The sequence below is a fragment of the Isoptericola sp. AK164 genome (assembly GCF_029643425.1).
Lineage (GTDB): Bacteria > Actinomycetota > Actinomycetes > Actinomycetales > Cellulomonadaceae > Isoptericola > Isoptericola haloaureus.
The window spans coordinates 2,446,092-2,503,431 of the sequence record NZ_CP119106.1 but is presented as its reverse complement, the minus strand read 5'-3'; the positions used below and the strand labels follow the sequence as shown (position 1 = coordinate 2,503,431).

Here is a 57,340-nt window from a genome sequence, read left to right as displayed (position 1 = left end):
AGGCGAGTTACCTAAACAGGTGCCCGTGCGGCAGGATGGTGTCATGGTCACCGATCCCGCCGATGCCCAGGACAGCCCGCGACCGCCGTCGGTCTTCGCCCTGCGGGGCGACGTCGTCACACCGGACCGGCTGATCCACGACGGCGCCGTCGTCGTGGCCGACGACCGCATCGTGTGGGTCGGCCCCCTCGAGGAGGCCGCTGCCGCCGGTGTCGGTGACGAGGTGGCGCGCGCCGACGAGCCGACACCGGGGGCCTACGTGCTGCCCGGCCTGGTCGACCTGCACAACCACGGCGGCGGGGGAGCGAGCTTCCCCGACGCCACGTCCGTCGACGACGTGATGACCGCGGTGCTGGAGCACCGCCGGTACGGCACGACCACCCTGCTGGCCTCCCTCGTGACCGCCGACCGCGAGACGTTGCTGGACAGGACCCGCCTGCTGGCCGAGGTCGCGGACCGGGGCGAGATCGCCGGGATCCACGCCGAGGGTCCGTTCCTGTCGGCCGTGCGGTGCGGCGCCCAGGACCCGCACTGGCTCGTGCCGGGCGACGTGACCCTCGCGCGCGAGCTCGCCGAGGCCGCACGAGGGCACCTGCGCACCATGACCGTCGCGCCCGAGGTCGACGGCGTCACCGGTCCCGGGGGCGCCGCCGCCGCGCTGGTGCGGTCCGGGGTGATCCCGTCGCTCGGGCACACCGACGCCTCGGCCGAGGACGCCGAGGCCCTCCTGCGCCAGGTGGCCGCGGACCTGGGCCGGGGCGAGGGCGCCACCGGCCGGATGACGGCCACGCACCTGTTCAACGGGATGCGCCCCCTGCACCACCGCGACCCGGGCCCGGTCGCGGCGTGCCTGGCCGCGGCCTCGCGCGGTGACCTCGTCGTCGAGCTCGTCGGCGACGGTGTCCACCTCGACCCCGCCACCGTGCGCACGGTGATGCAGACGGTGGGGGTGGACCAGGTCGCGCTCGTGACCGACGCCATGGCCGCCGCCGGGATGGCCGACGGCGACTACGACCTCGGTCCGCAGTCCGTGGTCGTCCGTGACGGCGTCGCCCGGCTGGCCGACCCGGACGAGCCCGCGGGAGGGGCCATCGCGGGCAGCACCGCGCACCTCCTCGACGTCGTGCGCCGCACGGTCCTGGCCGGCGTCCCCCTGGTCCCTGCCGTCCGCTGCGCCTCGTGGGTGCCCGCCGGCGTGCTCGGGATGACCGACGTCGGGGGACTGGTGGCCGGTCGGCGGGCCGACGTCGTGGTCACCGACCGGGACCTGACGGTGCAGCACGTCTGCCGGGGCGGCCGGCCCGTGTGACCCGGGGCCGGCGGGGCCGAGGCCGGCGGCGCGCCGGGTGCGGACGACACGCCGGGCGCCTCGTCGTGTGAGGAAGATCTGAGCCCCGCGCCCGGGCACCGCCGTGCACAGGCTGTGGACCGTCGTCGTCCACCGGTGTGGAGGGGGCGCCCAGGGGTCGCGACACCCGTCCTGACGTGGCCGACCGCGGCCCGTGGCGCCCCGTCCGACCGGTCGTGTCGGAGGCTCCTGCGATGCTGGGTCCACAGGCTCGCGGCGCGTCGTCCACGGGGTTCCCCGGGAACTACACGGGTGAAATCACACCGATGACAAACACAACATGTCGTGGGCGGGTGCGCGGCGAACACTAGGTGTAGTGTTGAGAGCACGTCGGGGCCGAAGGCTCCGGAGTGAATCACATCGACGTAGTTCCACCGGTGTCGTTCCTGGTGAGGGCCCTCTGCGGAGGTCTCGGAGCCGGCCACGACCGTCCCGGATCGGACGTCGAGGCGAAGGTTTTCACGGGACATCGACCGGCCGCCGGGGGGCGGCGCAGAACAGGGGAGTGCGAGATGAGCGTCACGGTCTACAGCAAGCCGTCCTGCGTCCAGTGCGACGCGACCTACCGGGCCCTGGACCGCAAGGGCGTCGAGTACTCCGTCGTGGACATCACCGAGGACGCGCAGGCGCTCGAGATGGTCCGTGAGCTCGGCTACCTCCAGGCACCCGTCGTCGTCGCGGGCGACACCCACTGGTCGGGCTTCCGTCCCGACCAGATCAGCGCCGTCGCGGCGCAGCAGGCCGTCTCGGCCTGACCCCAGCTCCGGCCCGGTCGCGCACTCGGCTGACGCGACCGGGCCGGCACCACTTCAGGACGTCCCGACGGGGGGAGGGCGGCATGAGCTCGCTCGTGTACTTCTCCAGCGTCTCGGAGAACACGCACCGCTTCGTCCAGCGCCTCGGGCTCGAGGAGCGCGGCATGCCGGTGCACCGCATCCCGCTGCGGCCGGCCGACGGCTTCCTCACCGTCGACGAGCCCTACGTCCTCCTGGTCCCCACCTACGGCGGGGGCAACGAGGGCGGTGCGGTGCCCCGCCAGGTGCGCAAGTTTCTCGGGGACGAGGGCAACCGGTCGTTGATCCGCGGCGTCATCGCGGCGGGCAACACCAACTTCGGCGCTGCGTACTGCATCGCCGGTGACATCATCGCGGCGAAGTGCCAGGTCCCGTACCTGTACGCCTTCGAGCTGCTCGGCACGACCGAGGACGCCCAGCGCGTCCGTGACGGATTGGGACGATTTTGGCAACGACAGTCACTGATCTCGGCGTGAGCGCCACGACCGCCGAGGCCCCGCAGCCGACCGCGGGCGCCTCTCTGCAGCAGAGCGACATGGACTACCACGCGCTCAACGCGATGCTGAACCTGTACGGGCCCGACGGCGAGATCCAGTTCGACAAGGACCGTGAGGCCGCCTCGGCGTACTTCCGGCAGCACGTGCTGCCCAACACCATCGAGTTCGACACCCTCGACGCCAAGCTCGACCACCTGGTCGAGAACAAGTACTACGACCCGGTCGTCCTCGACAAGTACTCGCGCGCCTTCGTCAAGGAGCTGTTCCAGCGCGCCTACGCCGCGGGGTTCCGGTTCGAGTCGTTCCTCGGTGCCTTCAAGTACTACACCTCGTACACGCTGAAGACGTTCGACGGCAAGAAGTACCTGGAGCGCTTCGAGGACCGCGTCTCGATGGTGTCCCTCGGCCTGGCCGACGGTGACGAGCAGCGTGCGCGCGACATCCTCGACGAGATCATCGCCGGTCGGTTCCAGCCGGCCACGCCCACGTTCCTCAACGTCGGCAAGGCCCAGCGCGGCGAGCCCGTGTCCTGCTTCCTGCTGCGCATCGAGGACAACATGGAGTCCATCGCGCGCAGCATCAACTCGGCGCTGCAGCTCTCCAAGCGCGGCGGCGGCGTCGCGCTGCTGCTGAGCAACGTGCGCGAGCACGGCGCGCCGATCAAGCACATCCAGAACCAGTCCTCCGGCGTCATCCCCGTGATGAAGCTGCTCGAGGACTCGTTCTCCTACGCCAACCAGCTCGGGGCGCGCCAGGGCGCCGGTGCGGTGTACCTGCACGCCCACCACCCCGACATCATGCGGTTCCTCGACACCAAGCGCGAGAACGCCGACGAGAAGATCCGCATCAAGACCCTCTCGCTCGGCGTCGTCATCCCGGACATCACGTTCGAGCTGGCCAAGCGCAACGAGGACATGCACCTCTTCAGCCCGTACGACGTCGAGCGCGTGTACGGCAAGCCCTTCGCGGACGTCTCGATCTCCGAGAAGTACGACGAGCTGGTCGCCGACGAGCGGATCACGAAGACGACGATCAAGGCGCGCGACTTCTTCCAGACGATCGCGGAGCTGCAGTTCGAGTCCGGCTACCCGTACGTGATGTTCGAGGACACGGTGAACCGGGCCAACCCGATCGCCGGACGGATCACGCACTCCAACCTGTGCTCGGAGATCCTGCAGGTCTCCACCGCCTCGACCTTCCACGAGGACCTGTCCTACGACGAGATCGGCCGGGACATCTCCTGCAACCTGGGGTCGCTGAACATCGCCAAGACGATGGACTCGCCGGACCTCGGCAAGACCATCGACACCGCCATCCGTGCGCTGACCGCCGTGTCGGACCAGACGAGCATCGAGTCGGTGCCGTCGGTGAAGAAGGCGAACGAGCTGGGTCACGCCATCGGGCTGGGCCAGATGAACCTGCACGGCTACCTCGCGCGCGAGCGGATCCACTACGGCTCGGCCGAGGGCGTCGACTTCACGAACATCTACTTCTACACGGTCGCCTACCACGCGATCGCGGCGTCGAACCGGCTCGCCGTCGAGCGCGGCCGCGCCTTCGGCGGCTTCGAGGACTCCACGTACGCCTCGGGGGAGTACTTCGACAAGTACACCGAGGCCGCGTGGACGCCGGCCACGGAGCGGGTGGAGCGCCTGTTCGCCGACGCCGGCGTGCACGTCCCGACCCAGGACGACTGGCGGGCGCTCAAGGCGTCGGTCATGGAGCACGGCATCTACAACCAGAACCTCCAGGCCGTGCCGCCGACCGGCTCGATCAGCTACATCAACTACTCGACCTCGTCGATCCACCCGGTGGCGGCGAAGATCGAGATCCGCAAGGAAGGCAAGCTCGGCCGCGCCTACTACCCGGCGCCGTACATGACGAACGACAACCTGGAGTACTACCAGGACGCGTACGAGATCGGGTACGAGAAGATCATCGACACCTACGCCGCGGCGACGCAGCACGTCGACCAGGGGCTGAGCCTGACGCTGTTCTTCCCGGACACCGTGACGACCCGCGACGTCAACAAGGCGCAGATCTACGCCTGGCGCAAGGGCATCAAGACGCTGTACTACATCCGCCTGCGCCAGCTGGCGCTCGAGGGCACCGAGGTCGAGGGGTGCGTCAGCTGCATGCTGTGACGTCTCGCTGACCTGAACTCCGACCCGCCTCCGACCCGCCGCGCACGACGAAGGACACCGCCATGGCACCGACCGGACAGCTCAAGCTCATCGACCGCGTCACCGCGATCAACTGGAACCGTCTGCAGGACGAGAAGGACCTCGAGGTCTGGGACCGCCTGGTCGGCAACTTCTGGCTGCCCGAGAAGGTGCCGGTGTCCAACGACATCCAGTCGTGGAACACCCTGTCCGAGGCCGAGAAGCTCATGACGACCCGGGTGTTCACCGGTCTGACGCTCCTGGACACCATCCAGGGCACCGTCGGCGCGGTCTCGCTCATCCCGGACGCGCTGACCCCGCACGAGGAGGCGGTGTACACCAACATCGCGTTCATGGAGTCGGTGCACGCCAAGAGCTACTCGTCGATCTTCTCCACGCTGATCTCCACCAAGGAGATCGACGACGCGTTCGCGTGGTCGGAGGAGAACCCGCACCTGCAGCGCAAGGCGGAGATCGTCCTCGAGTACTACCGCGGCGACGACCCGCTCAAGCGCAAGGTCGCCTCGACGATGCTCGAGTCGTTCCTCTTCTACTCCGGCTTCTACGCCCCGATGTACTGGTCGAGCCGGGCCAAGCTGACGAACACCGCCGACCTCATCCGCCTCATCATCCGCGACGAGGCGGTGCACGGGTACTACATCGGGTACAAGTTCCAGAAGGGGCTGGCCAAGCTCACGCAGGCCGAGCAGGACGAGATGAAGGCCTACACCTTCGACCTGCTCTTCGAGCTCTACGAGAACGAGGTCGAGTACACCGAGTCGCTCTACGGCGAGCTGGGGCTCACCGAGGACGTCAAGAAGTTCCTGCGCTACAACGCCAACAAGGCGCTGATGAACCTCGGGTACGAGGGCCTCTTCCCCAAGGACGAGACCGACGTCAACCCGGCGATCCTCGCGGCGCTGAGCCCGAACGCGGACGAGAACCACGACTTCTTCTCCGGGTCCGGCTCGTCCTACGTCATCGGCAAGGCCGTCGAGACCACCGACGACGACTGGGACTTCTGAACGACCTCCGGGGCCCGTCGGCCCCGATCGGCCGGACCGGGGCCCGGGGACCGCGGCGTCCCCGGGCCCCGGTCGTGCGGGGACGCGCGTGGGTCCCCACGAACGGCTGAACTGCCGGGGAACTCTGTGCGACCACGCGCCTGTGAGCCTGGACACTCCCCGGATCCTGTGCCTAAATGGCGAGGGTCGAACCACTGGCTCCGAAGGAGAAACGTGTCCACACCCCGCAGCCGACTGCTCCCCGCCACCGCGGCCCTCGGCGTCGTCGCCCTCACGGCCGGGCTCGCGTCGCCGGCCGCCGCCGACGACGGCGACCAGCGCCACGGCCCCGGCAACGCCGACTTCACCCTGACGATCCTGCACAACAACGACGGCGAGTCCAGCCTGCTGCCGACGGCGGTGGACACCGACGCGGACGGCACGGACGACGCCGAGTACGGCGGCATCGCCCGGTTCGTCGGCAAGGTCGACGCGCTGCGGCGGGCCGCGTACGTCGACGGCGACCGCGGCAAGCCGACCAAGCGCGGCGTCGTGACACTGAACTCGGGGGACAACTTCCTGGCGGGCACGACGTTCCAGGCCTCGCAGCAGGAGGGTGCCCCGTTCTACGACGCCCTCGCGCAGAACCTGGTCCGCTACGACGCCCTCGGCGTGGGCAACCACGAGTTCGACTTCGGCCCCGCGGTGTTCGGCGAGCTCGTGGAGGACGTGAAGCGCACCCCCTTCGTCTCGGCCAACCTGGACTACTCCGCCGAGGAGTCCCTGGCCGGGCTGGAGCAGCTCGTCCCCAGCACCGTCATCCGCGAGCGCGGCGAGGAGATCGGCGTGGTCGGGCTGACGACGCCGTCGCTGCCGACCATCTCGTCCTCGGGTGATGTCGAGGTCCTCTCCGACCTGGCCGGCATCGCCCAGGAGCAGGTCGACCTGCTCACCGAGCAGGGCATCGAGAAGATCGTCCTCGTCTCGCACCTGCAGGGGCTGAGCAGCGAGATCGATCTCGTCGGTTCGCTGACCGACGTCGACGTGGTCGTGGGCGGCGGCGGCGACGAGATCCTCGCCGACGGCTCGACCCAGCTGTTCCCGGGCGACGTGGACGACGTCTACGGCGAGTACCCCCAGATCGCCACCGACGCCGACGGCGCCGAGGTGCCCGTGGTGACCACGCCCGGCAACTACCGGTACGTGGGTCAGCTCGCGGTGACCTTCGACGCGGACGGTGTCGTCGTCGACATCGCCGACGACTCGGGCATCAAGGTCGTCACCGACACCGGTGCCGAGGCCGTGGGCACGGACCGCAAGGCCGAGCGCACCATCGAGCAGCCGGTCGCCGACTTCGAGGCCGCCCTGGCCGAGGAGATCGTCGCCACGAGCGAGGTCGTCCTCGACTGCGAGCGGAGCGAGGTGCGCGGCGTGGAGGCGAACTGCGGCAACCTGATCGCCGACGCCCACCTGTGGACGGCGCAGCAGGCAGCGGCCGACTTCGGCCTGGACACCCCGCAGGTCGCCGTCCAGAACGGCGGCGGCATCCGTGGCGAGATCGACCAGGAGGCCGGGCCCGTCTCGGTCGCCGACACGTTCCGCCTGCAGCCCTTCGGCAACTTCGTGGCCGTCGCCGAGGACGTGCCCGTCGAGACGTTCCGCCAGATCCTGGAGGAGGGAGCGTTCCGGCTCCCCGAGTCCGGGGACGGCGCCTTCGTCCAGGCGGCGGGCTTCAGCTACACCGTCGACACCTCGTACCCGGCCCGCGACGCGGACCAGAGCACCGGTGAGCAGTTCGCCCCGGGCGAGCGGGTCCGCTCGGTCGTCCTGGACGACGGCGCCGTCCTCGTCGAGGACGGCGTGTCGGTCGACGGCACGGTGGACGTCGCCGGGCTGAACTTCTCGCTCAACGGCGGGGACGCCTACCCGACGCTCGAGAACACCACGATCGGTGTCTCCGACCAGCAGTCCCTGGAGAACTTCCTCGTCGACGGTCTCGGCGGGGTCGTCAGCCAGGCCGACTACCCGCGGGGCGGTGAGGGCCGGATCACGATCATGTGATCGACCCCCTGTCCCCGGGCGACGGGCCGCTCCTCCGCAGGGAGGCGCGGCCCGTCGTCGTCCGCCGGACCGTTCTCGGGGACGACCAGGTGACGCAGGCGTGGTGTGCGTCACGAAAGCTCCTGTGCTGTTGACAGGCCTGCCAGCCGGTTGAAACGATTCATTCATCGGTCCGGTGTTCCGACCGGACCGCGGAGCGAGAGCGAGGAACACCGATGTCCGACGACGACCGTGCCCGACCCGAGCTCGACGAGATCCTGTCCTCCATGGGATCCGGCGGCGCCCGCATCTGCGAGATCGACGCCTCCGAGGCCGGGGCCGGCAACATCTCCGTGTGCCTCGGGTGGGAGGTCGACGTCTCGCGGCGTTTCCCCCGCGCCGAGCAGATCACGCTGCCGCTCGAGGCCCCGGCACTGGCCGGCCGGACCCTGCTCGTGACGGGCTCCGGGCGACGGCTGCGCCAGATCCACGAGGACCCGGAGGCCGCCGTCGGCGCGGTCGTGGTGCACCCCGGCGGGCGCGAGGCGACGCTGCACACGTCGCCGCGCCGGCTGTTCGCGCAGCTCACCAGCGAGTTCAACTCGCACCTGGCGGTCCACCAGGACCAGGTCGCCCGGCGCGGTGTCGACTTCCAGGCCGTCGTCCACGCCCAGCCGATCCACCTGACCTACCTGTCGCACGTCCCCGCCTACGGCGACACGGCCGCGATGAACGCCCGGATCCTGCGCTGGGAGCCGGAGTCCATCGTGGCGCTCTCGGCCGGGGTCGGCGTCCTGGAGTTCATGGTCCCCGGGTCCGAGCAGCTCATGGCCGCGAACGTCGAGGGTCTGCGGGACTTCGAGATCGTGCTCTGGTCCAAGCACGGGGTGATGGCGCGGTCCGACCTGTCCGTGACCCGCGCCGTCGACCGCGTGGAGTACGCCGAGACCGGAGCGCGCTACGAGTACATGGACCTCGTCGCCGGCGGGCGCGCCCAGGGCCTGACCGACGCCGAGATGTCCTCGGTCGCTCGGGCGTTCGACGTCGACTCGCCCTGGGTGCGCTGAGCCGACCCCGGGTCAGGCGGGGGAGTCGACGGCCCCCGGGACGGGAGGGTCCGCGGACCACGGGAACGTGATCCACCGGTCCGTCTCGCGCCACGAGTACTCCGGCCGGTAGACGGAGCGCGGCTTGGTGTACAGCACGGCGGCCCGGGCGTCGGCCCCCTGCTCGGCGAGCATCCGCATCACCAGCTCGAGCGTGCGGCCGGAGTCCGCGACGTCGTCGACCACGAGGACGCGCGACCCGGGCAGCTCGGCGGTGTCCATCAGCGGCGGCAGGACCCGCGGGTCGCGCAGGGTGCGGCCGATGTCGGTGTAGAACTCCACGTTCATCGTGCCGACGCCCTTGGTGCCCAGGGCGTAGGCCACGGCGCCGCCGGGCACCAGGCCGCCACGCGCCACGGCGACCACCACGTCGGGGCGGAACCCGTCGGCCACGACCTGCTCGGCGAGCCGTCGCACCCCCGCGGCGAAGTCGGACCAGGTCAGGACCTCACGCTGCTCGTCGCTCATGGGCACGACACTACGACGACGGCGGGCCACCCCCGAGGGGCGGCCCGCCGTCGCGTGCGATCAGTGGTGGGTGGACCGGGTCACTCCACGTCGAGGAGGTCGACGACGAAGATCAGGTCCTCGCCGGCGAGCTCGTTGCCCTCGACGGCCTCGGCACCGTAGGCCTGCTCGGCCGGGATCACCAGCAGCACCTGGCTGCCCACCGTCTGGCCCGACAGCCCGTCGGTCCAGCCCGGGATCACCTGCTGCAGGGAGAAGGACGCGGGCTCGCCGCGCTCCCAGGACGAGTCGAAGACCTCGCCGTCCAGCGTCCAGCCCGTGTAGTGCGCGGTCACCGTCTGGTCGGCCGACACCTCGTCGCCGTCGCCGCGGATCAGCGTCTGGGAGACCAGCTGCTCGGGCCCCTCGTAGCCGTCGGGGATCTCGATCGACGGCGCGCCGTCCTCGCCCAGCGTCACGGTCGGCAGGCCCTCGGCGGGCTCGACCGTCTCGCCCTCGGCGCGGTCGGGGATCTCGTACGCCTCGACGACCTCGATGAGGTTCACGGCCGTGGTCGGGTTGTTCTCCTGGTCCACGATCGGGTTCGCCAGCAGCACGCGGGTGCCGACGGACTGGCCCACGAGGGGCTCGGTCAGCAGGTCGAACTGGGGGTCGCCGAGCACGAAGCTCTGCGGGGAGTCGACCTCCCAGGTCGAGCTCACCCGCTGGCCGGCGGCGTCGTAGGTCACGTACTGCATGCGGACCTTCATGCCCTCGACGAGCTCGTCGCCGTCGCCCTCGTCCACGACCCGGTGCGTCGGCACGGAGACCTCGATCTCCTCGAAGGACAGCTCCGGCTCGGACCCCGGCTCTCCGGAGACCTCGACGGCCTCCAGGGCGGCGATGTCCTCGTCGGTCGGGTCGGCCTGCGCCGGTGCGGTGGCGGAGGCCGAGGAGTCGGCGGAGGCGGACGCCGACGGTTCCGCGCCGTCGGGAGCGTCGCCGTCGTCGCTGCAGCCACCCAGCACGAGGGCGGTGGCGAGCACGACGCCGAGGGCGGCGGGGGTACGGAGCTTCACGGATAGTCCTTCGGTCGCGGGGTGGTTCGTCCGGTCGACGGACCCGGACCACTCTAACGGTCGGGCCCGATCGCTGGTTCCGGCCGGGCAGCACGGGCCACAATGGAGCCATGCCGTCCCGTCGTCCCTCTCGCAAGCGCCCCTGGGGTGCGCAGCACCAGCCCCTCGACATGGATCGCGCGCTGGGGGGCGTCCGGCACGAGACCGCCGCGGACGGCGAGTGGACGGTGCGGCGGGTGCGGGGCGGCGACAAGCCCTACGTGTGCCCGGCGTGCCGACAGCAGATCCCGCCCGGGACGGCGCACGTGGTCGCGTGGCAGCGGGACGCCTGGGGTGGCGAGGCGGCGGGCCTCGCCGACCGTCGGCACTGGCACGCCTCCTGCTGGCAGCGTCGCGAACGTCTGCGCTGACGTCGCACGACACGCTCTCCGGGCGCGCAGGAGATCCGGCGAGAACTAGGCTGGACAGTGATGAACGAGGACACCGCCACCGGCCACCAGATCCGCTCGATGACCGTCCTGCCCGCGCGGCGCGAGGATGTCGACCTGCACACCGCGGACGGGCTGACGCTCGTCGGCGAGCTCGCCCTGCCGGCGGACCGTGACCCGGTGGCCACGCTGCTGACCTTCCACCCGCTGCCCACCCACGGTGGCTACATGGACTCGCACGTCTACCGCAAGGCGGCGTGGCGCCTCCCCGAGCTGGCCGACCTGGCGGTCCTGCGCTTCAACACGAGGGGCACGTCGTCGTCGCGGGGGACCTCCGAGGGATCGTTCGACGGCGGGGAGTCCGAGCAGTACGACGTCGCGGCGGCGCTGGAGCTCGCCGAGTTCCGCGAGCTGCCGCGCCCGTGGCTGGTCGGCTGGAGCTTCGGGACCGAGCTCGTCCTCAAGCACGGCGCCGACCCGAGCATCGAGGGCGCGATCCTGCTCTCCCCGCCGCTGCACCGCGCGACGGACGCCGATCTCGACCGCTGGGCGGAGTTCGGCAAGCCGCTCGTCGTCCTGGTCCCCGAGCACGACGACTACCTGCGTCCCGACGAGGCCCGTGCCCGGTTCGCCCGCGTGCCCCAGGCCGAGGTCATCGGTGTCGACGGCGCCAAGCACCTGTGGGTGGGCGAGCCCGCGGTGCGCCGCGTCCTCGACGAGATCGTCCAGCACGTCCTGCCCGGCCACGCCCCCCTGCCGACCCGTTACGCCGGGGAGGTCGAGCACGCCTCGGACCTCCCCTCCGCCCCCACGAGAGGATGACGACCATGACGCCCACACCCCTGGCGACGCACGTCCTGCACGACGGGGCGGGCGTCCCTCTGGTCCTGATCCACGGCTTCCCGCTCGACCACCGGATGTGGAGCCCCGTGGTCGCCGAGCTGCCCCCCGGGCTGCGGGTCGTCGCCGTCGACCTGCCCGGTTTCGGCCACAGCGACCTCGGTCACACCGCGCCGACCCTGGAGGCCGCCGCCGACGCCGTGCACGCCGCGCTGCGTCACGCCGGGGAGGGCAACGGCGCGGTCGTCGGCCTGTCGATGGGCGGCTACGTCGCCCTGACGCTCGCCGAGCGCCACCCCGAGGTCGTCCACGGCCTCGGCCTGGTGGACACCAAGTCCACGGCGGACACCGAGGAGGCGCGGGCCGGACGGCTGGCGACCGCGCGCGCCGTCGAGGACACCCAGACCCTCGACGCGGTGATGGGGATGCCGGACAAGCTGCTCGGTCCGACGAGCAAGATGGAGCGCCGCAGCCTCTACCCGACGGTCGACCACTGGATCCGGTCGCAGTCCCCGTCCGCCGTGGCGTGGGCCCAGCGCGCGATGGCGGCACGACCCGACCGCACCGACGTGCTGCACCGGTTCGCCGGCCCCGTGGCCGTCGTGGTCGGGGCGGAGGACACCATCACCCCGATCGACGAGGCCAAGCACATGGTCGACGCCGCGTCGGACGCGACGCTGCACGTCGTGGCGAACGCGGCGCACCTCAGCACCCTCGAGGAGCCCGCGGCCGTGGCGCAGGCGCTCACCGAGCTGCACGAGCGGGTCGTCGAGCAGCTCTGACCCGGACGCGCCGAGGGGGGACCGCCGCGGCGGTCCCCCCCTCGGCACGTTCCCGGGGCCGGTCAGGCCCGCGACGTCGTCGAGCTCTCCGCCGTGGGCGAGTCGCTGGGCGCGGGCGGGGAGGCGGCGCTGCCCGAGTCGGCCGACGCCGAGTCGTCCGCCGCGGCGGACTGGGTCGAGGCGGCACGAGCGGCCTGCGCGGGCGTCTGCTCCAGCGCGGCCCGGTCGGCCTCCGCGTCCTCGTCCTCGCCTGCGTCCCCGACAGGCGACTCGGCCGGGGCCGGGGCCGAGGACGTGGCAGAAGCCGCGGCCGGGGTCGCGGCCTCCTCGCCGTCGCCGGTGTCGACCGGTGCCTCGTCCGCGAGGTCGGCGACCTTCTCGCTGCCGAGCAGCCCGCGCAGCTCCTCCAGGTAGGAGTTGATCGAGTCGTGACGGCGGGTGAGGTCCTCGAGCTGGCGCTCCGCGGACGTGCGGCTCTGGTCGGCCTCGGCCTGGGCGTCGGAGACCGTCTGCTCGGCGAAGGTCCGCGCCTCGGAGACGATGGAGTCCGCGGTCCGCCGGGCGTCGGCGACGAGCTCCTTGACGTAGGCGTCCGACTCGGAGCGGACGCGGTCGGCCTGCTGCAGGGCCGCGGCGACCCGCTTCTCGGCCTCGGCGGCGTGCTCCTCCGCCTCGCGCACCACGCGCTCGGTCTCGGCTCGTGCCGCCTCGTGCCGCTGGGCAGCGTCGGTCTCGACGCGCTCCCGGGTCTGGGCGGCCTGCAGCTCGGCGTCGGCGAGCGTGGTCCGGGCCTGCTCCCGCAGGTCCTCGAGCTCGGAGGTGACCGCATGGGCGGACTCGGCCGCCTGGTGCTTGGCCTCGGCCACGATCCGCGCGGCCTCGTTGCGGGTGCGCTCCATGAGGTCGTTGGCCTCGCGCTCGGCCTCCTCGCGCAGGGCGGCGGACTCGGCGGCGGCCGCGGCGCGCATCTGGGCGATCTCGCGGTCGGCCTCGACGCGGGCCTCGGTCACCTCGCGCTCCGCCGTCGTGCGCATCGTGCCGACCTCGCGCTCGAGGCCGGCGCGGCGCTCGCTCTCCTCGGTGGCGAGGGTGCTGGTGATCAGCGCGGCCTCGCGCTCGGCGGAACCGACGAGCTCCTCGGCGCGGCGCTGGGCGCCCTGCAGCGTGCCCTCGGCCTCCGCCGCGGTGGTGGACCGGATCTCCTCGGCCTCGCGGCGCGCGCTGGCGAGCAGCTCCGAGGCCTCGGACTCGGCGCGCTGCCGGACCTGTCCGGCGGACAGCTTCGCGCGAGCCATGATGTCGGACGCCTGCTGGTTCGCCTGGCGGAGGACCTCCGCGGACTGCTCGTCCGCCGACCGCAGCAGCCGCTCGGCACGGGCCCCGAGGCCCGCGTACGACGGCTTGTCGTTCTCGCGCAGCTGGCGGTGGGCGTCGGCGAGCTCGGAGGAGAGCTGCATCGCCCGCGCGTCGGTGGCCTGGACGTTGCGGCGCGCCTCCTCCACGGCCTGCTCGAGACGGGAGATCTGGCTCTCGACCGCGGCGCGGTCGTAGCCGCGCATGGTGATCGGGAAGAGCGTGCGCTCGTCGGACACGTGAAGACCTCCGTACGTCGTGGGTGCCCCGGCTCCGCTCAGGATAGTGGGCGTGGCAGGCCCCCGACACCCAGGACGTGCTGCGTCCCACCTCCGACGCGCGGGACGGCGCCGCCTGCGTCTCTCCAGGTGGTCGTGCTGTGCGCAGGCGTGGGAGGCTCGAGGATGCTGGTACCCGACTCGTGAAGGGTTCGTGAACCGATGCTGCGGAACGACTCCTGTGTCCGGGCGGCTCCTCACGCATCCCTATCCTGAGGAGTCCACGTCGAAAGGGAAGCTCGGTGCTGCAACGCATTCTGGGTGTCGTCCTGGTCCTCGCCGGACTGGGCGCCATCGCGTTCGGGGTCGCGACCGCGACCGTCCTGCGCGAGTCCGACACGGTCGCCGCGACGGCCACGCCGACCGGGGACGGGACGTTCGTCGTCACCGACCCGGGGGTGCTCGACCTCGTCGACTCCGAGGTGACCGTCACGGCCTCCGTGCCCGCAGGGCAGCAGGTCGCCGTGGTCGTCGGCCGGGACGTCGACGTCACCGGGTGGATCGGTGACGACCCGTACACACGCGTCACCGGGCTCACCGACTGGGACACCCTGAGCACCGAGCAGGTCGCCGGGTCCGCCGAGGAGGACGCCGACGCCGAGGCCTCGGAGGACGCGGAGGGGGAGGAAGCGGCCGAGCCGCCGCCGAGCCCGGCCGGTTCCGACATGTGGGACACCGAGCTGGTGGACGCCGAGCAGGTCACCCTGCGTTGGACGGACCGGCCCGGCCGGTGGGTCCTGCTCGCCGCGGCGACGGGTCCCGCTCCCGTCGAGGAGGCCGAGGGCGAGGAGGGCGAGCAGGCCGACGCCGAGGAGGCCCCGACCGACGTCGAGGCACCGACTCTCGAGCTGACCTGGGACCGCGAGGTCTCCACGCCGCTGCTGTGGCCCGCCGTCGGCGCGGGTGGCGTGCTGCTCCTCGTGGGCGTGGTGCTGCTGCTCGCCGGCCGCCGGTCGCGCAAGAAGGCGCGCACCCGCCGCGCGGCCGTCGCCGCCTCGTCGTCGTCCGCCACCGCGTCGTCCGCCACCGCGTCGTCCGCCACGTCGTCGCCCACCGTCGGCGACCCCGGCTCCGGGTCCGGCACGTCCGGCTCCTCGGCCGCGTCGCCCTTCGGACCGACCACCGGGGCCGCCGCCGGTGCGGCGGGCGCCGCCACGTGGCGTACGGGCGGGTCGTGGCCCGAGACGGTGAGCACCTCGTCCGACGACGCCACGACCTCGGCGCAGGACGACGCCACGGTCCCGGAGTCGCAGGACGACGACTCGACCGGCACGGCCCCCGTCCCGGTCGCAGGCCGGTTCCGTCGGCGGTCGCGGCTGCGGCGCGACACCGCCCCGGCCGAGGACACCGCGAGCCCGTCCGCCCCGGCCCCCGAGGCGCCGTCCCCTGACGCGCCGGCCGCCGGCGCGCCGGTCCCGGCACCGGCGCCCGCGCTGCCGACCGCTCCGGCGGGTCCGGAGAGCTCGGCGGACACCGACGACACGGCGGCCGACACCGCCGGCCGGCCGCTGACGCGCCGCGAGCTACGGCGCCGCGAGGAGGAGCGTCGGGCCGCCGGCCCGTCGGGCATGGGGCGCGCGCTGCGTGCTCTGACCGGCCAGACCCCCGTGGTCCCGGGGCCCGGCGGGCCGGCCGGTCCGCAGGCTCCCACCGACCCCGGGGAGGCGCCGTCGGCCGAGAGCCGCCGAGCCTCCGCGTGGCGTGAGACCTGGGGCTTCGGCGGCACGACCGGCGGCACGACGCCCGCGGCGGACGACGACACGACTGACGAGGACAAGCGATGAAGGACTTCACCCGCCGGCCCGGGCGCCGGGCCGCGGCCGCCGCCGGTGCGGCGACCACCGTCGTCCTGCTGGCCGGCTGCGCCGACGAGCTGCCGACGCCCGTCGCCGACGACCCGTTCACGGGACCCGCGCTGACCGCGGCCCAGCAGACGCGTGTCGTCGAGGAGGTGGCCGCGTCGCTCGACCAGGCGAGCGAGAACGAGCAGCCGAAGCAGCTGCGCCCCCGCGTGGAGGGCCCGGCCTTCGAGGTCCGGCGCAGCCAGATCCGGGTCGCCGAGGAGCGGGGCGACAACTCGCTCGTGACGAACATCCCGACGGATCTCGAGGCGATGATCCTGCCGACGACCGAGTCGTGGCCGCGGGTCAGCTTCACCATCACCCAGCCGACCGAGAACCTCGAGGTTCCGCGTCTGGTGGCGTACCAGCAGGACTCCGCCCGCGACAACTACAAGCTCTGGTCCTGGGTGCAGCTCATCCCGGGCACCACCCTGCCGAACTTCGCCGACCCCGAGGCGATCGGCTCGGACGCCGTGGCGCCCGACGACGAGTCCCTCGTGGTGACGCCCAGCACGGCCCTCGCGCGCTACGCCGACCTCGTGGCCGAGGGGCCCGACGACGCCGAGCACGCGGACGCCTTCGAACTGCCCGGCGAGAGCCAGGACCTGGTCAAGCGGGTCCAGGCGGACGCGCGCAACGTGCGCGGTGCCGAGGCGTTCGAGGAGGCCGACGGCGAGTACCGGCTGACGTTCGCCTCGCGCGACGACCAGGTCGTCGCCGTGCGCACCTCGGACGGCGGTGCCGTCGTCATGGGTGTGCTGGACGGCAACATCCGGGTGACGGTCGAGGAGGACGGCGAGATCGGCCCGCTGACCGAGACCCAGAAGGCCCTCATCGGGGACGAGGACAACACCAACGAGCTGTACGTGGAGTACACCGACCAGGTGGCGCTCTACGTGCCGCCCGAGGGGTCCGACGAACCGATCCGGCCGCTGGGCTACTCCCACGTCTCCACGGACGCGGCGACCTCGATCCCCGGCGACCGCAACACCGACCGGGAGTCGAACGACGACGGGTCCGACGGCTGAGACTTCGTAGGATGTTCCCATGAGCACTCCCACGCCCGAGCCGAGCTTCAGCCCGCGCGGCGCCGTCGACCTGTCGGCCCTGAACCGACCCCAGTCCCCGCCCCCCGGGGAGCCGGGCGGCGCACCGACGGCCGGGGGGTTCGTCGTCGACCTGACCGACGCGAACTTCCAGCAGGTCGTCCAGGACTCGACGACGTACCCCGTCGTCGTCCTGCTGTGGATGCCCACGGACCAGGCGAACGCCGACCTCGGCACCACGCTGGGCCGGCTCGCCGACGAGTACGCCGGACGCTTCCTGCTGGGACGCGTCGACGCCAACGAGTACCCGCAGATCGCGGCGGCGTTCCAGCCGCAGGGCGTCCCCACCGTCGTCGCCGTGCTGCAGGGGCAGCCGCTCCCGCTGTTCGCGGGAGCCGCCTCCGAGGAGCAGATCCGCGGTGTGCTGGACCAGGTCCTCGCCGCCGCCGAGCAGAACGGCGTGACGGGCCGCGTCCCCGGTGCCGGCGCCGAGGAGCCGGAGCAGCCCGCCGAGGAGCCGGAGGAGCCGCTGCCGCCGCTGCACCAGGAGGCCTACGACGCCATCGAGCGCGACGACCTCGACGCCGCGGCGACCGCCTTCTCCCGGGCGGTCACCCAGGACCCCACCGACGCCCAGGCCGTGGCGGGTCTCGCCCAGGTGCGCCTCATGCAGCGCACCCGCGGTGCCGATCTGCAGCAGGTGCGCACCGCTGCGGCGGACGCACCGGCCGACGTCGACGCCCAGCTCGCCGTCGCCGACATGGACATGCTCGGCGGGAAGGTCGACGACGCGTTCGACCGGCTGCTGCAGCTCATGCCCGGCGCCGACGCGGACGACAAGGAGAAGCTGCGGGCGCGGCTCGTCGACCTGTTCGAGGTCGTCGGGACGTCCGACTCCCGGGTCGTCAAGGCCCGCAAGAAGATGATGATGTTCCTGTACTGAGCCGACGTGGCTCGGGCGGTGCGCCGTCGCGCTCACGGGCGCTGCGCGCCCTGCGCTTCCCGTCTGACGACGGCGCACCGCCCGAGCCACGTCGGCTCGTGCGTGTCGACGACCGGGCCGGCCGGCGGGGCTCAGCGCGGGGCGAGGACCAGGGCACCGAGCGGCGGGACCCGCAGGGCCGCCGACTGCGCGCGGCCGTGCCAGGGGGTCTCCTCGGCGACGACGTCGCCGACGTTGACCACGCCGGAGCCCCCGTACTCGACCGCGTCGGTGTTCAGCACCTCGGTCCAGGCGCCGCCGTGCGGCAGACCGAGCCGGTAGCCCTCGTGGGGCACGCCCGCGAAGTTCACGACCACCACGACCGGTGAGCCGTCGGCCGCCCGCCGGACGTAGGCCAGCAGGTTGCGGCCGGCGTCCCCGGCCTCGATCCACTCGAAGCCGGACCCGTCGAAGTCGCGTTCCCACAGCGACGGCGTCGCGCGGTAGAGGTGGTTCAGGTCTCGCACCAGGCGCTGCACGCCCGCGTGCCCGGCGTCCTCCAGGCTCCACCAGTCCAGACCGGTGCCCTCGTTCCACTCGGCCTCCTGGGCGAACTCGCTGCCCATGAACAGCAGCTGCTTGCCCGGGTGGGTCCACTGGTAGGCGAGGAAGGAGCGCACCCCGGCGAGCTGCTGCCACCGGTCGCCGGGCATCTTGCGCAGCAGCGAGCCCTTGCCGTGCACGACCTCGTCGTGGCTGATGGGCAGCACGTACTGCTCGGAGAACGCGTAGACCAGCGAGAACGTCAGCTCGCCGTGGTGGTGGCTGCGGTACATCGGGTCCTTGGCGACGTACTGCAGCGTGTCGTTCATCCATCCCATGTTCCACTTCAGGCCGAACCCGAGACCGCCCGAGTCGGTGGGCCGGGTCACCCCGGGGAAGGCCGTGGACTCCTCGGCGATCATCAGCACGCCGGGGGTACGGCGGTAGGCGGTCGCGTTGGCCTCCTGGATGAAGCTGATCGCCTCGAGGTTCTCGCGCCCGCCGTGGACGTTCGGGGTCCACTCGCCCTCGTTGCGCGAGTAGTCGAGGTAGAGCATCGACGCGACGGCGTCGACGCGCAGGCCGTCGGCGTGGAACTCCTCGAACCAGTAGGTGGCGTTCGCGACGAGGAAGTTGCGCACCTCGCGCCGGCCGAAGTCGAAGACGTAGGTGCCCCAGTCGGGCTGCTCGCCGCGTCGAGGGTCGGCGTGCTCGTACAGCGGGGTGCCGTCGAACCGCGCCAGGGCGAAGTCGTCCCGCGGGAAGTGCGCGGGCACCCAGTCGAGGATGACGCCGATGCCGGCCTGGTGCAGCCGGTCGACCAGGAACCGGAAGTCGTCGGGGGAGCCGAACCGCGACGTCGGCGCGTAGTAGCTCGTGACCTGGTAGCCCCACGACCCGCCGAACGGGTGCTCGGCCACGGGCAGCAGCTCGACGTGGGTGAAGCCCTGCTCGACGACGTACTCCGTGAGCTGCTCGGCGAGCTCGCGGTAGCCGAGGCCGGGGCGCCAGGAGCCGAGGTGCACCTCGTAGACGCTCATCGGGCCGCCGTGCTGGTCCCGGGACGCCCGTCGGGTCATCCAGTCGTGGTCGTCCCAGGTGTAGTCGCTGTGCACGACGACGGAGGCGGTCGCGGGCGGCACCTCGGTCGCCTTCGCCAGCGGGTCGGCCTTGGCGCGCCAGGTGCCGTCCGGGCCGCAGATCTCGTACTTGTAGCGGGTGCCGGGGCCGACGCCGGGCACGAAGATCTCCCACACGCCGCTGGAGCCGAGGGAGCGCATCGGGTGCACCGACGTCCAGCGGTTGTGGTCGCCGACCAGGCGCACGCCGCGGGCGTTGGGCGCCCACACCGCGAAGGAGGTGCCGACGACGTCGCCGCGCGCGCTGGGGTAGACGTGCCGGTTCGCGCCGAGCACCCGCCACAGCTCCTCGTGGCGGCCCTCGCCCACCAGGTGCAGGTCGACCTCGCCCAGCGAGGGCAGGAAGCGGTACGGGTCGTCGGCGGTCTGGACGTCGTCGCCGTAGCGGGTCCGGACCCGGTAGTCGGGCACGTGCCGGGTGCCGTCGTCGTCCGTCAGGGCCGGGACGACCGCGCTCCACACTCCGCCGGCCTCGTGGGTCGCGGGCTGCTCGACGTCCCCGTCGGGTCCGGCCGCGAGGACCACGACCTCGTCGGCCAGGGGGCGCAGCACCCGCACCACCGCCGACGGCGGACTGTCCCCGTCGACGGGCAGCAGGTGCGCGCCGAGCACCGCGTGCGGGTCGTGCGTGGTGCCGCGCGCGACGGCGGTCAGGAGTTCCGGGTCGACAGCAGATGGCACGGACGTCATGTCCTCCACCCTTCCACTTCCTGGTCGGGGCCGCGTCCGCAACACGCACGCGGCGTGGCCGCGTCAGTCCCGCAGCAGCCGGTCCACCGCACCCAGCGGGATGGGCAGCCAGGTGGGCCGGTGGTGGGACTCGTAGACCACCTCGTACAGCGCCTTGTCCAGCACGAGGGCGTCGAGCACCGTCGCGGCGGTCTCGGGGTCGAGGCCGGACGGGGCGGGGGCCGCGTCGCGGTACCCGGCGAGGAACGCCTCGGCCGCCTCCGCCTGCCACGCCGCCGGGTCGGGCGCCTCGGCGACCGCCGCGGCGTAGTCGAAGGACCGCAGCATGCCCGCGACGTCGCGCAGGGGCAGGTCCGGTGCGGTCCGCTCGTCGACCGAGCGCTGCGGCTCGCCCTCGAAGTCGAGGACCTTCCAGCCCTCGCCGAACAGCGTCTGGCCCAGGTGCAGGTCGCCGTGGATGCGCTGGGTCGCGACCGGCTCCGGCAGGGCCGCCAGCCGCTGCTCGAGGTCGTCCAGCAGCGCCGAGATCTCCGCCGCCCGCGGGGCGAGCACGTCGGCCTCGGCCACGGCGCGGTCGGCGCGCCGGCGCAGCCCGGCGACGAACCGGGCGGCGTCCAGCGGCGGGCCGACGGGCAGCAGCCTGGCCATCCGCTGGTGGAGCTCGGCCACGAGGCGTCCCAGGTCGCGGGAGTGCTCGGCGAAGGACTCGCCGCGGCTGGCCAGGTCGCAGGCCAGCTCGAACCCGTCCTCGGCGTGCGGCACGAGCTCGGACAGGATCGCCAGGTGCACCGGGCTCTCGGTCGAGTCGTCGGCGTCGATCTCCAGCGCGCCGAGGAACCGCGGGACGCCCTCCCAGCCGTCGGCCGTCAGCGCCTGGGGCACGACGACGTCGGGGTGGGGCCCGTCGGCGATGGTGCGCAGGATCTTGAGCATCCCGCCCGCACCGCCGGGGGAGGGCACCCCCGGCAGGATCACCGACGTGTTGGACTGCTCGCCCGCCAGGACCCGACCGCGCTCGGTCAGGGTCGCGGCGTCCCCGCCGATGCCCATGGCACGCAGCAGCAGCACCCAGCAGGCCGGGTTCGCGCCGCCGTCGTGCACGGCGATCTCGCCTGAGGCGGTCTCCACCGTGCCGATGTGCCCCAGGCTGACGTGCTCGGGGTCGCTGAGCACCAGCGGCACCTGGGCGAGGAGCTCGCCGCCGGGCAGCTCGGGCCCCACGAGGCGCGTGAGCAGCAGCACGACGTCGCCGTGCGCGCCGTCGGCCCCGGCGACGTCGGCCCCTTCCTGGTCGAACGTCACCGCCAACCAGGGCTCGGCGCGCACGGACGTGCCGCCGGGGAACCAGCGCTGCGTCGGCAGCCAGGCCGCGAGCAGCTCACCGACGCTCGGGTCGGGGGCTGCGTGCTGGACGGAGACGTCGATCATCGGGCCTACCCTTCGTCGTCGCTCGGGTCCGGGGGAGTGGCCAGGAGCCAGTAGAAGTCGCGCGAGCCCCAGGACAGCTGCACCGTGCCGTCGGCGGACACCTGGGGGAACCGGCCGCCGCCGAAGAGGTCGGTCAGCGTCCAGCCCTCCATGCCGGGCAGCGAGACCGTGGCCGACCGCGCCGTCGTGGACAGGTTGGCGGCCACCACGAGCTGTTCGTCGCCGGACCGCACGAAGGCGAGGATCGCCTCGTCGTCCACCTCGCAGGCGCGGAAGTCGCCGGTGCCGAACGTCGGGTGCAGCCGCCGTACGCCCAGCATTCCGTGCACCCAGTGCAGCAGGGAGGTCGGCTGCGCGAGCTGTGCCTCCACGTTGATGTGGTGGTAGTGGTGCACCAGCGACTGGTTCAGCGGCAGGTACAGCTTGCCCGGGTCGGCGGTGGAGAACCCGGCGTTGCGGTCGGGCGTCCACTGCATCGGCGTGCGCACGGCGTCGCGGTCGGGCAGCCAGATGTTGTCGCCCATGCCGATCTCGTCGCCGTAGTACAGGCACGGGCTGCCCGGCAGGGACAGCAGCAGGGCGTGGGCGAGCTCGATCTCCTTGCGGGAGTTGTCCAGCAGCGGCGCGAGCCGACGGCGGATGCCCACGTTGGCGCGCATGCGCGGGTCGTGGGCGTACCACCCGTACATCGCGGCGCGCTCCTCGGTCGAGACCATCTCGAGGGTGAGCTCGTCGTGGTTGCGCAGGAACGTGCTCCACTGCCCGCCGGCGGCCGGGATCTCGGGGGTGTCGGCCATGATGTCCAGGAGCTGGGTGGCCCGCTGGTCGCGCAGGGCGTAGAAGATGCGCGGCATCACCGGGAAGTGGAAGCACATGTGGCACTCCGGGTCCTCGCTGGTCCCGAAGTAGTCCACGACGTCGTGCGGCCACTGGTTGGCCTCGGCCAGCATGATCCGGCCGGGGAACTCCTCGTCGATCATCGCCCGCACCCGCCGCAGGAACTCGTGCGTGCGCGGCAGGTTCTCGCAGTTGGTGCCCTCCTCCTCGTACAGGTAGGGCACCGCGTCGAGCCGGAAGCCGTCCACGCCGGAGCGCAGCCAGAACCGGACGACGTCGAACATCGCCTCGGCGACCTTCGGGTTCTCGTAGTTCAGGTCCGGCTGGTGGCTGAAGAACCGGTGCCAGTAGTACTGGCGGCGCACCGGGTCGAAGGTCCAGTTCGAGGTCTCGGTGTCGACGAAGATGATCCGCGCGTCCTGGTAGCCGGAGTCGTCGTCCGACCACACGTAGAAGTCGCCGTAGGGGCCCTCGGGGTCGGAGCGGGACGCCTGGAACCAGGGGTGCTGGTCGCTGGTGTGGTTCATGACCAGGTCGATGATGATCCGGATGCCGCGCGCGTGCGCCGCCTCGATGAGCCGGCCGAAGTCCTGCAGCGACCCGTACTGCGGGGCGATCGCGGTGAAGTCCGCGACGTCGTAGCCGCCGTCGCGCTGGGGGGACGGGTAGAAGGGCGGCAGCCACAGGCAGTCGACCCCGAGCCACTGCAGGTAGTCGAGCCGGTCCATGACCCCGCGCAGGTCTCCCGACCCGGCGCCCTCGGAGTCGGTGAAGCTGCGGACCATGACCTCGTAGAAGACCGCCTTGCGGTACCAGTCCGGGTCCTCGACCAGGCCGGGCTTCGGCAGCGGCGGCGGTTCCGGCTGGCGCCGCGGCGGCAGCGCCTGGACGGGGATCTGGCGGGTGATGGGGCGCGGGACGTCCACGCCACCGGTCTGCGCGGAGGCATTCATGCGGGCACCACCTTCAGCACGTGACCGACCTGCACCTGCGGTTCGAGACGGACGTAGGGATGGCGCCCCCAGGGATAGCTGACACCGGACAGCTCGTCGTGGACGGTGAAGAAGGGCTGGTCCTCGACGTCGTCGGGAGCGTCCAGGCCGAGGGCATCGTGATCGAGCAGCACGGTCGACTCCTGGGGGTGGTGGGGGTCGAGGTTGATCACCACGAGCACGACGTCGTCGTGGCCGGACCCGGGACGGCCGGCCGCGGGCAGGTGCTCGGCGCGGACACGCCGCGAGTAGGCGATCACCTGGGGGTTGGTCGTGGGATGGACGGTCAGGTTGCGCAGCTGCTGCAGGGCCGGGTGGTCGCGACGGATCTCGTTCAGCCGCCGCAGCAGCGTCGAGATGCCGATGTCGTCGGCGGCCGACCAGTCGCGCGGCCGGTACTCGTACTTCTCGTTGTCGATCTGCTCCTCGACGCCCGGGCGGGGCACGTTCTCCACGAGCTCGTAGCCCGAGTAGATGCCCCACGTGGGGCTGCCGGTCGCCGCGAGCACGGCCCGCACGGCGAACCCGGCGACGCCGCCGTGCTGGAGGTACGGCGGCAGGATGTCGTGCGTCGTGGGCCAGAACGCGGGCCGCATGACGGCGCCCTGCTCCCCGGACACCTCGGCCAGGTACTCCGTGATCTCCTCGCCGGTGTTGCGCCAGGTGAAGTAGGTGTACGACTGGTGGAACCCGATCCGCCCGAGCGTCTGCATCATGGCGGGCTTGGTGAACGCCTCGGACAGGAAGATCACCTCCGGGTTCGTGGCGCGGACCTCCGCCAGCAGCCACTCCCAGAAGTCCAACGGCTTCGTGTGCGGGTTGTCCACCCGGAACAGCGTGACCCCGCGGTCGATCCACAGCCGCACGATGCGCAGGACCTCGTGGGAGAGCCCGACCGGGTCGGTGTCGAAGTTCAGCGGGTAGATGTCCTGGTACTTCTTCGGCGGGTTCTCCGCGTAGGCGATGGACCCGTCCGCGCGGACGGTGAACCACTCCGGGTGCTCGGCGACCCACGGGTGGTCGGGCGAGCACTGCAGCGCCAGGTCCAGGGCGACCTCGAGACCCTGGCCGCGCGCGGCGTCCACGAAGGCGGTGAAGTCCTCGGCGGTGCCCAGGTCCGGGTGGATCGCGTCGTGCCCGCCGTCGGGCGAGCCGATCGCGTAGGGGCTGCCGGGGTCCCCGGGCTCGGCCTCGAGGGTGTTGTTGCGGCCCTTGCGGAACGTCGTGCCGATGGGGTGGACCGGGGTGAGGTAGACGACGTCGAACCCCATCGCGGCGATGGCGGGCAGGCGCTCCGCGGCGGTGGCGAAGGTGCCGGACCGCCAGGTGCCGTCGGCGTCGCGGGTGGCCCCCTCGGACCGGGGGAAGATCTCGTACCAGGCGCCGGTCTGGGCCAGCCGGCGGTCCACCTGCAGCGGGTAGGTGGCGCTCGCCGAGACCAGGCGGCGCAGCGGGATGTGCTGCTGGGCGTCGCGCACGGTGTGCTGGGTGGCCATGGCGAGGCGGGCCTCGGCGGGGCGCGTGGTGTCGGCCAGCTCCCGGGCCACGCGGTCCAGGAGTTCCGCGTCCTCGGCGTTGCGGCGCTGCTGCAGGCGCGGGGCGACGATCTGCTCGAACAGCAGCGCGCCCTCGGCGAGCATGAGGTCGACGTCCTGCCCGGCCGCGACCTTGATCGTGGCGTCGTGGGCCCAGGTGGCGTACGGGTCCGACCAGGCCTCGACGCGGAACGACCAGTCGCCCGGGGCGTCGGGCTGCAGGAACCCCTGGAACCGGTCGAGCCCGGGGGCGACGTCCCGCATGGGGGCCCACGAGTGCAGACGCCGGTCGGGGGTGAACAGCACGGCGGTGGCGCTGACGGCGTCGTGACCCTCGCGGAAGACGGTGGCCTCGACCGGGACGACCTCGCCGGGAGTCGCCTTCGCGGGCCAGCGTCCGCCCTCGACGACGGGGGAGACCTCGATGACGGGGATGCGACCGATGGGATGGGGCGGGGCGGGCTTGGGCGACGTCACGCCCCCCACGCTAGTCAGACGGGCCGGGGAGTGCGCGCCAACATGCCCGGACACCCGGTGGTCCGTCGTCACCGGTCCGCGGCCAGCGCCCGACCGGTGACGCGGCCGGTGTGCAGGCACCCGCCCAGGAACGTGCCCTCGAGGGTCCGGTGGCCGTGCATGCCGCCACCCCCGAACCCGGCGGCCTCCCCGACCGCCCAGAGCCCGTCCAGCACGGAACCGTCCTCGCGCAGCACCCGGCCGGACGGGTCGCACCACAGCCCGCCGAGGGTCTTGCGGGTCAGCACGGACAGCCGCACGGCGAGCAGCGGGCCGTCCTTCGGGGTCGTCAGCGGCCGCGGCGGGCTGACGCGCATCATCCTGTCCACGCGGAAGTCGCGGGCGGCGCGCGTGGCCACCACCTGCGGGTCCTTGCCCAGGCCGGAGGCGACCTGGGCGTCGCGGGCGCGGACGACGGCGGCGAGCCGCGCCGGGTCGACGTGCCCGCCCGAGCCCGGGGTCGCCGCGGTCAGCGCGTTCATCCGGCCCGCGAGCTCCTCGGGGGAGTCCGCCCACAGGAACTCGGGGGAGGACTCGGCGAACCGGGCCACGGGTCCGACGGCGCCGGGCAGCACGCGCTGGGCGAGCAGGCGGACGTCCTTGCCGGTCAGGTCCGGGTTCTGCTCGGAGCCGGACAGCGCGAACTCGGTCTCCATGATCGCCCGGTTCAGCACGAACCAGGAGTGGTCGTCCCCGCGCCCCGTGACGTGCTGCAGCGCTCCGAGGGCGTCGAACCCGGGGAACAGCGGCGCCGGCAGCCGACCGCCGTCGGCGTCCAGCCACAGCGAGGACGGCCCGGGCAGGATGCGGATGCCGTGGTTCGTCCACACGGGCGAGTGGTTGGCGATGCCCTCCGGGTAGTGCCACATGCGGTCCTGGTGCACCAGCGCCGCCCCCGCGTGGGCGGCGTGGCCGAGCATCAGGCCGTCGGTCGAGTCGGGCACGCCGGAGAGCATCCGGGCCGGCAGCGCGCCGTGCCCGGGGTCCCAGTGCTCGCGCGCCAGGTCGTGGTTGGCACCGATGCCGCCGGAGGCCACCACCACCGCCCCGGCGGTGAGCTCCTCGCCGCCGACCACCTCGCGCGAGGACGGCTCGCCCCGCAGGGCGCCGTCGTCGGCCAGGATCTCGGTGCGCACGCCCGTGACGCGGCCGTCGGTGACCACCAGCCCGGTGGCCCGCCGGCGGAAGCGCAGGTCGAGCAGTCCGGCCGACCGCGCCTCCAGCGCCGCGGCGACGAACGGTGCGAGGACGGCCGGGCCGGTGCCCCAGGTGACGTGGAACCGCGGGACGGAGTTCCCGTGAGCGGTCCCGTGCCCGGGTCCGAAGGGATACCCGCCGCGCTCGGCCCACTGCACGAGCGGGAACCAGCGCACCCCCTTGGCGTGCAGCCACGAGCGCAGGTCACCGGCGGCGGCCTCGACGAAGTGCTTGGCCCAGGCGTACCCGTGCCGGTCGGGACCCTCGCCGTCCTCGGCGCCGGGGGCGAACCGCGCGGACCCGAGCCAGTCGGACCAGGCGAGCTCGGCGGAGTCGTGCACGCCGAGCCGACGCTGCTCGGGGGAGTCCACGAGGAACAGCCCGCCGAAGGACCACCAGGCCTGCCCGCCGAGGGAGGCCTCCGGCTCCTGGTCCAGCAGGATCACGCGGCGCCCGGCCGCGGTGATCTCGGTCGCGGTGACCAGGCCCGACAGGCCCGCTCCGATGACGATGACGTCGGCGTCTGTCATGCGGGCAGTCTGGCAGACCCGTCAGCGCCGTGCCACGAACACCTCCACGCTCAACGACTCCACCAGCGCCGTGCCCGGGGCCTCCTCCTCGTCCGCCTGCTCGGGCCCCTCGGGCGCGTCCCACGTCGAGCTCCATACCCGCTGCCACGGTCCTGCCCCGTCGAGGGTCTCGGGCAGCGTGAGCTCGGCGTCCTCCAGCCCGCCGTGCAGCACGCACAGCACGTCGGCCTCGTCGTCGCCCGGGCCGGGGCGCAGCATCTGGATGATGCGCCGTCCCTCGTGGGACCACGCCTCGCCGTCCATGGGTGCGCCGTCGGCGTCGTACCAGAGCAGGTCGGGGTGCTCCTCGCCCGGTCGGGGCGAGCCGAGGAAGAACGACTCCGCCCGCAGGGCCGCGTGCTCGGCGCGCAGGCCGACCAGGTAGCGCGCCGTGGCCAGCAGCTCGGAGTTCGCCGTGTCCAGGTCCCAGTCGACCCAGGAGATTTCGGTGTCCTGGGCGTAGGCGTTGTTGTTCCCGCCCTGGGTGCGGCCCATCTCGTCCCCGGCGGTGATCATCGGGGTGCCCGCGGCCAGCAGCAGCGTCGCCAGCAGGTTGCGCTGCGAGCGGCGGCGCAGCGGCACGACGGCAGACCACGGCTCGGTGGTGGCGTCGTCGCCCTCGGGGGCGTGACCCTCGATCCCGTGGTTCCACGACCGGTTGTCGTCGGTGCCGTCGCGGTTGTCCTCGCCGTTGGCCTGGTTGTGCTTGTGGTCGAACGAGACCAGGTCGGCGAGGGTGAAGCCGTCGTGGGCGGTGACGTAGTTGACCGACGCGACCGGCCCGCGCATCAGCGGCGGGTCCGAGTGCCCGAACAGGTCCGCCGACCCGGCCAGCCGGGTGGTGAGCTCACGCAGACCGTGCATCGGCGCGCCGTGCGACCCGGCCCGGGCGGACTCCAGCCAGAACGAGCGCGTGGCGTTGCGGAAGCGGTCGTTCCACTCCGCCATCGGGGCGGGGAACCGCCCGGTCTGCCACCCGCCCGGGCCGACGTCCCAGGGCTCGGCCACCAGCTTGAGACCGGACAGCACGGGGTCGGTGCGCAGCGCGGACAGGAACGGGTGGTCGGGGGTGTAGCCGTCGTGGTCGCGCCCGAGGGTGACGGCGAGGTCGAACCGGTAGCCGTCCACGCCGATCACCTCGGCCCAGTACCGCAGGGAGTCCAGGGCCATCTGCACCACGCGGGTGCGGCGGAAGTCCAGGGTGTTGCCCGTGCCGGTGACGTCGGCCAGCCGGGCCGGGGTGCCGCCGTCGTGCAGGTAGTACAGCGTGTTGTCCAGGCCGCGCCACGACAGGTGCAGCGCGTCGTCGCCGCCCTCGCACGTGTGGTTGTAGACGACGTCCAGCAGCACCTCGATCCCGGCCTCGTGTAGCAGCTGCACCATGCCGCGCACCTCGTCCACGACCGCCGCCGGGCCCGCCTCGCGGGCGGCCGCAGTGGCGTAGGCGGCGTGCGGGGCGAAGAAGCCCATCGTGGAGTAGCCCCAGTAGTTCGTCAGCCCGCGGCCGGCCAGCCAGGGCTCCGCCGTCGAGGCGTGGATGGGCAGCAGCTCCAGCGTGGTCACGCCGAGCGCCTGCAGGTGCTCGATGACCGCGGGGTGCGCCAGCCCGGCGTAGGTGCCGCGCAGCTCCTCGGGCACGCCCGGGTGCTGCAGCGTCAGCCCGCGCACGTGGGCCTCGTAGACCACCGTGTCGGCCCAGGGGACCCGTGGCCGGGACATCCGCGGCAGCGCGGGCAGCTCGGCGGTGACCACGGCGTGCGGGACGAACGGCAGCGAGTCCTCCGGGTCGGGGCCGCCGTCGTCGTCCGCGCCCCCGCGCAGCGTCGCCGGGACGTAGGCGAGGTCGCCCTCGATGCCGCGGGCGTACGGGTCGAGGATCAGCTTGGCCGGGTTGTGGCGCATGCCGGAGTCCGGGTCCCACGGACCGTGCACGCGGAACCCGTAGCGCTGTCCCGGGGCGACGTCGGGCACGTGCCCGTGCCAGACGCCGTAGGTCGGGCCGTCCAGCTCGATGCGCCGCTCGGCGTAGCGCTCCGGGTCGTGCTGGTCCTTCTCGGGGGCGACGACGTCGATCAGGCACAGCTCCACCCCGTGCGCGTGCGAGGCGAGCACCGCGACGTCGATGCCGCCGTCGGGCGTGGTGCGCACCCCCAGCGGCGGGACGTGGCTGCGGGTGCGGGTGGGTCGGGTCAGCGGGGTGACCTTCGGTCGGGCGGCCTCCATGGACCCATGGTGGACTGTGCGGCGCCGAAGGTCACCTCGGCGTCGCGCCATGCGGACACGTGCCGGGGCGGTGCACGGCGACGAGTAGGCTCGGCCCGAGGGCGGTCCACACCGCCCCGACCCTGATCCTCGAGACTGTCGGAAGGGTTCCTCGTGCGCATCGTCGTTCCCGTCAAGTACGTGCCGGACATCAACGCCGAACGGAAGTTCGTGGACTGTCGGGTGGACCGCGACCCGGCCGTGGGGACCCTCAACGAGCTCGACGAGAACGCCCTGGAAGCCGCGCTGCGGATCGTCGAGGCCCTCGACGAGGCCGAGCAGGAGACGAGCGAGATCGTCGCGCTGACCGTCGCCCCGCCCGAGGGCGACGTGGCGTTGCGCAAGGCGTTCCAGATGGGGGTCGACCGCGGCGTGCGGGTCTCGGACGACGCGCTCGCCGGGTCCGACTACTCCGGCACGACGGCGGCGCTCGCGGCCGCGGTGCGACGGCTGGAGACCGAGGGGCCCGTCGACCTGGTGATCACCGGGATGGCGGCCCTGGACGGTCTGGGCTCGGTGGTGCCGGCGCTGCTGGCCGCGACGCTGGGCCGGCCGTCCGTGACGTTCGCCAAGACGGTCGCCGTGGCCGACGGAACGCTGCAGGCCACCCGCGAGACCGACGAGGCGACCGAGTCGCTCACCGCGCCGCTGCCGGCCGTGCTGTCCGTGGCCGACACCGCCAACCGGCCGCGGTTCCCGAACTTCAAGCTCATCATGGCGGCTCGTTCCAAGGAGATCGAGCAGTGGACGGCGGCCGACCTGGGCCTGGAGCCCGGGGCCGTCGGCACGGCCGGCGCCCGGACCGAGACCACGCTGGCTGCGCCGCGCCCGGAGAAGCCGCCGGTCGAGCTCGTCCAGGACAAGGGCGAGGGCGGCAAGGCCCTCGCCGAGTACCTCATCCGCCACGAGCTGGTCTGAGAAGGAGCCCACCGATGACGAACCGCACCGTCCTTGTCCTCCTCGACCCCGCGGGCGAGGTCCGTCCCAGCGTCCTGGAGCTGCTGACGATCGGCCGCACGCTCGGTCGCGTCGAGGCCGTCACGCTGGAGGCACCGAGCGTCGAGGCGCTCGCCCAGCTCGGCGCCTACGGCGTCGAGACCGTCCACCAGGCCGAGCTTCCCGCCGACCTGCGCGGGGACGCCCGGCACCTGTCCGCCGTCGTCGCCGCCGTGCTGACCGCCGCCGTGCGGCTCACCGACGCCGACGTCGTGCTGGCGCCCTCGACCTTCGGTGCCAAGGAGGCCGTGGCCCTGGCCGGGCACGCGCTGGGCGCCGGTGTCATCATCGACGCCGCCGGCGTGGCCGAGGACGACGCCGGGCACGTCGTGGGCACCAAGCGGGTCTTCGCCGGCTCCTGGGACACCGTCAGCCGGGTCACCACCGACGTGGCCGCGCTGACCGTCCGGGCCAACGCCGTCGTCCCGCAGCCGGCCGAGGCCGCGGTGGCCACCGAGGTCGAGGGCTTCGCCGTCGCGGTCGACGCCGTGCTGCCGGCCGTCACCGCCCGGACCGAGAAGGCCCGCGACTCCGACCGCCCGACGCTCGAGGAGGCCGCGGTCGTGGTGGCCGGCGGGCGTGGCACCGAGGGCGACTTCGGGCCGGTCGAGGCGTTCGCCGACGCCGTCGGCGGGGCCGTCGGCGCGACGCGCGACGCCGTGTTCGAGGGCTGGTTCGACCGCTACATCGGGCAGACGGGCGTGACGATCGCCCCGCGCCTGTACGTCGGCGCGGGTGTCTCCGGCGCTCCGCACCACCGCGGCGGCATGCAGGCCTCGCAGGTCATCGTCGCGGTGAACAACGATCCCGAGGCGCCGATCTTCGAGATCTGCGACTTCGCCGTGGTCGGCGACCTGTCCGACGTGCTCGGCCAGGCGGCCGAGGTCATCCGCGCCCACAAGCAGCAGGCCTGACGGCCGCTTCCGTCACCGCCCCGACGTCGTGCTGGCGTTGTGGGCGTGAAATCTGCAGGTCTCAGGCACCTGAGACCTGCAGATTTCACGCCCACAGCGGGGGTCGGAGCTCGGGGTGCTCGCTCGCGTGGTGAGGCGAGCGACAGCGCGCCGCAGGAGTCAGCCGCCGGCGAACGGCGGCAGCACGTCGAGCGTGGCGCCGTCGGGCACGACGTCGTCCGGCGCGGCCCTCCGGCCGTCCAGCAGCACCGAGCAGCGGGACAGCACCGGCGCCGCCTCGGGCGCCCCCGCGCTCAGCCGGCCGACGACGTCGGCGACCGTCGCGCCGTCGTCCACCGTCGTCGTCTCCCCGGCACGGCCCAACGCCGCCCGGGCCGCCGCGAAGTAGCGCAGCTCCAGCACCTCAGCCCCCGATCGCGCTCATCGTGCGGTCCGGCTGGACGAACGACGGGTCGTCCATCCCGTGCCCGGCCCGCTTGCCCCACATCGCGGTCCGCCACCGGTCGGCCAGCACCGCGTCGGAGGCGCCCTCGCGCAGCGGACCGAGCAGGTCGGTCTCGGTGTGCGCGAACAGGCAGTCGCGGATGCCGCCCTCGGCGGTCAGGCGCGTGCGGCGGCAGTCGCCGCAGAACGGCTCGGTCACCGAGGCGATGATGCCGACCCGTCCGAGCCGCTCGCCCGTGTCGCGGGAGCGGACGACGAACCGTTCGGCCGGGGCGCCGTCGCGCGGCTCGGCGTCGGGGCCGAGGTCGAAGCGCTCGCCCAGCAGGCCGCGCACCTCGGCGGCCGTCACCATCGCCGTGCGGTCCCAGGCATGGTCGGCGTCCAGGGGCATCTGCTCGATGAACCGCAGCTCGAAGCCGCGCTCCAGGCACCAGGACAGCAGGTCGGCGGCGTGGTCCAGGTTCACCCCGCGCACCAGCACCGCGTTGATCTTGACCAGGTCGAACACGCGGGCCGCCGCTTCGATGCCGGCCAGCGTGCGCTCCAGGTAGGGGCGGCGGGCCAGGCGGGCGAACGTGTCCGGGTCGAGCGTGTCCAGGGAGACGTTGATGCGGTCCACTCCCGCGGCGCGCAGCCCTTCGGCGCGGGAGTCGAGCCCGATCGCGTTGGTGGTCAGGCTGATCTCCGGGCGCGGGTCGAGGGCTGCGACGTCGGCGACGATCTCGGCGAGGTCGCCCCGCAGCAGCGGCTCGCCGCCGGTGAACCGGACCTGGCGCACGCCGAGGTCCCGGACGGCGACGCCGACCAGCCGGGCGATCTCGTCGCGGGACATCACCTTCTCGCGCGCCAGGGAGGGCAGTCCCTCGGCCGGCATGCAGTACGTGCAGCGCAGGTTGCACCGGTCGGTGAGCGAGACGCGCAGGTCGGTGGCGACCCGGCCGAAGGTGTCCACCAGACCCGGGGTGTCCGGCCGGTCGGCGGGCAGCGTCGCGTCGCGCCACGAGGTCGGCAGGCGGGGGATGCCCAGGTCGACGAGCGTCATGGGAGTCCTCAGGTCGTCTCGGGCCGCCAGCCCAGGGCCAGGCGGGCGGTGCGTTCGGCGGTGTCGTCGTCGGGTGCGGCATTGCCCGCCGCGGCGGCGAGCCCGCGGGCGTAGCCGACGAGGTAGGTCGTCACCGGCGCGGCGGGCCGCGCGACGTGGTGGGCGGCGTCGCGGGCGAGGTCGAGCACCTCCGTGACGTCGATGCTGTCGGCGGGCAGCTGCAGGTCCCGCTCGACGGCGGACACCCAGCTGGCGAGCACGGTGGGGACGTCGTCGGTCATGGGGGTCTCCTCCTCGATGCGGCTCCGGGCCGGGCGCGCCGAGAGCCTGTTCACATCGTCCCAGGTATCGACGTCGTCGCTCATCCCTGTCTCGTCGGGCAGCGGAAGGAGGTCGAGACGAGCCACGAGTCGGCGCACGGACGCCCCGTGCGGGTCGAGTCCGTCGAGCGCGCGGGTCAGCGCCGCGCGGCGGTACAGGCCGGTCAGCCACTGGGCACGCCCGGCGTGTTCCAGGTGCACGCCGTCGAGGCTCGTGAACCCGTCGGCGGTCTCGACCAGCGGGCCGACGGCGGCCGCCGCCCCCGGCACGTCCACGGCGAGCAGGAGGATCCACTCGGGCGCGGCGGGCCGCTGCAGGGCCGTCAGCCCGGCGGCCAGCCCGGCGACCGGGCCGCCGAAGGGCGGGTCCTCGAGGGTCACGACGACGTCGTCCCGCTCGGTGAGCGAGCGCAGGTCGGCCGGGCCGACGACGGCGGTGCGGTCGGCGCCGGTCGTCGCGGACAGCACGTGGTCGAGCAGGCGGGTGCCGCCGACGACGACCTCCGGCTTGGCGGCACCGCCCAGCCGGGTGGCGCGGCCGCCGGCGAGGACGACGGCGTCGTACCTCATCGAGCCTCCGGGAGCGGGACGTGGGGGAGTCGGTCGCCGGGGGCGACGTGGGCGACCTCGGCGGGCACGACGACGAGCGCGTCGGCGTGGGCGAGGGCGGAGAGCTGGTGGCCGCCGCGACCGGCCGGCGTGACGCCGTCGGGCCGGGTGACCACGGGGACCACCTGCTCCTTGTCGGGCGGGCTGGACCATCCGGTGGCGGCGCGGACGGCCGTGGCGGGTCGGTCCGGACGGCCGGCGAGGCGTCGCACCGCGGGCAGGGCGTACAGCGCGGTCGAGACGAAGGCGCTGACGGGGTTGCCGGGGACGGCGACCCAGGGAGCCCCGCGCCAGGAGGCCAGGGCCTGCGGCTTGCCGGGACGCATGGCGACGGTGGTGACGTCGACGTCGGCCGCCGATCCGGAGGCGAGCAGCTCGCGCACGACGTCGCTCGCCCCGGCGGACACCCCGCCGGAGGTGACGACCAGGTCCACCCCTCCCGTTGTGGGCATGAAATCTGCAGGATCGTGGCGGTCCGGACCTGCAGATTTCACGCCCACAACGTGGTCCAGGGCGGCGCGCAGGGCGTCCGCGTCGTCCGGGACCGCGCCGATGCGCACGACGTCGGCGCCGGCGGCGCGCACGAGCGCGGCGAGCATGAGGGAGTTGGAGTCGGCGATCGTGCCGGCCTCGGTGGTCCCGAGCGGGGCGAGCTCGGAGCCCGTGGACAGCACGGCGACCCGGGGACGACGGCGCACCGGCAGCTCGACGAGCCCGGCGGCGGCCGCGGTGGCGACCAGACCCGGGCCGACGACGTCCCCGGCGCGGGCGATCGGGTCGCCACGGCGCAGGTCCGTGCCCGCGCGACGGACGTGGTCGCGGGCCTGCCGGGACAGGGTCACGGTGCGCTCCGTCGTCGGCTCACCGGCCACGAACCGGCTCGTGGAGGTCCGCTCGACCGGGACGACGGCGTCGCACCCCGCCGGTAACGGCGCCCCGGTCATGATCCGGACCGCTCCGCCGTCGGCTGCTCCGCCGCTGCCCACAGCATCTGCGGCGGATGCGGGGGAGGGGACACCGGGTCGCCGGTCGCCCCGGACCTCCAGCGTCACCGACGAGCCGTCGTCGGGCAGGTCGGCGGACCGCACCGCGTACCCGTCCATCGCCGCATGGTCGAAGGCCGGTACGGGCGCCGCGGCGACGACGTCCGCGGCGAGGACCAGGCCCACCACGGCGGGGTCGTCGACCCGCACGGACGCGGCGGCCACCGGCCGCACGCGCGCGAGCGCCGCCGCGGTGTGCTCGGCGATGGTGCGCGGTCCGCTGGTCATACCGATCACTCTAGGGACGGCGTGTGTCGGCGATGCAGCACCGTTCTCACAGCACGACGCCGTCGGGTGTGAGATGCTCGGACGGTTCGTCCGCCCGGGCCCTCCGTGCCTCGTGACTCGCGACGACCCGCCGTCGGCCGGTCGTCCGGATGCTGGATGAACTTCTCACAGCCCCCATGATCCGGGTGAGAGTTTTGGCTCATGGGAAGTTCACGGCTCGTGACCGTGACGTGAAACACCCGCTTCCTACTGTCGTCGTACCGGCCCGACGCTGAGCCGGTCCGGTACCCGGCACCCGCCGGGGATCGAGACCCCCGCCCGGCGACGCCGGGTGACGACCACGGATGGGAGAACGTCGATGGTTGCTCCGACGAGTGGCACCACCGAGACCGAGCCGGTGCCCACCGGCCCGGGCACCGACACTGCCGAGGCGCCCGCGCGCCCGGTCCACCGCTCCGGACGGTGGATCGACCACTGGGACCCCGAGGACCCGGTCTTCTGGCGTAACGGCGGCCGGACCATCGCCCGTCGCAACCTGTGGATCTCGATCTTCGCGGAGTTCCTCGGGTTCTGCGTCTGGGCGATCTGGTCCATCGTCGTCCCGCAGCTCCCCGACGCCGGGTTCGCCCTGACCACCGACCAGATGTTCTGGCTCGTGGGCCTGCCGGCCCTCGTCGGCGCCTCGCTGCGTGTGCCCTACACGCTGGCCGTGCCGGTCTTCGGCGGGCGCAACTGGACGATGATCTCCGCGGCCCTGCTGCTGATCCCCACCTTGTCGCTGGTGTGGGTCGTCCAGCGGCCCGAGACCTCGTTCGGCGTGCTGCTGGCCATCGCGGCGCTCGCAGGCTTCGGCGGCGGCAACTTCGCCTCGTCGATGGCGAACATCTCGTTCTTCTTCCCCGAGAAGGAGAAGGGTGCCGCGCTCGGCTGGAACGCCGCCGGCGGCAACATCGGCACCGCCGCCGTGCAGTTCGTCGTCCCGCTGGTGATCGTCACCGCCGCCGGGGTCTCGCTGCCCCGCGCCGGATGGGTGTTCATCCCCTTCATCCTGCTGGCCGTGCTGCTGGCCTGGCGCTTCATGGACAACCTGTCCACGGCCAAGGCGGACCCGCGGTCCTTCGGCGTCGCGGCGCGGGAGAAGCACACCTGGCTGATCTCCTTCATCTACATCGGCACGTTCGGCAGCTTCGTCGGGTTCGCCGGGGCCTTCCCGACGCTCCTGAACAGGGAGTTCCCCGAGGTCACCCTGTCCCTGGCGTTCATGGGCGCCCTGGTCGGTTCGGTCACCCGTCCGCTCGGCGGCTGGATCGCCGACCGCGTCGGCGGTGCCGTGGTCACGGTGCTGAGCTTCGTGGTGATGGTCGTCGGCGCCTTCGGAGCCATCCAGGCGCTCGGCACCGGCTCCTTCGGGCTGTTCTTCGGATCGTTCATGCTGCTGTTCGTCGCCACCGGCGTCGGCAACGGATCGGTCTACCGCATGATCCCGGCCACCTTCCGGATCGCGAACGTCGCCGGCGGCGGTGCGGCGACGGCGAAGGCCGCGGCAGGCTGCATCGGCATCGCCGGTGCCGTCGGTGCCTTCGGCGGCTTCCTCATCCCGCGCGGGTTCGCGATGTCCGACACCGCCACCGGCTCGCTGGTCCCGGCCCTGTGGGCGATCATCGGGGTCTACGTGGTCATGGCTCTGCTCACCTGGGCCGTCTACGGTCGCCGCAACAGCGAGATGGGGGCTGCTCGGGTATGAGCAGCTCGATCGTGCCGGCGTCCACGGGCCCGCACAAGACGCACTGCCCCTACTGCGCCCTGCAGTGCGGCATGGAGCTCACGCCCGTCGAGGGAACGGCGTCGTCGACGCCGGCCCCCGGCGGGCGTGAGCCCCTGCCCGTGACCGTGAACCCGCGCGACTTCCCCACCAACGCGGGGCGGCTGTGCCAGAAGGGCTGGACCGCCGCCGCGGTGCTGGACGTCCCGGACCGGATCACGACCCCGCTCGTGCGCGGCGCCGACGGCGAGCTCGCCCCGGCGACCTGGGACGAGGCGCTCGAGCTGATCACCGCCCGGGTCCGCGCGATCCAGGCCGAGCACGGACCCGAGGGCGTCGCGATCTTCGGCGGCGGCGGGCTCACCAACGAGAAGGCCTACGCGCTCGGCAAGTTCGCGCGCACGGTGCTGCGCACGCCGAACATCGACTACAACGGCCGGTTCTGCATGTCGTCCGCGGCGGCCGCGGGCAACCGCGCCTTCGGCGTCGACCGCGGCCTGCCGTTCCCGCTCACGGACCTCGGCGGTGCCGAGGCGATCCTGCTGCTCGGCTCGAACCCGGCCGAGACCATGCCGCCGTTCGTGCAGCACCTGGCCGGCGCCCGCGGCGCCGGCGGCCTCGTCGTCGTCGACCCGCGGCGGTCCGCCACGGCCCGGCTGGCCGAGGACGGCCAGGGCGAGCACGTCCAGCCGGTCCCGGGCACCGACCTGGTGGTGCTGCTGGCCCTGCTGCACGTCGTCGTCGCCGAGAAGCTCGTCGACAGCGGCTACCTCGCCGACCGGACCAGCGGGTACGACGACGTCGTGCGGTCCGTCTCCGCCTGGTGGCCGGAGCGCGCCGAGACCGTCTGCGGCGTCCCCGCCGAGGAGCTGCGTCGGCTGGCGCGGCGGCTCGCGGCCGCCTCCCCGGCGCGCGGCGGGCGCGGCGCCTACGTCCTGACGGGCCGCGGGGTGGAGCAGTCCGCCCAGGGCACCGCGACGGTGACCGCGGCGATCAACCTGGCTCTCGCGCTCGGCCTGGTCGGCCGCGAGGGCTCCGGCTACGGCTGCCTGACGGGCCAGGGCAACGGCCAGGGCGGACGCGAGCACGGGCAGAAGTCGGACCAGCTGCCCGGCTACCGCAAGATCGACGACCCGGCAGCGCGCGCCCACGTCGCCTCCGTGTGGGGCGTAGACCCGGAGACCATCCCCGGGCCGGGCAAACCGGCCGTGGCGCTGCTGAACTCCCTGGCCACGCCGGGCGGGCCGCAGGCGCTGTTCGTGCACGGCTCGAACGTGCTGGTCTCGGCGCCGAACGCCGACCGCGTCCGCGAGCGCCTGGAGGCGTTGGACCTGCTGGTGGTGTGCGACTTCGTCCCCTCCGAGACCGCCCGGATCGCCGACGTCGTCCTCCCGGTGACGCAGTGGGCCGAGGAGGAGGGCACGATGACGTCCCTGGAGGGGCGCGTCATCCGGCGACGGCAGGCCGTGGACGCGCCGGGCCAGGCGCGCTCGGAGCTGTGGCTGCTGGCCGAGCTGGCCCGACGGCTCGGCTCGGACGTGCACTTCGGTACGGACCCGGCCGAGGTCTTCGACGAGCTCGCGCGGGCCTCCGCCGGGGGACCGGCCGACTACTCCGGGCTCTCGCACGCCCGGCTGGACGCTCACGAGGACGGCGGCGGCGCCGGGCTGTACTGGCCGTGCCCGGCCCCGGCCCCGGCCCCGGCCGACGCGCCCGCCGACGCCTCGGGCGACGGGCGTGACGGATCACCGGCCGGCGGCGAGCACCCCGGGACGCCCCGGATGTTCCTGGACTCCTTCGGCACCCCGGACGGTCGGGCCCGCATGGTGCCGGTCGACCACGGCGGCCCGGCCGACGACGTGCGCGGCGACGCCCCGACCTACCTGGTCACCGGCCGCGTCCTGCAGCACTACCAGTCCGGCGCCCAGACGCGCCGGGTGCCCGACCTCGACCGGCTGGTCCCCGAGCCGTACGTCGAGCTGCACCCGCAGCTCGGCCTGCGCGTCGGTGTCGCCGACGGCGACCGGGTCCGGCTGACCTCGACCCGCGGCGTGGTCGAGGCGGTCGCCCGCTGGACCGACGCCGTGCGGCCCGAGGTCGTGTTCATGCCGTTCCACTGGGGCGGCCTCGGCGGCGTCAACCGGATCACCAGCGACGCCGTCGACCCGATCAGCTCCATGCCCGAGTTCAAGGTGTGCGCGGTCCAGGTGAGCCCTTCCGGGCCCACCACCGCGTCCACGCAGGACGACCACGACACCCAGGAGGTGCCGGTATGACGCTCCACGTGCCGACGAAGATCGTCGTCGTCGGGAACGGCATGGTCGGTTCCCGGTTGGTCGACGAGCTGGTGCGCCGCAGCGCGGGCGCCTTCGACATCACGGTGCTCGGCGCCGAGCCGTACGAGCCGTACAACCGGGTGCTGCTCAGCGACGTCGTCGCGGGCCGCACCGACGTCGCGGCGATCTCCATGCCCGAGGTCGGCGGCGACCACGTCACGGTGCTGCGCGGCGTCGTGGCGTCGTCGGTCGACCGCGTCCGTCGGACCGTCACCGACGACGCGGGCGCCGTGCACCCGTACGACCACCTCGTGCTGGCCACCGGGTCGCGAGCCCGCATCCTGCCGCTGCCGGGTCTGCGGGACGACGACGGCGCCCCGTACCTGCCGGGCGGGGTGCACGCCCTGCGCACCCTCGACGACGCCCGGGACATCGTGGCGGGCAGCGTCAACAGCTCGCGCGCGGTCGTCGTCGGCGGCGGCGTGCTCGGGGTGGAGTCCGCCTACGGGCTGGCCGCCCGCGGGCTCGCGGTCACGTTGGTGGACACCGGGACGGCGCCGATGAACCGCCAGCTCGACACCGAGGCCGGCGCGGTGCTGGCCGCGGGACTCGAGTCGCACGGCGTGACGGTCCGCTCCGGGGTGCGGCCCAGCGAGGTACTGGTCGCCGGCGGCCGCGCGGTCGGCGTGCGCGTCGACACCGGCGACGGGGGTGACGGGGAGGTGCTGGCCGCCGGGCTCGTCGTGCTGACCACCGGCACCGTGCCGGAGACCGGGATCGCGGCCGACGCCGGTCTGCCCACCGACCGGGGTGTCGTCGTCGGGCACGACCTGGCCAGCCCGGCCGACCGGCGCGTCTTCGCGATCGGCGACTGCGCCCAGCCGCCGCAGGGGTCGCGGGGTCTGGTCGCTGAGGGCTGGGACCACGCGCGTCGTCTCGCCGACCACCTGGCCTCCCTCGTGGCGGCCCGCGAGGACGCCTCCCGGCGGGCGGTGGACCGGCCGCGCGAGCACCTGCGCTTCCCCCACGAGGGGGAGCGGCCCTCGATGGCGGTGCGGCTCGGCACGCTGCTCGCCACGCGGGCGGCCACCGACGAGGGCGTCGACACCCGGGGCACCGACGTCGTGAAGGTCAAGGCCGGCCCGCTGAGCGTGGTCTCGATGGGCGCGGCTGGCACGGGCCGCGCGACGCGCCCCGGGGAGCGGGCCGTCCGGCTCGCGGACCCCGCCGGCGGGCGGTTCGTCGAGGCCGTCGTGGCCGAAGGGCTGCTGGTGGGCGCGACCTGCGTGGGTGACGCCCGGGTCGCGGCCGACCTGACCGCGGCCTACACGCGTCGCACCCCGGTTCCCGTGGACCCGGCGTTCCTGCTCCTGACACCGGTGATGCCGAGCGCGGAGCCCGCCACCTCGCCGGAGCACATGCCCGACGATGCGATGGTGTGCCGCTGCAACGGCGTCTCCAAGCACGACATCACGGCGTGCTGGGACGACGGCGCCCGGAGCGCGGACGACATCGCCGCCGCCACCCGCGCGACCACCGGGTGCGGCAGCTGCACCGAGGCGGTGTGCGGCCTCGCGGACTGGCTCGGGTCGACCCGCGGCGGCGACCCGTCCGGGGCTGAGCCGGCCTCGGAGGCCGACGCGGAGCCCGAACCGGCCGGGCTCGCCACGGTGTGAGCCTGCCCCTGAGCCCCGGGGCGCCCGACGGACCCCTCGCCGTCGGGCGCCCCGGACGTCTGCCCGCCGGTGCCCGCCGAGGTAGGCGACCGTGGACCGAGGTAGGCGAGTTCCCCGTAAGGTAGGCAAGGTTCTGCCGAAGTAGGCAAATTCCCCGTCAGGTAGGCAGCTCTGAGCCGAGGTAGGCGAGCTGCACGTCAGATGGGCAGCCGTTCGGCGGGAGCGTTGCCTACCTCGTCCCGAGGTTGCCTACCTCGGCGGAGGGTTGCCTACCTCGGCAGGATGCGTCCGGCTTCTCTCACGCGGGCCCGGGACGGCGTGAGCAAGATGTTCGCATCAGGTAACCCCTCCCTGACGGTCCGGTCACGGTGGCTCCCTACTGTCGACGACATGAGCAGCGAGCCCACTCCCCGCAGCACCCGGCACGTCGTCGTCGTCGGCGGCGGCCCCGTCGCACAGCGCTTCGTCGAGGCGCTGCGTTCGCGCGACACCGACGGCGCGTGGCGCATCAGCGTCTTCGCCGACGAGCCGCGCAAGCCCTACGACCGCGTCGGGCTGACCCGCTACTTCGAGGTCAGCGACCCCGAGGAGCTCACCCTGGGCGACCCGGCGCTGTGGGACGACCCTCGGGTGGAGCTGCACAGCGGCTGCCTCGTCGCGTCGATCGACCGGGAGAACCGGACGGTCACCGACCAGTTCGGCCGCGTGCACCCCTACGACGAGCTCGTGCTGGCCACCGGGTCGAACGCGGCGATGCCGCCGATCCCCGGCAACGACCTGCCCGGCGTCTTCGTCTACCGCACCATCGACGACGTGGCCGCCCTGCGCGGCTGGGTCGAGTCCAAGCGCGAGGCGGGCCGCGTCGAGACGCGCGGCGGCGTCGTCGAGAAGCCGGTGCGCGGCGCCGTCATCGGCGGCGGCCTGCTCGGGCTGGAGGCCGCCGGCGCGCTCAAGGCGCTCGGCGCCCAGGCCACCGTCATCGAGTTCGGCACCCACCTCATGGGCGTGCAGTGCGACCTCGGCGGCGGGCAGGCGCTCAAGCGCCTCATCAACGACAAGGGCATCGCGGTCCGTCCCGAGACGGCCACGAAGCAGATGGCTCCCCACCACCGCACCGGCGACGTCGGGCACCTGGACTTCAACGACGGCGGGCGCCTCGACGTCGACGTCGTCGTGGTGGCCACCGGCGTGCGTCCCCGGGACGAGCTCGCACGGGCCGCGGGGCTGCCGGTCGGCGAGCGCGGCGGCGCCGTGGTCGACCTGACCTGCCGCACCGAGGACCCGAACGTCTGGGCCATCGGCGAGGTCGCCTGCATCGAGGGCCGGTGCCTCGGGCTGGTCGCGCCCGGCAACACGATGGCGGAGGTCGTCGTGGACCGCCTGCTCGGCGGCGGGGCCGAGTTCCCCGGCGCCGACACCGCCACCAAGCTCAAGCTCTCCGGCGTCGACGTCGCCTCCTTCGGCGACGCCCACGGCCGCACCGAGAACTGCGTCGAGGTGGTCTGGGCCGACCCGACCGCCGGCGTCTACAAGAAGCTCGTGCTCTCGGACGACGCCACGACGCTGCTCGGCGGCGTGTTCGTCGGCGACGCCACGCCGTACGCCTCGCTGCGCCCGATGCTCGGTGCGCAGCTGCCCGGGGACCCGGCGGCGTTCCTGCTGCCCGAGGGTGCCGGCGCCGCCCCGGACATCGAGCTGCCCGACGACGCGAACGTCTGCTCGTGCAACAACGTCTCGGCCGGCACGATCCGCGGGGCGGTGACCGACCACGACTGCACCTCGGTCGGCGACGTCAAGAGCTGCACCAAGGCCGGCACCACCTGCGGCGCCTGCCTGCCGCTGGTCAAGAAGATCACCGAGACCGAGATGGAGCGCGCCGGCATCGAGGTGTCGACCGCGCTGTGCGAGCACTTCGCGATGACGCGCGCCCAGCTCTTCGACGCCGTGCGCGTGGCCGACCTGCACTCCTTCAGCGACATCATCGAGCGCTTCGGCACCGTCCCCGAGGGCGCGAGCAGCGCGGGCCGCGGCTGCGACATCTGCAAGCCGGTGGTCGCCTCGATCCTGGCCAGCCAGGGCAACGGGCACATCCTGTCCGGCGAGCAGAGCGCCCTGCAGGACACCAACGACCACATGCTCGCCAACATGCAGAAGGACGGCACCTACTCCGTGGTGCCCCGCGTGCCGGGCGGCGAGATCACCCCCGAGGGGCTCATCGTCATCGGTCAGGTCGCCCAGGACTTCGGCCTGTACACGAAGATCACCGGCGGCCAGCGCATCGACATGTTCGGGGCCCGCGTCGAGCAGCTCCCGGAGATCTGGAAGCGGCTGGTGGACGCCGGCTTCGAGTCCGGCCACGCCTACGGCAAGTCGCTGCGCACGGTGAAGTCGTGCGTCGGGTCGACGTGGTGCCGGTACGGCGTGCAGGACTCGGTCGGCATGGCCGTCGAGCTCGAGCTGCGCTACCGCGGTCTGCGCAGCCCGCACAAGCTCAAGTTCGGTGTCTCCGGCTGCGCCCGCGAGTGCGCGGAGGCCCGCGGCAAGGACGTCGGCGTCATCGCCACCGACAAGGGCTGGAACCTCTACGTCGCCGGCAACGGCGGCCAGACGCCGAAGCACGCCCAGCTCCTGGCCGAGGACCTGGACTCCGCGACGCTGCTGCGCACCATCGACCGGTTCCTCATGCTCTACATCCGCACCGCGGACCGCCTGCAGCGCACGGCCCCGTGGGTGGAGGAGTACGAGGGCGGGCTCGAGGCGATCCGCGAGGTCGTCCTGGAGGACTCCCTCGGCATCACCGACGACCTCGACGCCGCGATGGCGCAGCACGTCGGCGCCTACGAGGACGAGTGGAAGGCCGTCCTGGAGGACCCGGACAAGCTGGCCCGCTTCGGCTCCTTCGTCAACGCGCCGACGACGCCGGACCCGGACCTGGCCTACGTCGCCGAGCGGGGCCAGAAGCGCCCGGCCACGCCCGAGGAGATCGCCGCCGGTGCCGTCGACCCCGCGCTCTCCGGTCCGGTCCTGGTGACCGGTCCCACGCTGGAGGTCCGTGCGTGACCCCCTTCGCCGTCGCCGACACCCCGACCGACCTCGTCACTCCCACGGAGGCCACCATGACCGCGATCGACACCGCCGCGCCGACCTGGACGGCCGTGTGCCGGCTCACCGACCTGGCGCCCGAGCGGGGTGCCGCCGCCCTGCTGGAGCGTGCCGACGGCTCGCCGGTGCAGGTCGCCGTGTTCCGGCTGCTGGACGACTCCGTCCACGCCGTCCAGCAGCTCGACCCGTACGCCGCCGCGAACGTCATGTCCCGCGGCATCGTCGGCACGCGCGGCGGCGAGCCGACCGTGGCCTCGCCGGTCTACAAGCAGGTCTTCGCGCTGCGTACCGGCGAGTGCCTCGACACCGGCGGCAAGGAGCCGAAGGCCGGGCTCGGCGAGCACCTGGAGTCCTTCCCGACCGAGGTGCGCGACGGCGTCGTGCACGTGCGGGCGACCTGAGATGGCCGCGCACCCCGGACACGTCACGCTCGTCGGGGCCGGCCCCGGCGCGGCCGACCTGCTCACCTACCGGGCCTGGCGGGCGATCGCCCGGGCCGACGTCGTCGTCCACGACCGCCTGGTCCCCCTGGAGGTCCTCGAGGACCTGGGCCCCGACGTCGAGGTGATCGACGTCGGCAAGGCCCCGGGCAAACACAAGGTGCCGCAGCCCGGGATCAACGACCTGCTGGTCGAGCACGCCCGCCGGGGGCGCCGCGTGGTGCGCCTCAAGGGCGGCGACCCGTTCGTGTTCGGCCGCGGCGGCGAGGAGTACGCGGCCTGCCGTGCGGCCGGGGTCGACGTCGACGTCGTCCCGGGGGTGTCCTCGGCCCTGGCCGTCCCGGCCCTGGCCGGGATCCCGTTGACCCACCGGGGGACGACGACGGCCTTCCACGTCGTCACCGCGCACACCCGCACGGGCGAGCAGCAGCTCGACGACACCGCCGTGTCCTGCGTCACGGACCGGACGGCTACGCTGGTGGTACTCATGGGAGTGTCCTCGCTGCCGGCGATCGTGACCAGGTTGCTCGACGCCGGGGCGGACCCGGACATCCCCGTGGCGATCGTGGAGCGAGGCTCGACACCTGACCAGCGGGTCACCCGGACGGGGCTGGACCTGGCGGCCAAGCGGGCCGAGGAGGTCGGGGTCCGAGCGCCCGCCGTGATCGTGATCGGTGACGTGGCGGCACGAGGACTGTTGGAGGGGACGACCAGTGGCGAGCCCGGAGACCCCGTCGTGGGGGACGCGCGTGGCTGAGACCGCGACCCGACCCGCCCTCGGCCAGGTCATGGCCGGGTGCACCGTGCTCGTCACCGCCGACCGCCGCTCCGGCGAGCTGGCCGCCGCCCTGGAACGCCGGGGCGCGACGATCCGCCACGCCCCCGCGCTGAGCATGGTCCCGCACGTGGACGACGACGCGCTCATCGCGGCGACCGCGGCCCTCGTGGACGACCCGCCCGACGTCGTCGTGGCCACCACCGGGGTCGGCTTCCGGGCGTGGATCGAGGCGGCCGACGCCCACGGGCTGGCCGACGACCTGCTGCGAGTCCTGGGCGAGGCCCGCATCGTGGCCCGCGGTCCCAAGGCGCGCGGCGCCGTGCAGGCCGCCGGGCTGGCCACCGACTGGGTGGCGGAGTCCGAGACGTCGGCCGAGGTGGCCGAGGTGCTGCTCAGCGAGGGCGTCACCGGCCAGCACGTCGCGATCCAGCACCACGGCGCCGGGGCGGACGGCCTGGACGAGGTGTTCGCCAAGTCCGGCGCGCGTGTCTCCCCGCTGGTCGTGTACCGCTGGGGCCCGGCTCCCGACCCGGAGGCCGTCGAGTCCTCGGTGCAGGCCGCCGCCGAGGGAGAGATCGACGCCGTCGTCTTCACCTCCGCCCCCGGCGCCGAGGCGTGGATGGAGTCCGTGGAGAACGCCGGCGTGCTGGACGAGGTGGTCTCCCGCTTCACCACCGGTGAGATGGTCGCCGCCTCCGTCGGCCCGGTGACGTCCCGCCCGCTGGCGGCACGCGGCGTGACGTCGCTGGAGCCCGAGCGCGGCCGCCTCGGGGCGCTGGTGCGCACGCTCGTCGGGCACTACGAGCACATCGACTCCGTCGCGCTGGGCACGGTCGCCGGCCCGCTGGTCATCCGGGCCCGTGTCGCGGTCCTGGACGGCCAGGTGCTGCCGCTGTCGCCGACCGGCGTCGAGGTGCTCCGGCTGCTCGCCGCGGCCGGCGGGCACGTGATCACCCGCGACCAGGTACTCGAGGTGCTGCCGGGGGTGTCCCGCGACGGGCACGCGGTGGAGGTCGCGATCGCCCGGCTGCGCGAGGCCACCGGACGCAAGGACCTGATCAAGACGGTCGTGAAGCGCGGCTACCGGCTGGAGCTGGCGCACCGCTGATCGGCAGCGTCACCGTGGCCCGCAGGCCGCCGAGCGGACCGTCGTCCAGCGTCACCTCGCCGCCGTGCTCGCGCGCGATCTCCCGCGCGATGGCCAGGCCCAGCCCGGTCCCGCCGCCGTCCCGCTCCCGCGCGGACCCGAGCCGCGTGAACCGGTCGAACACGCGCTCGCGGTCCGCCGCCGGGATGCCGGGCCCGTCGTCGTCGACCGTCACGACGCCGTCGCGCACCTCGACCTCGACCCGGTCGCGGGCGAAACGGCGGGCGTTCTCGACGAGGTTGCGCACGACCCGCTCGACGGCGGACGGGTCGACGACGGCGCGCCCCTGGCCGTGCAGGTCGACGTCGCCCGCGGCGTGGCGGACGATGTCGCGCAGGTCGACGTCGCGCACCTCCGGCGGGGAGGCGCCGACCCGGGCCAGGACGAGGAGGTCGTCGGCGAGCGCCTGCAGGCGGACCACCTCGTGCTGGAGGTCGGGCATCAGCTCGCCCGTCTCGTAGGCCTCGGGGTGCGCGGCGGCGACCTCGATGCTGGTGCGCAGCGCGGCGACGGGGGAGCGCAGTTCGTGGGCGGCGTCGGCCACGAAGTCGGTCTGGCGCCGCGCCGCGGTGTCCAGCCGGTCGAGCATCGCGTTGAGGGTCTGCGCCAGCGCGGCCAGCTCACGGGCGCGGGGCACCGGCAGCGTCCCGGGGCCGCCGACGCCGCTGACCCGGTCCGCGGCGGCGCGGAGCTCCTCGACGGGCCGCAGCGCGCGCCCGAGCAGCACCCACGTCACCAGCCCCAGCGCGAGGGTCAGCAGCGGGACGACGACGCCGAGGGACAGCCGCAGTGCCGTGAGCACCCCCTCGACGGTGGCCAGGGGGAGCGCGGTGACGACGCGTTCGCCGGTGGGCAGGGTGTCGACCAGCACGCGGGCCGGCCCGGACCCGTAGGCCGAGTCCTGGCGGGTCGCGGCGCCGTCGGTCGTCGAGACGAGGTTCGCGGGGGCCAGCACGGGCAGGGTCCGGCTCGCGTTGGGCGAGGACGCCACGACGCGGCCCGAGGGGTCGACGAGCTGCACGATCTGCCCGGGCTCGTCGGCGGCGAGCACCCGGGGCAGGCGGTCCTCGGCGACGAGCGCGGTCACCTGCTCGGCCGTGCCGCGCAGCACGTCGTCGGTGGCGGCGATCCTGCTCTGCGAGACCACCGAGGTCAGCGCGAACGCACCGAGGACGAGGGCGGCGCCGGTCAGCCCGGCCGCGACCAGGGTGAGCCGCAGGCGCAGAGACAGGCCCCGGGGCGCGGTCCGGTCGTCGGTCACCGCCCGACCACCCGGTAGCCGGCGCCGCGCACCGTCTCGATCACGCCCTTGCCGAGCTTGCGGCGCAGGTACCCGACGTAGACCTCGACGACGTTGAGGTCGTCGCCGGCGGCGTCCCACACGTGGTCGCGCAGCTCGACCTTGGTCAGCACCTCGCCGGGTCGGCGCATGAGGTGCTCGAGCAGCGCCGTCTCGCGGGTGGTGAGCTCGACGAGCGCGCCGTCCTGGCGCACCTCGCGGGTGGCCGGGTCGAGGGTCAGGCGCCCGGCCTCCAGCACGGCCGGGCGCGGCGGGGCGCCGCGGCGCAGCAGCGCCCGCAGCCGGGCGACCAGGACGGAGAACGCGAACGGCTTGGCCAGGTAGTCGTCGGCGCCGACGTCCAGGCCGCGGGTGACGTCGTCGTCGGAGTCCTTGGCGCTGAGCACGAGGACCGGCGTCCAGATCTCCGCGCGCCTCATCTCGCGCAGGACCTCCAGGCCGGACCGCCCGGGAAGCATGAGGTCCAGGACGACGACGTCGTGGTCGCCCTCGAGCGCGGCCTCCAGGCCGGTCTCGCCGTCGGCGGCCACGTCGACCGCGAATCCCTCCGCCTGCAGGCCCCGGCGCAGGGCCCGCGACAGCACCGCCTCGTCCTCCACCACCAGGATGCGCACCCCCGCAGCATGGCACCGGCGGGGACCGTCCGCGTGCTCAGCCCCGCGTGAGCTGCGCCCGCCCCGTCCGCGCTGTCCGGGCAGGAGCCGTCGTTCTCAGCCTCGTCTCAGGAGGCGTCGGCCACAGTGGTGCCATGAACACCACGCGCAGCCTCTCGCCCCGGGCGCGGTGGGCGGTCCCGGCCGTCGTGGCCGGCGCCGTCGCCGCCGCCTTCGCCGTCCCCGCCACCGTCGGCGCCGTCGCGAGCGACGACCTGCCGGCCGTCACCGCCGACGAGCTGGTCGACCGCGTCGCGAACGCCGAGCCGGTCCCCGTCTCCGGGACCGTCGTCTACACCGCGCGCCTCGGCCTGCCGGACGTGACCGTCTCCGAGCTGCAGGGCGCCGGCCCGCTGGACCTGCTCGGCGGCAGCACGACGATGCGCGTGTGGTCCGACGGCGAGGACTCCTCGCGCGCCGCGCTGCTCGGCGACGTCTCCGAGTACTCGGTGGTGCGCTCCGGTGCGGAGGCGTGGACCTACTCCAGCGCCGACGACGAGGCCGTGCACTACGTCCTCGACCCGGCGGACCAGGAGCGGTACGACGAGCTCGCGCAGCAGGCGCTCGAGCCGGACGTCGAGGGCGACGTGCCGACGCCGTCGGAGCTGGCGGACGTGGCCCTCGCCCAGGCGCGCATCTCCACCGACGTCGAGACCACCGACCCCGTCGAGGTCGCCGGGCGTGCCGCGTACCAGGTCGAGCTGACGCCGCAGACCGACGCCACCCTGGTCGACCGGATCCGCGTCGCCGTCGACGCCGAGACCTGGCTGCCCCTGCGCACGCAGGTCTGGAGCGTCCAGGACGCCGAGGCACCGGCGCTCGAGGTGGGCTTCACCGACGTCTCCTTCGACGTCCCCGAGGCCAGCGTCTTCGAGTTCTCCGCCCCGGCCGGCGCCGAGGTGCGCGAGGTCGTGGTCCCGCTGCCCGAGCCGGGCACCATGGAGAAGCCGAGCAGCTCCGCGCTGGGCGAGGACGCGGACGTCGCGGTCTCCGGCACCGGCTGGGAGACCGTCGTCGAGGTCTCCGAGGTGGACGTCGAGGCGATCCTCGGCGCGACGGCCGAGGGCCGGCTGCCCGAGGGCAGCACCGGGTCCAGCGGCGCCGACGACCTGTTCGAGGAGTTCACCGACGCCGAGGAGGGCGAGCTGCCGGGCGTCCCCGAGCTGGACACGCAGGCGCTGTACGAGCAGCTCGCGACGCCGGTCGACGGCGGTCGCCTGCTGACCTCGGCCCTGCTGACCGTCCTGGTGACCGACGACGGCCGCGTCCTGGCCGGGGCGGTGCCGCCCGCGACGCTCGAGGAGCTCGCCGGATGACCGCAGACGTGCCCGCCGCGGAACCCGCGGTGCGCACCCGCGGTCTGACGAAACGGTTCCGGTCGGGGCAGGTCGGCGTCGACGCGATCGACCTGCACGTGCCGCGCGGCGCCGTCTACGGGTTCCTCGGGCCGAACGGGTCGGGCAAGACGACGACGATCCGGATGCTCCTCGGGCTGGTGTCGCCCACGGCGGGGTCCGTGGAGCTCCTGGGTGCGCCGATGCCGCAGGCGGGCCCGGCGGTGCTGCCGCGCGTCGGGGCGCTCGTCGAAGGCCCCGCCTTCCACCCGTACCTGTCCGGGGAGGCGAACCTGCGCCGGCTGGACGCCGCGGACGCGACGGCGTCGCCGGCGACCCGCGCACGCCGGGTCGGCGCGGCGCTGGAACGCGTCGGGCTGACGGCGGCCGCCGGCAAGAAGTACCGGCAGTACTCGCTCGGTATGAAGCAGCGCCTCGGGCTCGCGGCGGCGCTGCTGCGTCCGCGGGACCTGCTGCTGCTCGACGAGCCCACCAACGGGCTCGACCCGCAGGGCACGCGCGAGGTGCGGGCGCTGGTGCGCGAGCTGGCCGACGGCGGTGCCACCGTGCTCGTCTCGTCGCACCTGCTCAGCGAGATCGAGCAGGTGTGCTCCCACGTCGGGATCATGTCGCAGGGGCGGCTGCTGGCCCAGGGTCGTCGCGCCGAGATCGCCGACGACGGCGCACCCGAGGTGCACGTGGCGACGCGGTCCGACCAGCGCGGGCACCTGGCACGGGTCCTGACCGGGCTCGGGATGACGGACGTGCGGGTCGACGGCGAGGTCGTGGCCGCGTCCCTGGGCAGCGTCGCGGTCGAGAAGGTCGCCCAGGCGGTGGTCGGCGACGGCGTCGACCTGCTCGGCCTCGAGGTCCGGCGGCCCACGCTGGAGGACGTGTTCGTGCGGCTGACGGGGGAGGGGTTCGATGTCGCTCGCTGAGGCTCCCGTGGCGGAGACGCCCGCGGCACCGGCCCGCGCGACGGCCCGCCTGCTGCGCAGCGAGCTGCGCCTGGTGTTCGGCCGCGTGCGCAACATCGTGCTGCTGGCGGGACTGGCGGCCGTCCCGCTGCTCATCGGCACGGTCCTGTTCATCACCCAGGACACGCCCGTGGCCGGGCAGGGGCCGCCGTTCCTGGACCGCGTGACCGGCAACGGCGTGTTCCTCGTGTTCGCGGCGCTGGTGAGTTGCCTGCCGTTCCTGCTGCCGCTGTGCGTGTCGATCGTGTCCGGCGACGCGATCGCGGGGGAGGCGGGCGCCGGCACGCTGCGGTACCTGCTGGTGGTGCCCGTCCCGCGCACCCGCCTGTTGCTGGTCAAGGCGTTCGCCGCCCTGGCGTACGCGGGAGCGGCCGTCGCCGCGATCGCCGTCGTCGGTCTGGTCGCCGGCGCCGCCTTCTTCGGGGTGGGCGACGTCGTGCTGCTCTCGGGGGACACGATCCCGCTGGCCGAGGGCATGGTGCGCACGCTCGGCGTGGTCGCCTACGTCATCGCCTCGCTCACCGGGCTGGTCGCTGTCGGCCTGTTCCTGTCGACGCTGACCGAGGTGCCGGTGGCCGCGATGGCCTCGACGGTGGTCGTGGCCATCGTCAGCGGCGTGCTGGACGCGCTGCCGCAGCTCTCCGCGATCCACCCGGGGCTGCTCACGCACCACTGGCTCGACTTCGGGGAGTTCCTCCGCCTCGAGATCGACGCCTCGACGCTGCTGGCCGGGCTGGCCGTGCAGGCGGCCTGGGTCGCGATCTTCGGGGCGCTGGCCTGGAGCCGGTTCACGACGGCGGACGTGTCGTCCTGACACGGACAACGCCGGTTTCAGCCGTCGTCCGGTCCGCCCAGCGCGTCGGCGAGCGGCGGCAGGTGGGACTCGATCACATCGCGGACGACGTCGAGGTCCACACCGAAGTAGTGATGGACGAGGATGTTCCGGAAGCCACGGATCTGCGGCCATGGGATCTCCGGGTGAGCATCGGTCACCTCCGCGGGCAGGTGCTTTGCCGCCTCGCCGATGATCTGGAGATTCCGCTCGATCGCGCGCAGGATGTCGGTGATGCGCTGGTCGTCCCGCGGCTCACAGCGTGACCGCGTCCTGGAGCGCGGTCTGCGAGATAGGCTGCTTGAGCAGCTGGACCGGGAACACGTCGACGTCCTCGCGGCCGAACAGGGCTCTGGTTTCCTCCATGAGCCCGGATGCCCGCATCAGCAGGTTGCCGTCCGCAGGGTCCATCTCGACGAGGATGTCGATGTCGCTGCCTTTCCCTGCCGTTCCCCGGGCGACCGATCCGAACAGCCTCGGGTTCGTCGCGCCGTACGCGGCGAGGAGCTGCCGGAACTCTTCGCGGCGCGACGCGATGAGCTCGCGCAGTGCGAGCGTCTCGGGCGTCACCGTGGACCTCGGCATGATGTTGAGGATACCCACGTCACACCGGGTAGACGTCGACCTCGGCGGCCTTGACCGCCAGCCAGACCTCCCGGCCGGGGGCCAGCCCGAGCTCGGCCACGGATCCGGGCGTGACGTCGGCGGCGAGCCGGTCGGTGCGCACCCGGACGAGGTCGCCGTGGGGCGCGAGGGACCGCACCGTGGCGCGGAAGGTGTTGCGCGGGGACCCGTGCGGGGCGTCGAGGTGGACGGCGACGGCCGCCGGGCGGCACACCGCCGTCATCGCGACGCCGAGGGCGACGTCGGGGGCGCCGTGACCGTGCACCACCTCCCCGCCCGCGGTTGCGACGCCGTCGGACGTCCAGGTCCCGGACAGCAGGTTGAGGCCGGCGATCGACGCCGCGAAGGCGCTGCGCGGGCGGGACAGCACCTCCGCCGTCGGGCCGCGCTCGACGACGCGCCCACCGTCGACGACGGCGACCTCGTCCGCGAGCAGCAGCGCGTCCAGGACGTCGTGGGTCGCCAGGATCGTCGTCTGCTCGGCGAGCAGGTGCTGGAGCGTCTGGCGCAGCGCGGGGGTGACGTCGACGTCGAGGGCCGCCATCGGCTCGTCGAGGAGCAGCAGCCGGGGCGCGGCGGCCAGCGACCGGGCGATCGCCACGCGCTGCGCCTGCCCGCCGGACAGCGCGGCCGGACGGCGGTCGGCCAGGTCCGCGAGGTCGATCGCGTCCAGCCACCGGTCGGCCCGGGCGGCGGCCTCGCGGCGGGTCGTGCCCTGGGCGCGCGGCCCGAAGGCGATGTTCTCGCGCACGCTCAGGTGCGGGAAAAGCATCGGGTCCTGGGCGAGCAGCGCGACCCGACGACGGTGCGGGGCAATCCACGCGGTGCGGCGACCGTCGCGCGCGCCGGCGAGCGTGCGCCCGTCCAGGGTGATCGCGCCGTCGTGCGGGCGCAGCGTCCCGGCGGCGAGGCCGAGGGCCGTGGACTTGCCGGCCCCGTTGGGTCCGAGCAGCGCGAGCGTGCGGCCCGCGGCGACGTCGAGACGGACGTCGAGGCCGCGCGACGGCACGGTGGCGGTGAGCTCGAACGTCATCGCGCGGCACCTCCAGCGCCCCGGTGGTGGGTGGCGGCGATGACGACGACGGCGACGGCCACCAGCAGCAGCGACAGCGCGACGGCGGCATCCGGGTCGGTCTCGCGCTGCAGGTAGACCTCCAGCGGGAGGGTGCGGGTGACACCCTGCAGGCTGCCGGCGAAGGTGATGGTGGCGCCGAACTCGCCGAGCGCCCGCGCGAACGCCAGCACCGTGCCGGAGACCAGCCCCGGCCACACCAGCGGCAGGGTGACGCGGCGCAGCACCGTCGCCGGGCTCGCGCCCAGCGACGCGGCGACGACGTCGTACCGCTCGCCGGCCGTGCGCAGCGAGCCCTCCAGGCTGACGACGAGGAACGGCAGGGCGACGAAGCTCTGGGCGAGCACCACCGCCGTCGTCGAGAAGGCGATCTGCAGGCCGAGCACCTCCATCGACTCCCCGAGCAGCCCGCGGCGGCCGAACGTGGACAGCAGCGCGACGCCACCGACCACGGGTGGCAGCACCAGCGGGACCAGCACGAGGGAGCGCAGCAGGTGCTGGCCGGGGAACCGGCCGCGGGCCAGCACGAGCGCCATCGGGATGCCGAGCACCAGGCACAGCAGCGTGCTCGCCGTCGCCGTCTGGAGGCTGAGCGCCAGGGCGGAGCGGGCCGACTCGCTGGTGACCAGCCCCCCGTAGTTCGACCAGTCGACGCGGGTGCCCATCGCGACCAGAGGCAGGACGACGAACAGGCCGCCGCCGACGGCGGGCAGGTAGGCCCAGCGGGGGAGGCCGGCGGGGACCTCGGCCGGGTCGAGCCGCGTGCGGGTGGTCGCGGCGCGCTCGCTGGTGGCCGGGGCGCTCATGGTGCGGCGAACCCGAGGTCGGCGAGCACTGCCTGGCCGTCGGGGGAGAGGACGGCGTCGACGAACTGCTGGGCGAGGTCGGCCTGGTCGGGGGTCTGGCCGCTCCGGTCGACCATGGCGATCGGGTAGGTGTTCACCGCGGCGGCGGACTCGTCGAACGCGACGCCCTCGACCCGGTCGCCGGCCCGGGCGACGTCGGTGACGTAGACGAGTCCGGCGTCGGCCTCGCCCGCGGTCACCTTGCCGAGCACGTCCGTGACGCTCTGCTCCTCGCTGACCGGCTGCAGCGTGAGGCCGGCGTGGTCGACGACGGCGGTCGTGGCGGCGCCGCACGGCACTTCCGGGGCGCAGACCACGAGGTTGAGGCCCGGGTCGGTCAGGTCCTGGAGGTTGGCGATGCCGGTCGGGTTGCCGGGCGGGACGACGATCTCCAGCGTGTTGGTGGCGAAGGGCTCCGGGGCGTCGACGAGGTCGTCCGCGACGAGCGTGTTCATGGTCGCGGTGTCGGCGGTGGCGACGACATCGGCCGGGGCGCCCTGCTGGATCTGCGCGACCAGGCTGGAAGACCCGGCGAGGCTGAGCCGGACGTCGACGCCGGGATGGTCGGCCTCGAAGTCCGCAGCGGTCTCGTCGAACGCCGCGGTGAGGGAGGCGGCGGCGAAGACGGTCAGCGTGGTGTCCACCTCACCGTCCGAGGTGGCCGCCGAGCCTGTGCTGCAGGCGGTGAGCGCGACGGCGGCGCTCGCGGCGACGGCCAGCGCTGCGGTGGCGCGCGTCGTGCGGCGGGGGAGTGCCGCTGTCATGGGTTGCCTCGGTCGGGGGCCTCGATGACGACGTTCGTCGACTTGATGGTGGCCACGGCGACCGATCCGCGTTCCAGGCCGAGGTCGCGGACGGCCTCGCTGCTCATCAGCGACACCACGCGGAACGGCCCGCACTGCAGCTCGACCTGCGCCATCACGGTGTCGACCTTCAGGTCGGTGACCAGCCCGACGAACCGGTTGCGGGCCGAGCTCTTCATGCCGTGGGGCAGCCCGGGTGGGGTGGCGTGCTCGCGGGCGACCATCGCCACCTCGTAGCCGTCGACCACCTTGCGGCCGGAGTCGTCGCGGTCTGCCGTGAGCAGTCCCCGGTCGACCCAGCGGCGCACGGTGTCGTCGCTGACGCCGAGGTAGACGGCGGCCTCGCTGATCCTCATCTGCGGCATGAGATCCACTCTAGACCCGTGGATGCGTGACGGGCCGGTGATGGGCGCTCGCGGCCCACCACCGGCTCGTGCAGGCTCAGGCACGCTCGACGGGCAGCCAGAGCTCGGTGGTGGCGGTGCTGAAGTCGTCGGCCCGCTCCAGGACCGCCACGATCGAAGGTCCGGGACGCAGCCGCCACGGGTTCGACGGGAACCACTGCGTCGCCGAGGCCGCGTACGTCTCCTGCAACACGGTCGGATACGCGCCCGAGCTGCGAAAGACGACCCAGGTCCCCGCGGGGACCTCGATCACGTCGAGGTCCGCCGGGGCGTGCGTGCCGACGTCGACGGCGACCCCGTGCAGGTACGTGAGCTCGCTGCCCTCCGTGTAGTCCGGGTCGACGTCGGCGCTCACCTGGAGCAGACCGGCGGGTTCGGTGTCCGCGAGCGCCCGGAGGCGCGCATGCTCGGCGGCGGGCAGTGACGCGACGTGCGCCTGGATGTGCGGGTTCACGCCCTCGTGGATCAGCGGCACACGGGCGGCGTGGCCGACGAGCCGGAAGGCAGGGCGATCGGTGAGGCGGGTGTCCATGGAGGAGCTCCCTTCGACGGTCAGGCGGAACCTGAGCTGTGGTTGTGATCGAAGGGGGCCACCGTGCGTCCTGACATCGGCGGGCCGGGTCCCGTGCACCGCGCGGAACGCCCGGCCGAACGCCTCGGCGGAGCCGTACCCGTAGCGGACCGCGACGTCGAGGACGGGGTCCCCGGCGACGATGTCGGTCGCGGCGACGGTCATGCGTCGACGTCGCACGTAGTCGGACAGCGGCATGCCGGCCAGCGACGAGAACATCCGGCGCAGGTGGTACTCGGTCGTGCCGAGGTCGGTGGACAGGTGCTCGACGTCGATGTCGTCGCAGAGATGGCTCTCGACGAGGTCGACCAGTCGGTTGAGCTCGGTGATCACGGCGACTCCCTTCACGACCCAGCCTGCGGTGGCGGTGTGCGGCTGCGCCCGATCATCGTGGACCGATCCGATCGGGGCGCGACGTAGGCTGACTGATGTGCACGCAGAGTCGAGACGTCGGCCCGTCGACGACCACCGCGAGGCCGTCCGGGCGCTGATCGGGCCGGCGCTCGCCGTTGCGCGGCGCGCCGAGGCGTGCGATCTGGCCGAGGAGCTTGCCGCGGCCGGTCGCGGTTCCGCGGCCGGTGCCCGTGTCGCAGCGGCCGACGTCGCCGCCGTCGTCGACCTGCCCGGCTTCGACAACTCGCAGATGGACGGGTACGCCGTCCGCGCAGCCGACCTGACCGGAGCGGCGCCGTCGGACCCGGTCGAGCTGCCGGTCGGGGCGCCGGTCCCGGCGGGCACCCAGCCGCCGCCGCTCGCGCCCGGCACCGCGGCCCCCGTGATGACCGGCGCCCCGATCCCCGACGGCGCCGACGCCGTCATCAAGATCGAAGAGGTGGACCCGCCAGCCTTCCCGGAGCCCGGAACCGCTGCGACGGTCCGGTTCACCGCACCGGTGGCGCTGGGCACCTTCGTCCGCCGCGCGGGATCCGACGTCGCCGCCGGTGACGTCGTCGTCCTCGCGGGCACCCGGCTCGGTCCGGCACAGCTCGGCGTCCTCGTCGCCGCGGGTGTCTCCGAGGTCGAGGTCGCCGAGCCGCCCCACGTGCTGCTGATCTCCACCGGCTCCGAGCTCGTCGCGGCCGGTGAGCCGCTCGGCCCGGCACAGCTCTACGACGCCAACGGCGCCGCTCTGACCGCCGCCCTGGCCGAGGTGGGGTGCCGTGTCACGCACCGCGTGGTCCCGGACGACCCGGCCGCCCTGCGCACCGTCCTGGCCGAGGCGCCGGACGACGTCGCGCTCGTCGTCACCAGCGGCGGCGTCTCCGCCGGTGCGTACGAGGTGGTGCGCCAGACCCTCACGGACGCCTGGTTCGGGCACGTCGCCGTCCAGCCCGGCGGGCCGCAGGGCCTCGGCACGATCGCGTTGGGTGATCCGACCGCGCCGCGCGACGTGCCGCTGGTCGCGTTCCCCGGCAACCCGGTCAGCGCCCTGGTCTCCTTCGAGCTGTTCCTGCGCCCTGTCCTCGCCGAGGC

48 protein-coding genes (1 of these 48 running past the window's edge) are annotated in these 57,340 nt (G+C 73.6%); 26 read left to right on the top strand and 22 right to left on the bottom strand.

Annotated elements, in window-relative coordinates:
• Nucleotides 1-43: 43 nt before the first annotated feature.
• From PO879_RS11620 to PO879_RS11590, 7 genes are all read left to right on the top strand, one after another.
• Nucleotides 44-1,309, top strand: coding sequence for an amidohydrolase family protein (locus PO879_RS11620; RefSeq protein ID WP_278235056.1), 1,266 nt, complete (start codon nt 44-46; stop codon nt 1,307-1,309).
• Nucleotides 1,310-1,860: 551 nt separating this feature from the next.
• Complete coding sequence (nrdH, locus tag PO879_RS11615) at nt 1,861-2,103, top strand: glutaredoxin-like protein NrdH (protein ID WP_278235055.1); 243 nt, start codon at nt 1,861-1,863, stop codon at nt 2,101-2,103.
• 83 nt (nt 2,104-2,186) lie between these two features.
• Nucleotides 2,187-2,618, top strand: a complete 432-nt coding sequence (nrdI, locus tag PO879_RS11610; RefSeq protein WP_278235054.1) for a class Ib ribonucleoside-diphosphate reductase assembly flavoprotein NrdI — start codon at nt 2,187-2,189, stop codon at nt 2,616-2,618.
• Between the two features lie 59 nt (nt 2,619-2,677).
• On the top strand, nt 2,678-4,783 hold the full coding sequence (gene nrdE / locus PO879_RS11605; RefSeq protein ID WP_278237516.1) for a class 1b ribonucleoside-diphosphate reductase subunit alpha: 2,106 nt from the start codon (nt 2,678-2,680) through the stop codon (nt 4,781-4,783).
• A gap of 62 nt (nt 4,784-4,845) precedes the next feature.
• On the top strand, nt 4,846-5,826 hold the full coding sequence (gene nrdF / locus PO879_RS11600) for a class 1b ribonucleoside-diphosphate reductase subunit beta (protein ID WP_278235053.1): 981 nt from the start codon (nt 4,846-4,848) through the stop codon (nt 5,824-5,826).
• Between the two features lie 213 nt (nt 5,827-6,039).
• Complete coding sequence (locus PO879_RS11595; protein ID WP_278235052.1) at nt 6,040-7,866, top strand: 5'-nucleotidase C-terminal domain-containing protein; 1,827 nt, start codon at nt 6,040-6,042, stop codon at nt 7,864-7,866.
• Between the two features lie 215 nt (nt 7,867-8,081).
• The gene (locus PO879_RS11590; protein WP_278235051.1) at nt 8,082-8,912 is read left to right on the top strand and encodes a class II aldolase/adducin family protein; all 831 of its coding nucleotides are present in this window, start codon (nt 8,082-8,084) and stop codon (nt 8,910-8,912) included.
• Nucleotides 8,913-8,924: 12 nt separating this feature from the next.
• On the opposite strand, the gene PO879_RS11585 is transcribed toward PO879_RS11590, so the two are convergent.
• Both PO879_RS11585 and PO879_RS11580 read right to left on the bottom strand, forming a co-directional pair.
• Nucleotides 8,925-9,419, bottom strand: coding sequence for a phosphoribosyltransferase (locus PO879_RS11585; protein WP_278235050.1), 495 nt, complete (start codon nt 9,417-9,419; stop codon nt 8,925-8,927).
• An 80-nt stretch (nt 9,420-9,499) separates the two neighbouring features.
• On the bottom strand, nt 9,500-10,477 hold the full coding sequence (locus PO879_RS11580) for an FKBP-type peptidyl-prolyl cis-trans isomerase (protein ID WP_278235049.1): 978 nt from the start codon (nt 10,475-10,477) through the stop codon (nt 9,500-9,502).
• Between the two features lie 170 nt (nt 10,478-10,647).
• Here PO879_RS11580 and PO879_RS11575 point away from each other — a divergent pair, with 170 nt between their 5' ends.
• The 3 genes from PO879_RS11575 to PO879_RS11565 are packed head-to-tail and all read left to right on the top strand — an operon-like array spanning nt 10,648 to nt 12,527.
• The gene (locus PO879_RS11575) at nt 10,648-10,887 is read left to right on the top strand and encodes a hypothetical protein (RefSeq protein WP_347568596.1); all 240 of its coding nucleotides are present in this window, start codon (nt 10,648-10,650) and stop codon (nt 10,885-10,887) included.
• A 60-nt stretch (nt 10,888-10,947) separates the two neighbouring features.
• Nucleotides 10,948-11,727, top strand: coding sequence for an alpha/beta hydrolase (locus PO879_RS11570; RefSeq protein WP_278235047.1), 780 nt, complete (start codon nt 10,948-10,950; stop codon nt 11,725-11,727).
• Between the two features lie 5 nt (nt 11,728-11,732).
• A complete protein-coding gene (locus PO879_RS11565; RefSeq protein ID WP_278235046.1) occupies nt 11,733-12,527 on the top strand; it encodes an alpha/beta hydrolase in 795 nt (264 codons plus the stop codon).
• A 62-nt stretch (nt 12,528-12,589) separates the two neighbouring features.
• Here PO879_RS11565 and PO879_RS11560 read toward each other — a convergent pair whose 3' ends face one another.
• Complete coding sequence (locus tag PO879_RS11560) at nt 12,590-14,119, bottom strand: hypothetical protein (RefSeq protein ID WP_278235045.1); 1,530 nt, start codon at nt 14,117-14,119, stop codon at nt 12,590-12,592.
• A gap of 281 nt (nt 14,120-14,400) precedes the next feature.
• Here PO879_RS11560 and PO879_RS11555 point away from each other — a divergent pair, with 281 nt between their 5' ends.
• From PO879_RS11555 to PO879_RS11545, 3 genes are read left to right on the top strand one after another with little or no spacing between them, the layout of a single operon-like run.
• Nucleotides 14,401-15,942 carry a hypothetical protein gene (locus PO879_RS11555; RefSeq protein ID WP_278235044.1) on the top strand — a complete coding sequence of 514 codons (1,542 nt, stop codon included), beginning with the start codon at nt 14,401-14,403 and terminating at the stop codon, nt 15,940-15,942.
• Nucleotides 15,939-17,027: a hypothetical protein gene (locus PO879_RS11550; RefSeq protein WP_278235043.1), complete on the top strand. Its 1,089-nt coding sequence runs from the start codon at nt 15,939-15,941 to the stop codon at nt 17,025-17,027. The genes PO879_RS11555 and PO879_RS11550 overlap by 4 nt, the downstream gene beginning before the upstream one ends.
• A gap of 19 nt (nt 17,028-17,046) precedes the next feature.
• Nucleotides 17,047-17,988: a tetratricopeptide repeat protein gene (locus PO879_RS11545; RefSeq protein WP_278235042.1), complete on the top strand. Its 942-nt coding sequence runs from the start codon at nt 17,047-17,049 to the stop codon at nt 17,986-17,988.
• A gap of 131 nt (nt 17,989-18,119) precedes the next feature.
• On the opposite strand, the gene glgB is transcribed toward PO879_RS11545, so the two are convergent.
• The 6 genes from glgB to glgX all read right to left on the bottom strand — a co-directional run bounded on the left by glgB (nt 18,120) and on the right by glgX (nt 29,636).
• On the bottom strand, nt 18,120-20,339 hold the full coding sequence (gene glgB, locus PO879_RS11540) for a 1,4-alpha-glucan branching protein GlgB (RefSeq protein ID WP_278235041.1): 2,220 nt from the start codon (nt 20,337-20,339) through the stop codon (nt 18,120-18,122).
• A 63-nt stretch (nt 20,340-20,402) separates the two neighbouring features.
• The gene (locus tag PO879_RS11535) at nt 20,403-21,767 is read right to left on the bottom strand and encodes a phosphotransferase (protein ID WP_278235040.1); all 1,365 of its coding nucleotides are present in this window, start codon (nt 21,765-21,767) and stop codon (nt 20,403-20,405) included.
• A 5-nt stretch (nt 21,768-21,772) separates the two neighbouring features.
• A complete protein-coding gene (treS, locus tag PO879_RS11530) occupies nt 21,773-23,557 on the bottom strand; it encodes a maltose alpha-D-glucosyltransferase (protein ID WP_278235039.1) in 1,785 nt (594 codons plus the stop codon).
• Nucleotides 23,554-25,617, bottom strand: a complete 2,064-nt coding sequence (locus PO879_RS11525; RefSeq protein WP_278235038.1) for an alpha-1,4-glucan--maltose-1-phosphate maltosyltransferase — start codon at nt 25,615-25,617, stop codon at nt 23,554-23,556. Before PO879_RS11525 ends, treS begins: the two co-directional genes overlap by 4 nt.
• Nucleotides 25,618-25,676: 59 nt before the next feature.
• On the bottom strand, nt 25,677-27,374 hold the full coding sequence (locus PO879_RS11520) for an FAD-binding dehydrogenase (protein WP_278235037.1): 1,698 nt from the start codon (nt 27,372-27,374) through the stop codon (nt 25,677-25,679).
• Nucleotides 27,375-27,395: 21 nt separating this feature from the next.
• Complete coding sequence (gene glgX / locus PO879_RS11515; RefSeq protein WP_278235036.1) at nt 27,396-29,636, bottom strand: glycogen debranching protein GlgX; 2,241 nt, start codon at nt 29,634-29,636, stop codon at nt 27,396-27,398.
• Nucleotides 29,637-29,789: 153 nt separating this feature from the next.
• On the opposite strand from glgX, the gene PO879_RS11510 reads away from it, so the two are divergent.
• Nucleotides 29,790-30,593, top strand: a complete 804-nt coding sequence (locus tag PO879_RS11510; RefSeq protein ID WP_278235035.1) for an electron transfer flavoprotein subunit beta/FixA family protein — start codon at nt 29,790-29,792, stop codon at nt 30,591-30,593.
• A 14-nt stretch (nt 30,594-30,607) separates the two neighbouring features.
• Entirely contained in the window at nt 30,608-31,585 is a 978-nt protein-coding gene (locus PO879_RS11505) for an electron transfer flavoprotein subunit alpha/FixB family protein (RefSeq protein WP_278235034.1), read from the top strand.
• 159 nt (nt 31,586-31,744) lie between these two features.
• Here PO879_RS11505 and PO879_RS11500 read toward each other — a convergent pair whose 3' ends face one another.
• The 4 genes from PO879_RS11500 to PO879_RS11485 are packed head-to-tail and all read right to left on the bottom strand — an operon-like array spanning nt 31,745 to nt 35,271.
• Entirely contained in the window at nt 31,745-31,987 is a 243-nt protein-coding gene (locus PO879_RS11500) for a MoaD/ThiS family protein (RefSeq protein ID WP_278235033.1), read from the bottom strand.
• A gap of 1 nt (nt 31,988) precedes the next feature.
• Nucleotides 31,989-33,071 carry a GTP 3',8-cyclase MoaA gene (moaA, locus tag PO879_RS11495; protein WP_278235032.1) on the bottom strand — a complete coding sequence of 361 codons (1,083 nt, stop codon included), beginning with the start codon at nt 33,069-33,071 and terminating at the stop codon, nt 31,989-31,991.
• A gap of 8 nt (nt 33,072-33,079) precedes the next feature.
• Nucleotides 33,080-33,961, bottom strand: coding sequence for a DUF6457 domain-containing protein (locus tag PO879_RS11490; protein ID WP_278235031.1), 882 nt, complete (start codon nt 33,959-33,961; stop codon nt 33,080-33,082).
• Nucleotides 33,958-35,271 carry a molybdopterin molybdotransferase MoeA gene (locus tag PO879_RS11485; protein ID WP_278235030.1) on the bottom strand — a complete coding sequence of 438 codons (1,314 nt, stop codon included), beginning with the start codon at nt 35,269-35,271 and terminating at the stop codon, nt 33,958-33,960. Before PO879_RS11485 ends, PO879_RS11490 begins: the two co-directional genes overlap by 4 nt.
• A gap of 358 nt (nt 35,272-35,629) precedes the next feature.
• Here PO879_RS11485 and PO879_RS11480 point away from each other — a divergent pair, with 358 nt between their 5' ends.
• The 7 genes from PO879_RS11480 to PO879_RS11450 all read left to right on the top strand — a co-directional run bounded on the left by PO879_RS11480 (nt 35,630) and on the right by PO879_RS11450 (nt 46,413).
• Nucleotides 35,630-37,015 carry an MFS transporter gene (locus PO879_RS11480; protein ID WP_278235029.1) on the top strand — a complete coding sequence of 462 codons (1,386 nt, stop codon included), beginning with the start codon at nt 35,630-35,632 and terminating at the stop codon, nt 37,013-37,015.
• Nucleotides 37,012-39,309: a molybdopterin oxidoreductase family protein gene (locus PO879_RS11475; protein WP_278235028.1), complete on the top strand. Its 2,298-nt coding sequence runs from the start codon at nt 37,012-37,014 to the stop codon at nt 39,307-39,309. Before PO879_RS11480 ends, PO879_RS11475 begins: the two co-directional genes overlap by 4 nt.
• Nucleotides 39,306-40,985: an FAD-dependent oxidoreductase gene (locus tag PO879_RS11470; protein ID WP_278235027.1), complete on the top strand. Its 1,680-nt coding sequence runs from the start codon at nt 39,306-39,308 to the stop codon at nt 40,983-40,985. The genes PO879_RS11475 and PO879_RS11470 overlap by 4 nt, the downstream gene beginning before the upstream one ends.
• 390 nt (nt 40,986-41,375) lie before the next feature.
• Nucleotides 41,376-44,045 carry a nitrite reductase large subunit NirB gene (gene nirB / locus PO879_RS11465; RefSeq protein WP_278235026.1) on the top strand — a complete coding sequence of 890 codons (2,670 nt, stop codon included), beginning with the start codon at nt 41,376-41,378 and terminating at the stop codon, nt 44,043-44,045.
• 56 nt (nt 44,046-44,101) lie between these two features.
• Nucleotides 44,102-44,488 carry a nitrite reductase small subunit NirD gene (gene nirD / locus PO879_RS11460; RefSeq protein WP_278237515.1) on the top strand — a complete coding sequence of 129 codons (387 nt, stop codon included), beginning with the start codon at nt 44,102-44,104 and terminating at the stop codon, nt 44,486-44,488.
• Between the two features lies 1 nt (nt 44,489).
• Nucleotides 44,490-45,284: a uroporphyrinogen-III C-methyltransferase gene (gene cobA, locus PO879_RS11455; RefSeq protein WP_278235025.1), complete on the top strand. Its 795-nt coding sequence runs from the start codon at nt 44,490-44,492 to the stop codon at nt 45,282-45,284.
• A 31-nt stretch (nt 45,285-45,315) separates the two neighbouring features.
• Nucleotides 45,316-46,413: a uroporphyrinogen-III synthase gene (locus PO879_RS11450; RefSeq protein WP_278237514.1), complete on the top strand. Its 1,098-nt coding sequence runs from the start codon at nt 45,316-45,318 to the stop codon at nt 46,411-46,413.
• On the opposite strand, the gene PO879_RS11445 is transcribed toward PO879_RS11450, so the two are convergent.
• Entirely contained in the window at nt 46,364-47,713 is a 1,350-nt protein-coding gene (locus PO879_RS11445) for an ATP-binding protein (protein WP_278235024.1), read from the bottom strand. The genes PO879_RS11450 and PO879_RS11445 overlap by 50 nt on opposite strands.
• Nucleotides 47,710-48,366, bottom strand: coding sequence for a response regulator transcription factor (locus PO879_RS11440; protein WP_278235023.1), 657 nt, complete (start codon nt 48,364-48,366; stop codon nt 47,710-47,712). Before PO879_RS11440 ends, PO879_RS11445 begins: the two co-directional genes overlap by 4 nt.
• A gap of 134 nt (nt 48,367-48,500) precedes the next feature.
• Here PO879_RS11440 and PO879_RS11435 point away from each other — a divergent pair, with 134 nt between their 5' ends.
• Genes PO879_RS11435 through PO879_RS11425 form a run of 3 tightly spaced genes read left to right on the top strand, consistent with a single transcriptional unit; the run spans nt 48,501 to nt 51,530 of the window.
• Complete coding sequence (locus PO879_RS11435; RefSeq protein WP_278235022.1) at nt 48,501-49,721, top strand: hypothetical protein; 1,221 nt, start codon at nt 48,501-48,503, stop codon at nt 49,719-49,721.
• On the top strand, nt 49,718-50,677 hold the full coding sequence (locus PO879_RS11430) for an ATP-binding cassette domain-containing protein (RefSeq protein ID WP_278235021.1): 960 nt from the start codon (nt 49,718-49,720) through the stop codon (nt 50,675-50,677). The genes PO879_RS11435 and PO879_RS11430 overlap by 4 nt, the downstream gene beginning before the upstream one ends.
• Complete coding sequence (locus PO879_RS11425) at nt 50,664-51,530, top strand: ABC transporter permease subunit (RefSeq protein WP_278235020.1); 867 nt, start codon at nt 50,664-50,666, stop codon at nt 51,528-51,530. The genes PO879_RS11430 and PO879_RS11425 overlap by 14 nt, the downstream gene beginning before the upstream one ends.
• A 17-nt stretch (nt 51,531-51,547) precedes the next feature.
• Here the strand turns inward: PO879_RS11425 and PO879_RS11420 are convergent, their stop codons facing one another.
• From PO879_RS11420 to PO879_RS11390, 7 genes are all read right to left on the bottom strand, one after another.
• On the bottom strand, nt 51,548-51,763 hold the full coding sequence (locus PO879_RS11420; RefSeq protein WP_278237513.1) for a HepT-like ribonuclease domain-containing protein: 216 nt from the start codon (nt 51,761-51,763) through the stop codon (nt 51,548-51,550).
• Nucleotides 51,764-51,803: 40 nt separating this feature from the next.
• Nucleotides 51,804-52,151 carry a nucleotidyltransferase domain-containing protein gene (locus tag PO879_RS11415; protein ID WP_278235019.1) on the bottom strand — a complete coding sequence of 116 codons (348 nt, stop codon included), beginning with the start codon at nt 52,149-52,151 and terminating at the stop codon, nt 51,804-51,806.
• A gap of 1 nt (nt 52,152) precedes the next feature.
• On the bottom strand, nt 52,153-53,205 hold the full coding sequence (locus PO879_RS11410; protein WP_278235018.1) for an ABC transporter ATP-binding protein: 1,053 nt from the start codon (nt 53,203-53,205) through the stop codon (nt 52,153-52,155).
• Entirely contained in the window at nt 53,202-54,050 is an 849-nt protein-coding gene (locus PO879_RS11405) for an ABC transporter permease (RefSeq protein ID WP_278235017.1), read from the bottom strand. The genes PO879_RS11410 and PO879_RS11405 overlap by 4 nt, the downstream gene beginning before the upstream one ends.
• Nucleotides 54,047-54,853: a molybdate ABC transporter substrate-binding protein gene (gene modA / locus PO879_RS11400; RefSeq protein WP_278235016.1), complete on the bottom strand. Its 807-nt coding sequence runs from the start codon at nt 54,851-54,853 to the stop codon at nt 54,047-54,049. Before modA ends, PO879_RS11405 begins: the two co-directional genes overlap by 4 nt.
• A complete protein-coding gene (locus tag PO879_RS11395; protein ID WP_278235015.1) occupies nt 54,850-55,257 on the bottom strand; it encodes a TOBE domain-containing protein in 408 nt (135 codons plus the stop codon). Before PO879_RS11395 ends, modA begins: the two co-directional genes overlap by 4 nt.
• Before the next feature lie 76 nt (nt 55,258-55,333).
• On the bottom strand, nt 55,334-56,200 hold the full coding sequence (locus PO879_RS11390; protein ID WP_278235014.1) for an AraC family transcriptional regulator: 867 nt from the start codon (nt 56,198-56,200) through the stop codon (nt 55,334-55,336).
• 97 nt (nt 56,201-56,297) lie between these two features.
• On the opposite strand from PO879_RS11390, the gene glp reads away from it, so the two are divergent.
• Nucleotides 56,298-57,340 carry the 5' portion of a gephyrin-like molybdotransferase Glp gene (glp, locus tag PO879_RS11385; RefSeq protein WP_278235013.1) on the top strand. Its footprint extends 247 nt past the window's final position, so 1,043 of the gene's 1,290 nt are visible here — the first part of the coding sequence; the start codon lies at nt 56,298-56,300; its stop codon lies beyond the right edge, outside the window.

Bases quoted from the DNA above. Each gene is read 5' to 3' on its own strand.
- PO879_RS11620 (WP_278235056.1), top strand. From the start codon at position 44: ATGGTCACCGATCCCGCCGATGCCCAGGACAGCCCGCGACCGCCGTCG.
- nrdH (WP_278235055.1), top strand. From the start codon at position 1,861: ATGAGCGTCACGGTCTACAGCAAGCCGTCCTGCGTCCAGTGCGACGCG.
- nrdI (WP_278235054.1), top strand. From the start codon at position 2,187: ATGAGCTCGCTCGTGTACTTCTCCAGCGTCTCGGAGAACACGCACCGC.
- nrdE (WP_278237516.1), top strand. From the start codon at position 2,678: ATGGACTACCACGCGCTCAACGCGATGCTGAACCTGTACGGGCCCGAC.
- nrdF (WP_278235053.1), top strand. From the start codon at position 4,846: ATGGCACCGACCGGACAGCTCAAGCTCATCGACCGCGTCACCGCGATC.
- PO879_RS11590 (WP_278235051.1), top strand. From the start codon at position 8,082: ATGTCCGACGACGACCGTGCCCGACCCGAGCTCGACGAGATCCTGTCC.
- PO879_RS11585 (WP_278235050.1), bottom strand. From the start codon at position 9,419: ATGAGCGACGAGCAGCGTGAGGTCCTGACCTGGTCCGACTTCGCCGCG.
- PO879_RS11575 (WP_347568596.1), top strand. From the start codon at position 10,648: ATGGATCGCGCGCTGGGGGGCGTCCGGCACGAGACCGCCGCGGACGGC.
- PO879_RS11570 (WP_278235047.1), top strand. From the start codon at position 10,948: ATGAACGAGGACACCGCCACCGGCCACCAGATCCGCTCGATGACCGTC.
- PO879_RS11565 (WP_278235046.1), top strand. From the start codon at position 11,733: ATGACGCCCACACCCCTGGCGACGCACGTCCTGCACGACGGGGCGGGC.
- PO879_RS11550 (WP_278235043.1), top strand. From the start codon at position 15,939: ATGAAGGACTTCACCCGCCGGCCCGGGCGCCGGGCCGCGGCCGCCGCC.
- PO879_RS11545 (WP_278235042.1), top strand. From the start codon at position 17,047: ATGAGCACTCCCACGCCCGAGCCGAGCTTCAGCCCGCGCGGCGCCGTC.
- glgB (WP_278235041.1), bottom strand. From the start codon at position 20,339: ATGACGTCCGTGCCATCTGCTGTCGACCCGGAACTCCTGACCGCCGTC.
- PO879_RS11535 (WP_278235040.1), bottom strand. From the start codon at position 21,767: ATGATCGACGTCTCCGTCCAGCACGCAGCCCCCGACCCGAGCGTCGGT.
- treS (WP_278235039.1), bottom strand. From the start codon at position 23,557: ATGAATGCCTCCGCGCAGACCGGTGGCGTGGACGTCCCGCGCCCCATC.
- PO879_RS11520 (WP_278235037.1), bottom strand. From the start codon at position 27,374: ATGACAGACGCCGACGTCATCGTCATCGGAGCGGGCCTGTCGGGCCTG.
- glgX (WP_278235036.1), bottom strand. From the start codon at position 29,636: ATGGAGGCCGCCCGACCGAAGGTCACCCCGCTGACCCGACCCACCCGC.
- PO879_RS11505 (WP_278235034.1), top strand. From the start codon at position 30,608: ATGACGAACCGCACCGTCCTTGTCCTCCTCGACCCCGCGGGCGAGGTC.
- moaA (WP_278235032.1), bottom strand. From the start codon at position 33,071: ATGACGCTCGTCGACCTGGGCATCCCCCGCCTGCCGACCTCGTGGCGC.
- PO879_RS11490 (WP_278235031.1), bottom strand. From the start codon at position 33,961: ATGAGGTACGACGCCGTCGTCCTCGCCGGCGGCCGCGCCACCCGGCTG.
- PO879_RS11485 (WP_278235030.1), bottom strand. From the start codon at position 35,271: ATGACCAGCGGACCGCGCACCATCGCCGAGCACACCGCGGCGGCGCTC.
- PO879_RS11480 (WP_278235029.1), top strand. From the start codon at position 35,630: ATGGTTGCTCCGACGAGTGGCACCACCGAGACCGAGCCGGTGCCCACC.
- PO879_RS11475 (WP_278235028.1), top strand. From the start codon at position 37,012: ATGAGCAGCTCGATCGTGCCGGCGTCCACGGGCCCGCACAAGACGCAC.
- PO879_RS11470 (WP_278235027.1), top strand. From the start codon at position 39,306: ATGACGCTCCACGTGCCGACGAAGATCGTCGTCGTCGGGAACGGCATG.
- nirB (WP_278235026.1), top strand. From the start codon at position 41,376: ATGAGCAGCGAGCCCACTCCCCGCAGCACCCGGCACGTCGTCGTCGTC.
- nirD (WP_278237515.1), top strand. From the start codon at position 44,102: ATGACCGCGATCGACACCGCCGCGCCGACCTGGACGGCCGTGTGCCGG.
- cobA (WP_278235025.1), top strand. From the start codon at position 44,490: ATGGCCGCGCACCCCGGACACGTCACGCTCGTCGGGGCCGGCCCCGGC.
- PO879_RS11450 (WP_278237514.1), top strand. From the start codon at position 45,316: ATGGCCGGGTGCACCGTGCTCGTCACCGCCGACCGCCGCTCCGGCGAG.
- PO879_RS11435 (WP_278235022.1), top strand. From the start codon at position 48,501: ATGAACACCACGCGCAGCCTCTCGCCCCGGGCGCGGTGGGCGGTCCCG.
- PO879_RS11430 (WP_278235021.1), top strand. From the start codon at position 49,718: ATGACCGCAGACGTGCCCGCCGCGGAACCCGCGGTGCGCACCCGCGGT.
- PO879_RS11425 (WP_278235020.1), top strand. From the start codon at position 50,664: ATGTCGCTCGCTGAGGCTCCCGTGGCGGAGACGCCCGCGGCACCGGCC.
- PO879_RS11410 (WP_278235018.1), bottom strand. From the start codon at position 53,205: ATGACGTTCGAGCTCACCGCCACCGTGCCGTCGCGCGGCCTCGACGTC.
- PO879_RS11405 (WP_278235017.1), bottom strand. From the start codon at position 54,050: ATGAGCGCCCCGGCCACCAGCGAGCGCGCCGCGACCACCCGCACGCGG.
- modA (WP_278235016.1), bottom strand. From the start codon at position 54,853: ATGACAGCGGCACTCCCCCGCCGCACGACGCGCGCCACCGCAGCGCTG.
- PO879_RS11395 (WP_278235015.1), bottom strand. From the start codon at position 55,257: ATGCCGCAGATGAGGATCAGCGAGGCCGCCGTCTACCTCGGCGTCAGC.